Here is a 50,583-nt window from a genome sequence, read left to right on the forward strand (position 1 = left end):
GGTTCGCTCGACTTGCATGTATTAGGCACGCCGCCAGCGTTCATCCTGAGCCAGGATCAAACTCTCCAATAAAGTTTGTCTAGCATCATAAATAAAAATTGACGTTTCACGTTGTTTGTTTCGTTCAGTTTTCAAAGAACTCGTCTGCCGCTCAAAGCGACTTTAACAATATAACATTTCGTTATTTCTCTGTCAACAACTTTTTTCATTTCCAAGTTGTTAACTTCGCTGCCGTTCGTGACAACGAATATAAATATACCAGTTCATAAATTAAAATGCAATAGTTTTTTTATATTTTTTTCACCTTATAAAACAATATAAAAAAAAGCTTTGGAGAAAACTCCAAAGCTTAGTTTTGTTTATGTCTCATTGCAGGGAATAGTAATACGTCACGAATAGACGGTGCATTTGTTAATAACATAACTAGACGGTCAATACCGATTCCTAATCCACCTGTAGGGGGCATACCATACTCAAGTGCTTCAATATAATCATCATCCATCATGTGCGCTTCATCATTACCTTGTTCACGCTCTTTTAACTGCGCTTCGAAACGTTCTTTTTGATCAATTGGGTCATTTAATTCTGTAAATGCATTCGCATGTTCACGAGCGACAATAAATAACTCAAAACGATCTGTAAAGCGTGGATCTTCTTCATTCTTTTTCGCAAGAGGAGAAATTTCCACTGGGTGACCATAAATGAATGTAGGTTGAATTAAATGTTCTTCTACTTTTTGCTCGAAGAACTCATTAATAATATGACCAACTTCCATTGTATCCTTAATTTCTACGCTGTGCTCTTTCGCTAATGCACGAGCTTCTTCTACACTCATTGGGCTCCAGAAGTCTGCTCCAGAATATTGTTTGATTGCATCTACCATGTGCAGTCTTGTCCACTCTGGCTCTAAATTAATTTCATATTCACCATATGGAATCGTCGTTGTGCCTAAAACTTCTTTTGCGATATGAGCAACCATGTTTTCTGTTAGTTTCATAATATCTTTATAGTCTGCATACGCTTCATATAATTCAATCATCGTAAATTCAGGATTATGACGAGTTGATACACCTTCATTACGGAATACACGACCAATTTCGTATACTTTCTCTAATCCACCCACAATTAGGCGTTTTAAATGTAGTTCAATCGCAATACGCATATAGAATTCCATATCTAACGCATTATGATGCGTAATAAACGGACGTGCAGATGCCCCGCCCGCAATTGCATGCAACATCGGTGTTTCTACTTCTAAATAGCCATTATTATCTAAGTATCTTCTCATCTCACGAATGATTTTACTACGAGTTACAAACGTTTCACGACTTTCCATGCTCGTAATTAAATCTAGGTAACGTTGACGGTAACGTTGTTCAACGTCTTTTAATCCATGATATTTATCAGGAAGTGGGCGAAGAGACTTTGTTAGTAAAGTAAAACCAGTTGCTTTAACCGAAAGTTCTCCAACTTTTGTTTTAAATACTTTCCCTTCTATTCCTACTAAGTCACCTAAATCAGCTGTATTAAATAGTTCATACTGCTCATCACCAACTGTATCTTTACGAACATAAATTTGAACTTGTCCATGTAGATCTTGAATATGCGCAAAGCCCGCTTTCCCTTTACCGCGTTTTGTCATAATACGACCAGCGATTGAAACAGAGATTTCTTTCTCTTCTAACTCTTCTTTAGAAAGCTCTCCATACACGCTTAGCAATTCTTTCGTTGAATGTGTACGTTCAAAACGTTTACCAAATGGATCGATTCCTTGTTCACGTAAGTTATGTAGCTTCTCGCGACGAACGAGCAATTGGTCATTTAATTCTTCGTGGTTCATGTTATCCATGGTATTGATATCACTCCAGCTCTATTAAAATTTACAATATATATAGTATATCATTTTCTATCCAACTAGAAAAACTGCCAGCAACACGCTGGCAGTTCTTATTTCTTAGACGTAATTATAGGTAGTAAAAACCGGAATGTCAAACGCCCATTTTATCACTTACCATTATCCAACTTGAATAGATTCTTGTTTCGCTTCTACTTCTTCTACAAATACCGTCAATAAAGATGCAAGATCGGCGCGTGTATTACAACTATTAATTTCATTACGCACTCTAGCGTTACCACGAACACTTTTTAAGTACCACGCTGCATGTTTGCGCATTTCTCGAACTGCGATGTCTTCATTTTTCAAATCAATGAGACGATCTAGATGCAACATACATACGTCAATTTTTTCGCGCACAGATGGCTCCGGCATTAATTCGCCAGTCTCTAAATACTTCACTGTACGGTAAATCATCCACGGATTACCAAGTGCTGCACGCCCAATCATTACACCATCCACGCCAATTTCATCAAGCATACGTTTAGCATCTTGCGGCGTTTCTACATCACCATTTCCGATAACAGGAATATTAACAGCTTGTTTTACTTGCTTAATAATATTCCAATCTGCTTTTCCTTCATACATTTGAACACGAGTACGACCGTGAACAGCAACTGCTTGACCGCCCGCACGTTCAACTGCTTGAGCATTTTCAATCGCAAAAATGTGATCTTCATCCCAACCGATACGCATCTTTACCGTAACTGGCTTCTCAACCGCATCTACAACTGCAGCTACCATTTCGTACACTTTATTCGGGTCAAGCAACCATTTTGCACCCGCATCACATTTTGTGATTTTTGGCACCGGACATCCCATATTAATATCGATAATATCCGCTGTTGTATTTTTATCTACATATTTTGCTGCTTCTACAAGCGTTTCTTTTTCCCCACCGAAAATTTGTAGACTTAATGGTTTTTCTCTTTCATCAATATATAGCATATCTAACGTTTTTTGATTGTTAAATAAAATTGCTTTATCACTTACCATTTCCGCACATACTAATCCTGCACCAAATTCTTTTACCGTTAAACGGAATGCGGAGTTACACACTCCTGCCATCGGCGCTAGTACAACCGGATTTTTCATTTCAATGTTTGCAATCTTTAACACCCGATTGCCTCCCTTCATTATGCCTACTTCGGCATTAACTCCTCTATTGAAACTTTTAACGTTTTTGCAACCTCTACAACAAAATCTTGAGACGGAACTCGATTCCCTCTCTCAACTTCACCTAAAACCGATACAGATACCCCTAATTCTTTCGCAAATCCTTCTTGTGTATAGCCTTTTAATTTACGAAAAGCGCGAATGCGCCTTCCCCATTTCTCTGCTTCCATACCGTTACTCCCTCTCGCCTTTTCATTTCTTCTACTTGTGAACGTGAAATGTCTTGGTTAATTTCTTGATTAATCTCCATCAACGGAACGATAACAAAAGCTCTTTCAAACATCCTTGGATGCGGAACAACAAGATTCTCTGCTTCAATATTTTCGTGATTATAGAGCAAAATGTCAAGGTCAATGGTACGCGGCCCCCACTTGAATTTCCTTTTTCTTCCTAGCTCATCTTCCACTTTTTGCGTCACTATCAATAACTCTTGAGGTAATAAATTGGTAGAAATTTTTATAACTAAGTTTAAAAACTGTTCTTGTTCTGTATATCCAACTGGATCTGTTTCATAAACAGACGATACATCCTCAACCTCAATAGCCGGATGCGCCTGCAACAACTCTATCGCTTGTGATAAATACGTATAGCGATCACCCATATTCGAACCTAAAGCAATATAAACTACACTATTCATGAACGCCCTCTCTCAATCTCCACTGCCACCGCACGGTAATGTCCTGGAATTGGTGGATCGGGTTTAATAACTTTTACAATACAATTCATAATACAATCGTAACGTTCTAATATGTCCGCCGCAATATTTTCCGCAATACTTTCCACAAGTTTATACGTTTTCTCCTCTACCACACATCTACACAACTCGTATAACTCTCCATAATTTACGGAATGCTCTAAGTTATCACTCATTCCAGCTCGCTTTAAATCTAACTCTACAGTTAAATCTACTTTAAAACGTTGCCCTAATTTATTTTCTTCAGGAAACACACCATGGTAACCATAAAACTCCATATCATGAACAAAAATTTTATCCAAACCTTTTACCCCCTTAACATAGCGTCCATCATCTTCGCCATGCGGGACATCTCTTTCACATCATGAACGCGTACAATTTCACAGCCCTTTTGAATACCAAGACAAACAGTTGCACCAGTTCCTTCTAAACGCTCTTCTACAGGTAAATCTAACGCATGACCAATAAATGATTTTCGAGAAGTTCCAAGAAGAAGCGGATACCCTAGCACTTTCAATTGTTCTAGATTTCGCATTACTTCTAAATTTTGCTCAAATGTTTTTGCAAATCCTATACCTGGATCTAAAATAATATTCTCATCACGTACACCTGCACGTTTTGCAATTGTAATACTCTCATACAAATCAGCAATCAGATCCGCCATCAAATTTCGGTAATTTGTATTCTCGCGGTTATGCATAAGAATAATCGGTACATTGTAATCCGCCGCTACTTTTGCAATTTCTGGCTCTGCTTTTGCTCCCCAAACATCGTTAATAATATGGGCACCAGCTTCAATAGCTTGTTTAGCAACCTCCGCTTTGTACGTATCAATCGATATAGGAACATTCACTGCTTGCGATACAGCTTGAATAATTGGTACAACACGTTGCAACTCTTCTTCCTCTGAGACTTTAGCAAAACCAGGGCGAGTAGACTCTCCGCCAATATCAATAATATGAGCACCGTTCATTACCATCCCTTTCGCATGACGAACCGCTGCTTCCACCTCATTATAATTGCCACCATCGGAGAAAGAATCCGGTGTAGCATTCAAAATCCCCATAATGAATGTCTTTTCATTTAAGTTCAATGTATATTCACCGCACTGCATATTAGACATCTCCTTTTAACAATTCATTTCTGCTCCAAAGCTTTTCACGATACGTTTCATATACACATAAAAGCTTATTCGTGACCAATCCTTCCTTACCTGGAAAATGCACTTCTCCAATGCACCAAATCGGAACAATTTCCTGAATGGAATTCGTAACAAATACTTCATCAGCTGCAAGTAACTCTTCTTGTAAAAATAATCCTTTTCTTACCTTGAGCCCTAATAGTTCAGCAGCTGCTAATATAAAAGCACGCGTAATCCCATTTAAAATTCCAGTCTGTAGTGACGGTGTATACAATATGTCATTTTTCACAAAAAAGAGGTTCGAAACAATCCCTTCCGCAACATACCCTTCTTTTGTAAGAAAAATCCCTTCTTTCGAAGTTGTATTCCCAATCTCACGTTTCCCCAATATATTATTTAAATAATGATGTGACTTTAAACGAAACTCTCCTTCTGGCGTATTGCGCGTTTGTCTTAAAACGACTCCTTCTTTTTCTACTACATCACTAGGAGCCGATAAAGGTTTTACAAAAACAATAACAGAAGGCTCTTCATACATATCTGTTTGCAAACCAATCTCCCCGCTACCTGCAGACACGTTAAAGCGAACATACGCATTTTGCAAATGATTTCTTACCATCAACTCTTTTAAAATGCTCTTTACATCTTCTTTTGTCATTTCCCATGCAATATGTAATGACGAAAGAGCAGTCATAAGCCGCTCATAATGATCATCTAGCAAGAAAGGGTGCCCATTATAAATACGGAACGTTTCAAATACACCAAGACCATATAAATATCCATGGTCATAAGGGGAAATTTTCGCTTTACTCGCCTCTACAAATGAACCGTTCACATAAATTAACATACAGAAGTACTCCGGCTGTAATGACGGATGAAGTTTTGCAGTAATTCCTTACCATGAGAAGTCATAATAGATTCTGGATGGAATTGCACACCTTCAATTGGTAATGTTTTATGACGAATCGCCATAATTTCCCCTTCCTCTGTCCAAGATGTTACTTCTAAACACTCTGGTAATGTTTCTTTTTTTACAATTAAGGAATGGTAACGCGTTGCTGTAAATGGATTTGGAATATCAGCAAAGATTGTTTTCTCATCATGATGCATGAAAGATGTTTTCCCATGCATTAAACGCTCCGCACGAACAACATCCCCTCCAAATACTTGAGCGATTGATTGTTGCCCTAAACAAACGCCAAAAATCGGAATTTCCCCTGCAAAATGGCGAATCGCATCCATACTAATCCCCGCTTCATTCGGACTACACGGCCCAGGAGAAATCATTAAGAAATCAGGCTGCATTTGTTCAATATCTTCAATTGTAATTTCATCGTTACGTTTGACGATAAGTTCTTGTCCTAGCTCTCCGAGAAACTGCACTAAATTAAACGTAAAGGAATCATAATTATCAATCATTAATATCATTTCTCTCACCTAACCGTTTCTTCGCTACTTTCTTTCGCACGCCATAATGCTATTGCTTTCTTTAACGACTCTTTATACTCATTTTTCGGATTAGAATCAATAACAATTCCCGCTCCTGCCTGTACATATGCTTGTCCATCTTTCGCAAGTAACGTACGAATGACAATATTTAATTCCATATCCCCTGAATAGCTAATCCAACCGATTGAACCTGTATAAATACCACGACGAACCGGTTCTAGCTCTTCAATAATTTCCATCGTCCGAATTTTCGGCGCCCCGGTAATCGTCCCACCAGGAAATACAGCCTCCACACCATCAAAGGCATCTTTCCCTTGCTGTAATTCCCCACGTACATTTGAAACAATGTGCATAACGTGGGAATATTTTTCAATTACCATAAATTCATCCACTTCTACTGTTCCATACTCACAAACACGCCCTAAATCATTTCTCTCTAAATCAACAAGCATAACGTGTTCTGCACGCTCTTTCTCATTTTCGATTAACTCTTTTGCAAGCATTTGATCTTCTTGTTCATCTTTTCCGCGAGAACGCGTACCTGCAATCGGACGTGTGCTTACTTCACTACCTTGCTTTTTAATTAATAACTCTGGTGAAGCACTTACAATTTGAAAATCTCCAAGTTCTAAATAACCCATGTACGGGGAAGGATTAATTTCACGAAGCTTCGTATAAATTTCTAGCGGATGCGTTTGCAATGTTTTTTCTTGTCTTGTAGACAAGTTCACTTGAAATACATCTCCGGCTCTAATATAATCCTGAATCCGCCGAGCCGCTTCAACAAACCCTGTTTCTGTAAAAGAAACTGCTTCTTTATTTGTTTCAGGTCGAATAAACTTCATTGTCACTTCTGGCACATCTTGTAACCAAAGATCTTTTAATTCATTTAAGCGCTTATTCGCTTGCTTCTCATCATTTGTATAATGCGTAATAATCCATAACATTTGTTCTTTTTGATCATAAACAAATACATCATCAAACAATAAGAAAAATATATCTGGTACATTTACATCATCTTCTGCAAGAGAAGGCATTTTCTCAATATAGCGGATACAGTCATAACTGAAATAACCAATTGCGCCACCTTGAAACGGCGGATACGCATCATTATGTTCTGTTTTCCATTGCTCCATATACTGCTGCATTAGGTGCAATGGATTCCCCTTTTCTATTGTCCCCTCTCCATTTTCCCATATATGTAGTGTTTCATTTTTCCCACGAACAATCGCTACAGGATCAAGTCCAACAATACTATAACGCCCCCCGCGACCACTTTCTAAAATGATATGATGAGGTTTGTTTTGCGAAAGGAACTTATATTGTTTAAAAAAGTCTAACTGATACGGAACTGAAATAGCTAAAGATTTTCTTCGCTGCATATAAACACCTCGTCTTATTTTATCCTGTTCTAATAATCGGTTAAAAATATTGAACCGTCCGCAAAAAACCAATTTAGTTCAACTAATACTTATTTTACATGAAGTTTTCTAGTCGTTCACTCTTTTCCTATTCTCAAACGAAAAAAGAAAAAGCATCCCTTTTTTGAGGAATGCTTTCCATATATGAACCTTATGATTCAAATTGATATAGTGGTGTACTTAAATAGCGCTCTCCATTACTTGGAATGATGACAAGTACTTTCTTACCTTTTCCAAGTTTTTTTGCAACTTCTATTGCTGCATAAATAGCTGCTCCAGATGATATACCAACTAAAATACCTTCTTCGCGTGCTACTCTTCTTGCATATTCAAATGCTTGCTCTGCTTTTACCTGAATAATCTCATCATATACATCTGTGTCTAACGTTCCAGGAACAAATCCAGCACCGATACCTTGAATTTTATGAGGACCCGGTTTTCCGCCTGATAATACCGGAGAATCAGAAGGCTCTACAGCATATATTTTGATATCCTTATACTTCTCTTTTAATACTTCACCAGCACCCGTAATTGTTCCGCCTGTACCAACACCTGAAATGAATGCATCTAATTGATCACCCATCTGCTCAACAATTTCCGGACCCGTAGTTAAACGATGAATTTCTGGATTTGCTTCATTTTGGAACTGCTGAGGCATAAAGTATCCATGTTCTTTCGATAACTCTGTTGCCTTACGAATTGCTCCGCCCATCCCTTCTGATCCTGGCGTTAACACTAATTCCGCTCCATAAGCACGCAATAAATTACGACGTTCAATACTCATTGTTTCCGGCATAACCAAAATCGCTTTATACCCTTTTGCCGCCGCAACCATCGCTAAACCAATTCCTGTGTTTCCACTTGTCGGCTCAATAATCGTATCGCCTTCTTTTAATAATCCTTGTTTCTCAGCAACTTCAATCATCGCTAAACCAATACGATCTTTCACACTGCTCCCAGGGTTCATAAACTCTAATTTCAAATAAATATCTGCACTATCCTCTTCTGCAATGCGGTTTAATTTAACAACTGGCGTTTTTCCGATTAATTCTGAAATTGATTGTGCCACTCGCATCTCCGTCACTCCTAACACCGAGTATTTTCATTGGATTTATATACATTCTGTCAAAAAGAAGGTTATTTGTCAATCTATTTAAATGATTCCAAATAGACAAATAACCTTTTTCTTGCTTACAAGCTGTTTATTAATTTTGTTATATCTTCTTTAGAAAATTTATATCGTTCATTACAAAAATGACAATGTACTTCAGTCTCTTCTTCTTCATCACGTACTTGCGTTAGTTCGTTTCTCCCTAAGCTTATTAATACGCCTTCAATACGTTCACGAGAACATGTACAATTAAATCGTACATCCATTGTCTCTAAAATTTTTATATTTTCCTTTCCTAACAACTCATGTAGTAGCTCTTCAGGAGTTAGACCTTGTTCAATAAGCTTAGAAACAGGCGGGATTTTTTGCAAACGCTCTTCAAGAATCGAAATTGTTTCTTCTTGCGCATCAGGCATGATTTGTAAAATAAATCCACCCGCTGCTGAAATACTATCATCACCATTAACAAGCACTCCAACACCAACAGAGGAAGGTGTTTGCTCAGAAATAGCAAAATAATACGTGAAATCTTCTCCTAACTCACCTGAAACAAGTGGAACTTGGCCAATAAATGGCTCACGCATACCAATATCTTTAATAATTGTTAAAAATCCTTCCGTCCCTACAGCTTGATATACGCGTAGCTTTCCCTGTTCCGTTGCTTCAAAATCAACATGCGGATTCGTTACATAACCACGTACATCCCCATTCGCATGTGCATCTACTAAAATCGGACCAATAGGGCCATTACCCTCTACCTTAATCGTAAGTTTCTGATCCCCTTTAAGCATTGCCCCCATCATTGTACCCGCCGTTAATGAACGACCTAGCGCCGCCGAAGCAGTCCTCCATGTATCATGACGTCTTTGCGCTTCGCTCACCGTATTTGTTGTACGTACACTATAAGCACGAACTTCTCCGTTAAACGCTAGCGCTTTTATTAAATAATCTTTCATTTTCATTTATTCACCTTTCTCATGTTGTAGATTGGCATTACGTTCATATAACATATATAAACCTTTAAGCGTCAAAAATGGATCGACAATATCGATAACATCCGATTCCTCGGCAATTAATTTCGCTAATCCCCCTGTTGCAATAACAGTTGGCTCTTGTTTAGCTTCTTCTTTCATTCGCTTTACAATACCTTCTACTTGTCCAACATAGCCATATAAAATACCGGCTTGCATTGCACTTACTGTATTCTTTCCAACGATACTACTTGGTCTTGTAATTTCAATACGCGGAAGTTTTGCTGCTCTACTATATAACGCTTCTGCAGAAATCATAATCCCAGGTGTAATTACCCCACCCATATAATGCTTATTCTCGTTAATATAACAATATGTAGTTGCCGTCCCAAAGTCGACAATAATAAGAGGACTTCCGTATAGCTGAATACCAGCTACTGCATTTACAATACGATCAGCTCCCACTTCACGTGGGTTCTCATATTTAATATTTAAACCTGTCTTAATTCCAGGTCCAACTACAAGAGGTTTAATTTTAAAGTACTTCTCACACATACGCTCTAAAGCAAACATAATAGGCGGTACAACTGACGAAATAATAATTCCTTTTATGTCATGAAAAGTAATTCCTTCATGCTCAAGTAATTGCTTTACGAGCATTCCATATTCATCTTCCGTTTTATGACGATCTGTTTCCATACGCCAATGCTGACGAAGTTTCCCATTTTCAAACACACCAAGTACTGCATTTGTATTCCCTACATCCAATACAAAAATCATATTCTCACCACTTATCTTATTTAATGTATATTTGTGCAATATGTACAGAATTTATCCCGCTGCTAGAAGTTTCACTTTATAACCTCATCATATCATATTTATACACATGTTCAGCTTGCCTATCCTCATCATTTTACAAAAATCCATTTCCTTTTTTCAATGTTTAAGCCCAGTTATATCGCAAAGAAAAAAAGGAGCGACAATTGTCACTCCTTTGGCTCTTCTTTATCTTTTGGCGCTTCATCTTCTTTTTTCATTGTGATGTTTACTTTCACATCACCTTCAGAAGATGTTTTACGCTCTGGTAATGTACCATGATCACATAAATGATTGATTTGCTCTGCATCTAACGTTTCCACTTCAAGTAACGTTTTTGCGATAAGATCAAGTTTATCACGGTTTTCAGTAAGAAGTTGTTTTGCACGAGCATAACATTCTTTCATAATGCTTTGCATTTCCATATCAATTTCATGTGCAATTGCATCACTATAGTTTTGCTCAGAATGGAAGTCTCTTCCTAAGAACACTTGACCGCCTTGTGAGCTACCGAATTGCATTGGTCCAAGCTTATCACTCATACCAAACTCAGTTACCATGCGTCTAGCTATTCCAGTCGCACGTTGGAAGTCATTATGAGCTCCTGTACTTACTTCTCCAAATACAATTTCTTCAGCCACTCGTCCACCAAGTAGACCTGTAATTTTATCAAGCAATTCTGGCTTTGTCATGAAGTAACGATCTTCTTTTGGAAGCATTACTGCATATCCACCAGCTTGACCACGCGGTACAATCGTTACTTTATGAACGATATCCGCTTCATCGAGCACTACCCCAATTACAGTATGTCCTGCCTCATGGAATGCAACGATATTACGTTCTTTTTCAGAGATAACACGACTTTTCTTAGCTGGACCTGCAATAACGCGATCCGTTGCTTCATCAATATCACTCATATCGATCTTCTTCTTATCTTGTCTCGCCGCTACAAGAGCTGCTTCATTTAATAAGTTTTCAAGATCAGCACCAGAGAACCCTGGTGTACGCGTTGCAATAGCGCGTAAATTAATATTTTCATCTAATGGTTTATTGCGTGCGTGCACTTTAAGTACTGCCTCACGACCATTTACATCCGGACGATCCACTGTAATTTGACGGTCAAAGCGTCCTGGACGTAATAACGCTGGGTCAAGAATATCAGGGCGGTTTGTTGCAGCAATGATAATAATACCTTCATTTGCTCCGAAACCATCCATTTCTACAAGTAATTGGTTTAATGTTTGCTCACGCTCATCGTGGCCACCACCAAGACCTGCCCCACGCTGACGACCTACCGCATCAATTTCATCGATGAAAATGATACAAGGTGCGTTTTTCTTTGCATTTTCAAATAAGTCACGTACACGAGAAGCACCGACACCGACGAACATCTCTACGAAGTCAGAACCACTAATAGAGAAGAATGGAACGCCAGCTTCACCTGCAACAGCACGTGCAAGTAACGTTTTACCTGTCCCTGGAGGTCCAACTAATAAAACACCCTTCGGAATACGAGCACCAACCTCCGCAAACTTACGAGGGTCTTTTAAGAACTCTACAACCTCAACAAGTTCTTGTTTTTCTTCATCCGCTCCAGCTACATCTCTAAAACGAACCTTTTTCTTATCATCATTGTATAACTTCGCTTTACTTTTACCGAAGTTCATCACACGGCTACCGCCGCCTTGTGCTTGGTTAAGCAAGAAGAAGAATAGAATGAAGATAATTACAAAAGGAATGATGGAAGTGAAGAATGTTACCCAAGCACTCGTTTCTTCTGCTGGTTGATATTTCACTTCTGTGCCTTGTGCCTTGTCATTAATTTTCTTTTGTAATTCTTCAGTGTTAGGCGCATAAGTTACAAACTGTTTTTCCTGACTATCAGTACTTAGTTGTCCTTTTACCTCAAATACACCATTTTTCGGTTGAAGTTGTACATTACGAACCTCACCCTTTTCAAGTTTAGCAATGAATTTATCGTAGCTAATTGGCGTTGTTTTTTGCGTTGAACCATTAAAATAGCTCACAATACCAATTACCACTAAAAATATAAGTAAATAAAAGATGGTATTACGGAAGATCCGATTCATCCCTAACCTCCTCTCACAGCATACAGACTATAATAGTAAATAGTAACATAGAAAAACTTTCCTATCCAATTGTAATGCTTAATATTATTAATTGGAATATACGCTTGGCTTTAGCACACCAACATAAGGAAGATTACGATATTGTTCCTTATAGTCTAATCCATATCCCACAACAAATTCGTGTGGAACAGTAAACCCAACATAATCCGCTTTAAGTTCAACTTTTCGACCAGTTGGCTTATCTAATAACGTTACAATCTTCACAGATTTTGCTTTACGATACTTAAATAAGTCTACTAAGTAGCTTAATGTAAGGCCGCTGTCGATAATATCTTCTACGATTAAAATATCGCGTCCTTCTACAGAAGTATCTAGATCTTTTAAAATTTTCACTTCACCAGTTGAAACAGTAGAATGACCGTAGCTAGATACAGCCATAAAGTCCATTTCAAGATATGCATCTGTGCGCTTTAATAAGTCACCCATAAATGGCATTGCACCTTTTAGTACACCGATCGCAAGAGGTACCGTATTTTTATAATCCTCTGCAAGAATTGCACCTAATTCTCTTACTTTTTCTTGGATTTGCTCTTCAGAAATTAATACTTTTTCAATATCTTGATTCATCATTTCATTATCCTCCTGGAAGACTCCTTGCTTTTGTAATGAATAATAATATATGTATCCTTATCTACTGTTTCTTGCGAAATAGCAAATGCAGATCGTTTCAACAATGGAACCCAAATAATATTTCCACTCGCATCACAAACAATTGGCCAGTCTGCTCTTTTCTCCTTCGGCACTTTTGCCTCAATAAAAATAGACTTTAACTTCTTCGTACCATTCATACCATGAATTGACATTCGATCGCCATCTTCCCGCGGACGAACAATCAGTGGAGATGTTATTTCATTATATTTTGCAACAAACATCATCTCATTCATCATATTAGGTACACAATCGCTAATTTCTACTACAAACTCATCACCATTTACTAATGTTACCTTTCCTGGCACTTGTAAAACATGAGAAGAAAAAATAACTTTTTCTTCCACAAACCGAAAAATACATTCTTCGTATGTACGAACAACTTCTAATCCACCCGGAAAGTGAAGCATACCAGAAGGATGAGTTCGTTTGAAAAACTCAATCACCTTGTCAATATGTACTGAAGAAAGCGAAGATGGAATTTTATATTCATAAAGATAGTTTAATATTAGTTGAATCCCTCTTCTTTGTAAAGGTATAGCCATAGATTCAAATGCAGGAATTGATACGACAACTCCTTTTGTATCCTTTTTCTTAATTACTTTATTCATTTTTTCAAAAGCTAATTCCTGCAAATACGCTTCATCCTCTTGCATAAACTTATTAAAAGCTTGAAAGCGCTCATGAACATTTGGATTCTCCTGTTTTAAATGAGGAAGAACGTATTTCCGTAGTCGATTCCTTGTATACGTTTCTTTTGTATTACTAGGGTCAATACGAGGGACAACATCCTTTCTCTTACAATAACCAAGAATCTCTTCTTTCGTTACTGCCAACAACGGTCGAATCAAAAAACCTTTATCGAAAGCTCGTTTCGCAGAAATTCCAGAATAGCCTTTCGAAGTGCTACCACGCACAAGACGCATTAAAACTGTCTCAATTTGATCATCACCATGATGACCAAGAGCTACATATTGTGCATTATGTTTTCTCATTATTCTTTCCAAAAATGCATATCGACATTCTCTTGCCGCAACTTGCGCACTCATTCGATTTTGTTTTTGATACTGCTTTACATCAATTTGTATCGCTTCACAGATCACATTAAGATTTTCACACAACTGTTTCACAAATCGTAAATCTTCCTGCGATTCCTCACCGCGAAACATATGGTCAACGTGAGCTACTACAATTTGCAAATTCTTCTCTTCACGCTTCTCTAACAAATAGAAGAAAAGCGCTAAAGAATCAGGTCCTCCTGATACACCAACAACAACCGTAGAATGTACCTCTAATAAATTATGCCTTTCTACAAAAGCATCTACCTTTTTAACAAATTCATCTTTCAATGCCGCAATCACCTTTCATTGAGCTAAAACGATAGCATACCTTGATATAATGGTACAACTTTTACAAGCTTTCTGCAAAACAAAGATGTATAAATTTCACAATTTATCTTACATATGCATTTTTATTTGAACACGGAAATAAACAAATTTAAATATTTTATGTATAACAAACAGGCCTCAGGTATATTCCCAGGCCCTGTCATCTACCTCTTTTAACTCAAAAAGCAGTAAGAGATACGGATATTCCCATTTCTCAAAATTACAACAAGCGAAAAGAAAACGAAACCCATAAGAACCTAATCGGTTCAACTAACCACCAGCAGGGGTTCCCACTGGTGGAAGTTTCACTTTATTGCGCTTGTTTACTAACGATAGGAATTGTAGCCCATTTCGGCATATTCTTTTTTACTTTTGCTACCACAATTGTCATGTCATCATTAATATACCCATTATCAGTACGGATAACATCTTCCATAATAATATCAGCAATCTCTTGTGGATCTTCCGTTTCTAATTCTTTAATCTTCCGCTTCATCCACACTTCATGATTCTCTACATGTTTCGCACCTTCAAAAATCCCATCGCTCATCATGACTAAAATATCACCGGATTTTAATTGTTCGCCTACAACGTCGACTTCAAAGTCCTCAATAATTCCCATCGGTAAATTACTCGCTTCTATTTGAAACACTTGATTACCACGTTTCACAAAACTTGGTGTAGAACCAATCTTTAAAAACTTAGCATTTGCATCACGTAAATCAATCATCGCTAAATCTAATGTTGTAAACATTTCTTCGGTTGTTCGTAGCGAGAGAATTGAATTAATCGATTTGATTGCAATCTCCTCATCAATACCTGATTGCAATATTTTTTGCAACAGTTTCACTGTCTCTTTACTTTCCATGTGAGCCCGTCTTCCATTTCCCATCCCATCGCTAATAGCAAGCGCGTATTTCCCCACGCTTAACTCCATCATGGCATAGGAATCACCAGATACAAATCCCCCTCCTTTAGCCGCTGTAGCAAGACCTGTATCAACAGAAAACGTTTTAGCCGAGCCAAAAGATACTGTACTATAACCATTCGGATATGCTGATCGCTCTTCATGTTTCACAACAACCGTCTCGCGTAAAATATCAGACAGCATTGGGGCAACAAGCTTTTCACATTCCCCATGTTTATTACACGAAGCAGGAATCATCATTTCAATATCAATATTCCCCCGATCTAGACAATAAATATCAACATGCTCAACCTCTACACCAAAATCACGAAATGCTTGTAAAATTTGTTCCTCTTGCACCTGATGATTCTCTCTTTCCTTTTGAATCTCTTTCGAGAAATCTGCCATTACTTTCGAAACACCCATAAGTTGCTCAGCAACAATTCTCCGATTATCGCGCATTTGCTTCCTTAGCTTTTGCCCTTCATAAAAATGCTCTAATTCATCATCTATTAAACCCGTTACCTTCGTTCCTCTCACACAATATTTTTCAAAATCACGGAGCAATTTACGATTATTTTGCAATGTACCTTCTTCCGTTTCGTTCATGAGTTGCTTCATATAATCGTACGTTTTATCAAAATTCACAACCCAACACTGATCCTTTTTAAAGCACGTCTGACATGTCTTGGCGGTAATTGTGCTTAAAAATAAATCCGTCTCCGTGTCCTTATCTTCATTTTCTATATACCCATATATAGAAAAACTATTAGATAATGCTTCAAACACATTTGCAAACTGATTAATTTTATTTGCTGTTACATCACGCATTCTTCTTAAATACTGTTGTTGATCATTCGTATGCTCTTGTGTCCCTGGCATATATTTAGAAAGACGTTCTATAATAAACTTAGGTGTTAATAAAAACAATACAATCGCTACACCTGATTCTAACAACGTCACTACTATACTTGTTTGTTTATCTACGTATAACGTAATTAAACTTGTTCCAATTAATAAACCTAAACTTACACCTATTCGCTTCCCCTCTTTCAGCAAGCCACCTAACAATCCAGAGAACGCCAGTAAACTTAATTGATACAGGCTCGCCACATTCGCTAAGCTTAAAATCAAACCTGTCACAACACCTACCGTAGAACCTGTTGCCGCCCCTGCCACAAATGCAAACACCAATACTAAATATCTCGTAAAAATATGCTGAATTGATAAATCATAAACAAACCAATCAGTTGTACCGGTTAATACAGATGCTAACAATATAATTAGGCAAACAATTTCTTCCGTTTCTAAAGATTGTTGTTTTCCTTTTCGTTCTATTAAAAGAGGCACACTTTGCAAGAAAATCATTGTTAACACGAAGCTTAATCCTGCTTCAATTGTACTAATAAGCAAATCATACATACCAATTGTTCCTTGCGCGAAATAAACAACGATAAGATGAGCGGTTAATGCGGAAATAAATACTTGAAATGGTACAAGGCCAATCGTCTTACTTGTAAAACGATTAAAGAAGATATTATAGATGAAGAATGTAAATATAGACGCAAAGGCAAAAAATAGATTTTCTAATGAAACCGAAAATGCACCTGCCATTACAGCGAGAAATGCAAGAGCCATTTTATCGCGTTTCATCACGTATACAGCAGCAAAGAACGGTAAAGTAAATGGTAAAATGTTCGTTAAAATATATGCTCGTCCCAAAAGAAAACCAACCAACATAACCACAAATCCCCAACGAAAGAAAATTTGTTCCAATTTCAGCCTTAATTTGCTTGTCCACTTTTCAGCTGTCATTTGCCCATGGCCTATAGCAAGCGCACTAGAATTTGGATTGACAGTATTCCTTCCTGCTCTTGGCATATTTTGAACACCACCTGCATATTTTATTACTTGTAATTATAAAATGTATGTTGCGGAGTTTTTGTCAAAATAACAGTTTGTATCACAATAATTGTTCGACTTTTTATACAAAATAACACCATATATATACAGAGTTACACGCGAATCCCTTTTTAAATCATTGAATTTTCAGAAAATGATAGTTGTTTTTGTAGAAGAAGCACATAACTTTACAATCTCTTAACATAAAGAAAACGTTTCATTATTTTTTATCACCGATTAGGAAAATACCAACAGCTATCCTCACCTCAAAATTGTGAGGATAGCTGTCCACAATAACGAGACAAAAAAAGATCATGCATAATTTGCATGATCTTTTCATTGATGACCCGTACGGGATTCGAACCCGTGTTACCGCCGTGAAAGGGCGGTGTCTTAACCACTTGACCAACGGGCCGTTAAAATATATAGCGGCGGAGGGGATCGAACCCCCGACCTCACGGGTATGAACCGTACGCTCTAGCCAGCTGAGCTACACCGCCATGTCGTATTTAACGGACAATTAGTATATTATCTTAAACGACATTTAAAGTCAACATGTTTTTAAAAATTTTTGTTATTTTTTCTACACACTGTTTTCATCATAAAAAAAGCACCCTAAGTGAACACTCTGGGTGCTTCTCTTTATTTTAAATAAACAGCAAGTTTTATCCGCGACGAGCGCCACGGCCGCCACGTTTTGACTCCGTATTACGCTTTAAAGAAGTTAAACGATCTTCACTGTCTTTTAAAAAGCGAGCCATCTTTTGCTCAAATGTTTCTTTTGGGTTACGGTTGTCGCCGCCACCGCGATTGTCTCTGTTAAAAGAACGATTACGTTGAGGACGTCCAGCACGTTGATTATCACGTTGTTCGCCTTCTGTTTTTTCACGCTCTTTCGCTTTTTTAATAGATAAACCAATTTTACCGTCTTTCTCAACGTTAATAACTTTTACTTCTACTTGATCGCCTACTTTTAAGTGATCATTAATATCTTTCACATAATTATCAGCTACTTCACTAATATGAACAAGACCAGTTAATCCCTCTGGCAGCTCTACAAAAGCCCCAAAATTCGTAATACCTGTTACTTTACCCTGTAACTTGCTGCCTACCTCAATTGACATAAAAAAAACGCTCCTCCTTAGTGGTTAAAAAGTCAAATTTTACTTCATTATATAAAATCTTAAAATATAGTGTCAATACAACAGCTACTTCTTAGAAATGGGAAAAATTATCTCCCCGGGCTTTGAAAAGTAATAATCTCTTCTAGCAATCTCTAAAACATAGTTCTCATCATGTAATTTTTTAATTTCTTCTTTCAGCTGTTCTTCTTTCGTCATTAACACATTTGTTTCTTTTTCCAATTCTTTTACTTTTGCTTCTTTAGTGTTAATCGCGCTATTTTGTTGATAAAAAATCACGCTAACACTTACAATAGCTACAAAAGCAACAGCCAAAAATAAAGCTAATCGACGATAAACACGCTTTCTACCTTCGTTCGATTGTATTATATGCCCTTTAACAGAATTAGGATTCTGTTCCAATACATATTTTTGCTTTAGTTCCCTCATTTTCGAGGTCCCCCTAACTTCTTTTTTATAAGTTCCCAAATTAGGAATATATGCTTCTTCATTTTCTTGAAATATTTTAAAAGTCCTGCTTGTCTCTTTATGAAAATTTTAACACGATTAGGGAGAAGTTTCCATATAACAAACCAAACAAATCGAACAGGGATGAAAATAATTTTCCACACTAACCGCAATATTGCTATAATAAATTTCCATAACCCAGTTCCAATTCCAACTACAAGACGAAATAAAAATAGCGCAAACGCTATAATTAAATGAATCAAAATCGTAATTGGCTTAACAATAAATAATTGAACAACGCGAACACAAAAATAAAATGTTTGAACAAAAATGTAAATCAAAAAATTTAATACTTTCATGTACAATGACTTTAGCAAACTTTGATATGCGGCAAAGCCACACAGCAATGCTAAAAATACATACATACGTAACTCTGCTTGATTTACAAGCAACAATACATAAAATACAACAAGGGCTTGGACAATCCAAAATAAAATATCATAAATAAATACGAGCCAACGCTTTCGCTCTCCACGTTTCAAAAAACGATGATATGTATCTAAAGCTGCTCCAAGTGAAACGCCCATCCCAATCATTGAAAGCATTGTATATAATTGAACCGTTAAGCTCATTTAAACAACTTGCTAAAGAACCCTTTAGCTTTCTCCCCTTGATGCTCATCAATGTAAGCCATCTCATATATTTTCCCTTTAATGGATACAAGTCCTTTTTCAACATCAAGGTTTTTCATTTGTAAATTTTGACCGCGTATCGTTAAAAAGCCCATGACTGTTTCTAATAGAAATTCTTCACTATCAAAACTCTCTACCTGCTTGACCCCCGTAATATCAAGAACGCGTCTTCCCCTCATTACAATGTCATGCTCTACAGTAACATTTTGTTGATTAGAAGACGACATTGAATATCCTTTGTTCACGTCCATCCCCCCATAACTTTATACTAGTATCAATGTATGAGGGGACAAAATTATTTAGAACAAGCTATCTTCCGCTTTGACTTCAACTCTTTCTTCACGAACAACGGTATATAAGTTTGCAGCATCTTCTTTTTTTGTCGTTTCTTTTAATTCATTAATTTTTACCGTAACAACTTTTTGACCGAAACGAATCGTTAATTCGTCTTCTGCTTTTACAGTTGAGCTCGCTTTCGCGACTTGACCATTAATCATAATTCGTCCTTGATCTGCAACTTCTTTTGCTAATGTTCTTCTTTTGATAAGACGAGACACTTTTAAAAATTTATCTAAACGCATAACGATTCCCCCTTATTCATTCTCTATTCGCTTTGCTTCTTCCCATAATGCATCAAGCTCTTTTAAAGAAAAATCTTTCATTTCCTTTTCCATACTAGCAACCTTTGCTTCCATATATAAAAAACGGCTTATAAATTTTTCATTTGTTTTATGAAGTGCTTCTTCCGGATTGATTTTATAATAGCGAGCAATATTCACAAATGCAAACATTAAATCTCCAAATTCCGATAACATCTTCTTTTCATCCATTACCGTTACTTCATGTTGAAATTCTTCCCATTCCTCATCTACTTTTTCCATCATTGGTTTAATATGATCCCAGTCAAAACCAACCTTTGCTGCTTCTTTTTGAATTTCATAAGCGCGCATTAACTGTGGTAAACTTTTCGGAACACCTGATAGGATAGACTCTTTTACATTTCCTTTTTCTTGTTTCTTAATTTCTTCCCAATTCGTAATAACATCATCAGCGGTCTCTACACTAACATCTCCGAATACATGAGGGTGACGACGGACCATTTTTTCAGACAACGTGCGAATGACATCATCAATCGAGAACCAACCTTCATCTTCACCAATTTGTGCATGAAGCATAACTTGCAATAGAACATCGCCAAGCTCTTCAACAAGATGATCGTCATCTTCCTCATCAATAGCTTCTAACACCTCATATGCTTCTTCAATTAAATATTTCTTTAAAGTTTGATGCGTTTGCTTTTTATCCCATGGGCATCCATTTGGCCCGCGTAGCTCCGCAATAATATCACGTAATACAGCAAATTCTTGATACAATGATTGTCGATTTAACACTGGCGGCACGTACACACTCGTTAAATTATTTAGCTCAGCCTCATGATCTAATAAATAGAGTGGTACTTTCTTCACTTGTTCAAATGAAGTTCCTGCCGCAGTCACAATGTATACTTCATAATCATCCGGAAGCATTTCCATTAATGTTAGTTTGACCTCAGATGCAATAAATGCATCATACACTTGGCAGAAAATTAAGTGCTGACGAAGCTCTAATTGTCCTCTTTCAAGTGACGTCGCATCAATTAACTGAAACCCTTCAATTGGATCGATTTTCAAACTTGTAAACATTGGGTCTAAAAAGCTTTGCCCACCCTCGATGCGCACATCAATATTCTCTTTTTCTCCTTTTTGCAGCAAAAGTTGTACAGTACGCTCTGCTACAAGCGGATGACCTGGAACTGCATATAAAATGTCAGCATCCTTAGCTTTTTCAATCAATGTGTTAGAAATTGTTTCATACACTTCTTCAAATGTATCGTACGCTTCATATACAGCATCAAAAGATGTGTATAATACACCTTCTTTCTCGAGCTCCTCTATAACTGGATGTTCTTTTGTTCGAACATACATGTGTGCTGCTGCTTTCACCTTTCGATATACGCCCATTGTAAGCTGGTCTAACTCACCAGCTCCTAATCCTAAAATCGTAATTGTTCTTTTCATATAGCCCACCTCTATCCACTCTTCTTCAAAGAAGTTTGTACTTTTTCTTGTTTCATAACCGTTCCAATTTCCTGCGCTGTAAATACTTGCAGCTTTAAAATTAAAAATACATACAGTAAACCGCCAACACCAACACATAATAACGCTTGAATCGCCGCTAACCCTCTATGCTCCTCGTTAGCTTGTAATCCAAACCACTCAAACATATACATACAGCAAGCAAGCACCAGCACCATACTTAATGCTCCAATTGTCACACCTACAATAGGAGTTTTCTGTATAAGCGGCTCATTAACCTCTCGAATCAGTAATACACTATTCAATATGGCAATACACAACAACGCAATTACAGTTGCAATCGCTGCACCAATCACACCAAAATGCGGCATGAATATATAATTGAGTAATAATTTCACACATGCACCAATCACAACATATACAGCTGGTTTTACTATTTGCCCTAATCCTTGCAAAATAGATGCAGTTGTAATTGCTAATGAACTAAACAAAATAGAAATAGATAAAAGCCCTAACACAACGGAACCATCATCATTTGCAAATAACATAATATTTGTCGGACGAATAATACTCGCGAGTCCTAATGATGCAGCAATCCCAATTACAAATGTAATTTTAATTGCTAGCTGTACTTTTTTGCGAATGAATGCTTGATCTCCTCTCTCTTTTGCAGCCGAAATCATCGGGGTTAAAGAAAGTGAAAACGATGTTGTCACGACCGTTCCAAGCTGCATAAGAGGAATGCTGCGATCATATATCCCCTTTAGAGTTTTTGCTATTTCTACTGGCTCCCCGTTCTGAACAAGTAAGCTATAAAGTGAAATAGAATCTGCCATTTGTATAAAAATTAACACTAAGTTACTAACACAAATTGCAATCCCTTGCCAAAACAACGTACGAATAATGGCCTTTTTATTGAACATCCCTTTAAAACTTTGCAGAAAAATAGAACTAAAGTCTTTTCGCAAATAAAACAGCATTACAATCACACCAATAAAACCACCTGCTATAGAGCCAAACATAGCACCTGCTCCCACCGTATATAAATCAAATCCTTTTTTTATGAGGAATAATGATAAAAACACGATAATGGATACGCGAATCGTTTGTTCTATTACCTGTGATATAGCCGTTGGCATCATATTTCCAACCCCTTGGAAATAACCTCTTGCTACCGCGAGAAATGGCATTAATAAAAAAGAAAATGCAATAACGCAAATTAACTTTTCTAAATTCGCATCTCCCATTAAAGATGCAATTGTATGTGCGCCGAAGAATAATGCACTACACCCTATGATCCCAATAGCTAATAAAAACCAAAAAGAAATACATATAATAGATTCTGCTTCTTTCCGTTCTCCTCGCTCTAAACGTTCTGCAATCATTTTTGAAATAATGATTGGAAAACCATATGTCGTTAAAATTAAACAAAACCCGTAAAACGGGTAAATTTGCTGATAAATATAAAAACCAATATCACCAGCTATATTTTGATATGGAATACGGTAAAAGGCGCTCAATACTTTTGTAACAAAGCTCGCAATTGTTAATATAATCGCTCCGCGCCAAAAAGCGTGGTACTTCTTCGTCTCCATAACCATACAATCTCCCTTTTTCTATACTCATCCTACGTATTATATCATAAAGAAAAAAACAGCTTTTCACTTTCAATGTGATCATATAAAAAAAGGTAGCAAAACGCTACCTTTACATAAATATATAATTCCACAGTACATTACGGTGTATCACAAAACTGTACCACCCATAGGATTAGCTTAGCTCTAACAGGCAGTTTATTCGAGTACATCATGAAGATTAACTGCCTGTTAGAGCCCGATTGGTGAGAGCTTTATTGTTCCATTTGTTTTGCTAGGAAGCTTGCCGCTGTATCCACAGCCTTATGTTCTACATCACTAATGATTGCTTCTTTTGAAAAAATAATAACAGCTCCAATTGGATCACCATTTGCGATAATCGGACCGATTGTATAAGATTGTACCTTTTCGGCCACTCCATCAGTAATCGAAATTTCACTTTCGTCTGTCATAACAACCGATTTGCGTTCTTCCATCGCTTTCTCAACTAAATCTCCAACGCTTTTATTTAAGTATTCTTTTTTGGACACGCCAGAAACAGCAATAATTGAATCGCGGTCACAAACAAGTACATTATGCCCTAAACTATCATATAAAGCATCTGCATATTCTTTAGCAAAATCACCTAATTCGCTAATTGGAGAATATTTCTTTAAAATAACTTCTCCATCGCGATCAACAAAAATTTCTAACGGGTCACCTTCCCGAATACGGAGAGTCCTGCGAATTTCTTTCGGAATAACAACCCTTCCTAAATCATCAATTCGACGTACAATTCCAGTTGCTTTCATTCTAATGCTGCCTCACTTTCTACTGATGATAAAAGTGGTGTTTTACCTGTTCATGTAAAAATCACCAACTATTAAACATAGTATTTTACACATTAGTTCTTCTATGCACGTCGAATGTTATTTTTTATTCTCATTTAAGCATTTATCTCTTCTTTTTTCACATCTTTTAAACCTTTTAATAAATTTTCAGCGATTGTAAGCCACTTTGCTACTTCTAGTTCACGCACATTCATCACAATTTTCAGGCGTGAACCCTCCATACCAAGACCAATCATGCGCCCAAAGCTGCTTCCAAGCATAAATAATTTTCCACCATCAATATTTTGACTAGCTTTTTCTGAAAACAACAGTGTCACTTCTTGTTTCGTTTGCTTAATCAATTCGATTCCTTCTTGCGTTGCTAACACTTTAATATTTGCAATTTGTAGTAAATATCCAACTTCCTGTGGATAGTCACCAAAGCGATCAATCATTTCTTCTTGTAACTCTTCAATATCCTCAATAGTAGAAACGCCCCTAAACTGCTTATACATCATGATTTTTTGTTTGCTATCGGAAATATATGCATCTGGTAAATATGCATCTACTTCTAGATCAATCTCGACATCAAGCGTTTGCTCTTCTGCCCCCGTACCTCTTCGCTGTTCAATTGCATCTTTTAACATTTGTGAATATAAATCAAAACCAACGGAATCAATAAATCCATGTTGCTCTGCACCTAATAAATTACCTGCTCCGCGGATAGACAAATCACGCATCGCAATTTTAAATCCAGAACCTAGCTCTGTAAATTCTTTAATGGCTTGCAGACGCTTTTCTGCAACCTCAGATAACACTTTATCCCGCTTATATGTGAAATACGCATAGGCAACACGATTAGAACGTCCTACCCGACCACGCAACTGATACAACTGCGATAATCCCATACGATCTGCATCGAACACAATTAATGTATTTACATTCGGAATATCAACACCTGTTTCAATAATTGTTGTACTTACGAGTACATCGTGCTGCCCCTCTAAGAAGGAGAGCATAACCGATTCTAATTCACCTTCATTCATCTTTCCATGCGCAAAAGTTACACGCGCATCAGGAACGAGCATTGAAATTTCGTCTACTTTTCGCTCAATATCTTCAACACGATTATATAAGAAATATATTTGCCCTCCTCGTGCCAGTTCACGTTCAATCGCTTCTCTTATTAACGCTGGATTATATTCCACAACGTACGTTTGCACCGGGAACCGATTTTCTGGCGGTGTTTCAATAACAGATAAATCGCGAACACCCAACATAGACATATGAAGCGTACGCGGAATTGGCGTTGCTGTTAATGTTAGTACATCGATATTAGCTTTTAATTGCTTAATTTTTTCTTTATGCGTTACACCAAACCGCTGCTCCTCATCAATAATAAGTAATCCTAAATCTTTATATATGACATCCTTTGACAGAAGACGGTGTGTACCGATAACAACATCAACAGTACCATCTTTTAATCCTTTAATCGTTTCATTTTGCTGTTTTCTTGTACGGAAGCGACTTAATAACCCGATATTAACCGGATAATCTTGGAATCGCTCTCGAATTGTTTCATAATGCTGCTGTGCTAAAATCGTTGTCGGCACTAAAATTGCAACTTGCTTTTCATCCATAATCGCTTTAAAAGCAGCCCGGATCGCAACTTCAGTTTTTCCATATCCAACATCGCCGCAAAGCAGACGATCCATCGGACGACCGCGCTCCATATCCTTCTTGATTTCTTCAATTGAGCGTAACTGATCTTCTGTTTCTTGATAAGGAAATGATGATTCAAACTCCTGTTGCTCAGATGTATCCGGAGTAAAAGCATAACCTTTTGATGCTTCGCGCTCTGCATACAGCTTAATTAAATCATCTGCAATATCTTGAACGGATTTTTCTACCTTTGTCTTAACTTTCTTCCAATCATTTCCACCTAATTTATAAATCTTTGGGTCTTTCCCCTCGGATCCCACATACTTTTGTACTTGATCAATTTGTTCAATCGGAACGTATAGCTTGTCATTTCCTTGATACTTGATATGCAAATAATCTTTATGAACACCATTAATTTCTAATGTTTCAATTCCTAAAAATTTACCGATACCGTGATTTACGTGAACAACGTAATCACCAACTTTTAATTCAGAGTAGCTTTTAATTCTCTCCGCATTCGAAAGTTTTTGCTTACGCTGTGATTTTTTTACCTTTTTATTAAACAATTCTTTTTCGGTAATAATCGCCAGCTTTTGCATTGGCATTTCAAAACCTGCATGTAAATCACCCACCGCAATTTGAATACGACCTGGGAGCAATACATCCGTTCCTTCAATAATATCTGCTTCAATATCATAATCATTTAAAATATTCTGCAACTTCTTCGTTCTTTCTTCATTTGCACCTAATACAACTGTTGTAAACCTACTTTTCGTCCATCTATCAATTTCTGTTTTCAATAAATTCATTTGACCGTGAAAGTCTTGCATTGTTTTACATGTCAAATTCACAATATTTTGCGGATTTGTATATGGAATATGACGTAAGAATAAAGTTAAGTATAAGAAATTTCGTTTTTTATGGTTCAAAAATTGGGAAAAACTATGAGAAAAAGTTAAATCTTGAACAATCGCTCCTTCTCCAAGAAGCGATATATACCATTCTGCTTCTTCTGTTTCTAAATGATCTGCTGTTTCTTGAATTCGAGAGACCTCGTCTAGAATAACCACACCGTTTTCCGGTAAATATTCTATTAGACTAGCAGGTTCCTTATAAAATAAAGATAAATACTTGAACATCTGCTCAATGGTCTGTCCGTTTTTCAATAATTCTAATTCATATGTAACAGTTTCTAATATTGTTGTTTTTAGTTTCTCATCAGATACTTTTTTTAATGTATGAACTAAACTTGATTCTAGCTTCTGAATTCCAAATGCTACTTCTTCTTTAGAAAATACAAATTCAGTAGCTGGGCCAAATGATATGCTATCCATCTTCTCTTGCGAGCGTTGTTCTTCTACAGTAAAGGAACGGATGGAATCTACTTCAGTATCAAAAAATTCAATACGAACTGGCAATTCTTCTGTTAATGGATAGATATCTAATATCCCACCGCGAACACTAAATTCACCCGGTGCCTCTACCATAGATTTACGTTCATAACCCATAGTCGTTAACATGCGAAGCAGTTCATCAAGCTCAATTTCTTGTCCCATTTTCAATTCAATTTGCTGTGTCTTCCACATCTCTTTTGTCGGTAAAAAACGCCGCAAACCAGCAACAGGGGCTACAATAATTCCACTTTCTCCAGCCGCTAAGCGATTCAACACTTCAATGCGCTGTGACTTCAATTCTGGGCTCGCAACACCGATTTCTGATGCAATAGATTCATTTACAGGATATAACCAAACATTCTTCTCTCCAATTAACGAAACTAAATCCTCATACACCTTTTGCGCCTGATATAAATTATGCGTTATAACAAGCTGCGACTGCTTTGTTTTTTTATATAAACTAGCCATTAATAATGAACGAGAAGAAGTTGCCATACCTGAGATAAGCTGTTCTTTTAAACCTTCCTCTAATCCATCTATAATTGATCGTATTTCTTTATTTTCGTAAAATTGCTCTAGTAAACCTATCATTTTTCAAAACTCCTCTCAACATAAAGAGCAAGCTACTATATTTTATGCAAATATTTCGGAAAAAGAAAACAGAAAAATGCTTTGGACAAGCCAAAGCGAAGCAATACATCCTATCCCTTATCGCTGTAATTCTCTCATCTTCATATTTAGAAAAGATAAGGATGGAAGTTCCTCCCATTACAAGGAGCAGTGTGTTTAGCTAACTATTGATAAGAAAAACATGATCTAACAGAAGTTTCATTTTCATTGTAAGAACAGTTCATACTCATAATACTCTGGATAGGATGCGAGCGTTTTTTGACACGATTCACAAATTGTTTTTATATATATATTTCCGTTTTCATCAAAATGAATCATTTCTAATCGCTCTTGCTCTGTTAGTTGACCTAGCACAATGCCGTATACTTTTTCCGCTGTAATACTACCTATTCTACATCCACAATGTCTGCAGTAATAATGTCCGTCCATAACTTCCTCCTAGCTGCACAATTATTACTATTATGGATATAAGCATTAAAAAATATTCCATTTTGGAAACGTTAATTATTGAAGGTGTTCATAACTTGTAAAAATGGCGTTTTCAACCATTCTTCACACGCATCTGCACTTTTTTCAATCGCTCGTTTTACTTCAGGCATCTCATCTGCTGTAAAGCGTCCTAATACATAATCAACCACTTTCATGCCATTTTTAGGACGATCAATTCCCATACGAATGCGCTGAAATTCCTGTGTTCCTAAATGGGCAATTGTTGATTTTACACCGTTATGTCCACCCGCACTGCCTTTCATACGAAGACGTAATTTTCCAACTGGCATATCTAAATCATCATACATCACTATAAAATCTTCAATATCAATTTTATAGTAGTCCATAAGTGGGCGAATACTTTCTCCAGATAAATTCATATATGTAAGTGGCTTTAATAAAATAACTTTCTCTCCATTTACAAAACCCGCACCGAATAAACCCTTAAATTTTTGCTCATTTAACGGGATATTCCAGCGTCTAGATAATTCATCTATCGCCATAAACCCAATGTTATGCCTTGTTAATTCATATTCTCTGCCTGGGTTACCAAGTCCTACTATTAATTTCATTGTAACACCACTTTCTTTTTTCGATACGAAAAGACGTAACCAACACTGGTTACGTCTCATTCTATCCAATTAATTAAATAGTACACTTACAGATTCTTCTTCGTAAACACGAATAATTGCTTCGCCAATTAATGGAGCAACAGAAAGTTCTTGTACTTTATCAATTTTCTTTTCTTCTGGTAATACGATAGAGTTCGTTACAACTAACTCTTTAATATTTGAATTTTGAATACGTTCAATTGCTGGACCAGATAAAACTGGGTGTGTACAACAAGCATATACTTCAGAAGCACCGTTCTCTACAAGAGCATTTGCTGCTAATGTAATTGTACCAGCTGTATCAATGATGTCATCAATTAAAATTGCTGTTTTACCTTCGATATTACCTACGATATTCATTACTTCCGCTACATTTGGACGTGGACGGCGTTTATCGATGATAGCGATTGGCGCTTTTAAACGATCTGCCATTTTTCGTGCACGTGTTACACCACCATGGTCAGGAGATACGATTACAATATCTTTAAGACCTTTCTTTTGGAAGTAATCAGAAAGAATAGGTACACCCATTAAATGATCGATTGGAATATCGAAGAATCCTTGAATTTGTGGAGCATGTAAATCTAGAGTAATTACACGAGTAGCACCCGCTGTTTCAAGTAAGTTTGCAAACAGTTTCGCTGTAATCGGCTCACGAGAACGCGCTTTACGATCTTGGCGTGCATAACCATAGTAAGGGATAACAATGTTAACTGTTTTCGCAGATGCACGTTTTAATGCATCGATCATAATAAGCAATTCCATAATATGCTCGTTTACTGGGAAACTTGTAGATTGGATGATAAATACATCGCAACCACGAATACTTTCTTCAATGTTAATTTGAATTTCTCCATCACTAAAACGTGCAACAGAACATTTTCCTAATTCTACTCCAATGTGCTTTGCAATTTGCTCAGCAAGCGCCTTGTTAGAGTTTAAAGAAAATACTTTCAAATTAGAATTTAGATATTGAGTCGACATCTAGATTAACCCTCCACATTATGAATTTTTCTTATTCAGCAATTGATCAACATAATCTTCTTTGTTTGTTTGACGTGCACGTGCAATTGACAATGCTTTTGCTGGCACATCTTCTGTAATAGTAGAACCTGCTGCAACATAAGCACCATCTTCAACTGTTACAGGAGCAACAAGGTTTGAGTTACAACCAATAAACACACCATCGCCAATTACAGTTTTAAATTTATTCTTGCCATCGTAGTTTACCGTAATAGAACCACAACCAAGATTCACATCTTCTCCCACTTCTGCATCACCAATATAGCTTAAGTGAGAAGCTTTACTTCTATTTCCGAAAACAGTCTTTTTAATTTCAACAAAGTTTCCAACACGAACTTCATTACCAATAACAGATTGCGGACGGATATGAGCGAACGGTCCAATAGCAACATCAATACCAATCTTACTATCATGAACAGTAGACTGACGAATTGTTGTATTATCTCCCACTTCACTATCACGTATAACTGTATGCGGTCCAACTTCACAATTTGATCCAATAACAGTATAACCTTCAATAATTGTTCCCGGATAAATAACCGTATCATTACCAATTTTTGCATCGACGGAAATATACGTGTTATTCGGATCAATAATCGTAACACCATTTACCATATGTTGATGGTTAATACGTTTTTTCATAATGTCTTCCGCTTGCGATAGAGCGACCCTGTCATTAACTCCTAACGTTTCATCAAAATGCTCTGTTTGATAGGCAGATACAATATGACCTTCATTTTTCAAAATCTCAATCACATCTGGAAGGTAATATTCCCCTTGCACATTTTCATTAGAAACTTTGGAAAGGGAAGCAAATAGCGCTTTATTATCAAAACAATACGTACCTGTATTAATTTCTTTAATAGCTCGCTCTACTTCATTTGCATCTTTATGTTCAACAATTTTTTCAACGTGACCGTTTTCATTGCGAACAATTCGTCCATAACCAGTAGGCTCTTCTATGTAGGCCGTTAATACCGTTGCCATTGCCCCTGATTCTTCATGCTGCTTTAATAATGCTTCCATTGTTTCTGCTGTAATAAGAGGTGTATCACCACAAATTACTAATGTTGTTCCATTCTCGTTCCCCAGTGCGTCAGTTGCTTGCATAACAGCATGTGCTGTTCCTAACTGCTCCGTTTGCAATGCAAATTCACTCGCACTTCCTAATTGATCTTGTACCTTTTCAGCGCCGTGTCCAACAACCGTAACAAGTTTCTGCACTTCTAGCTGAGAGACTTGATCAACTACATGCTGTACCATCGGTTTCCCGCATACAGAATGCAACACTTTGTATAAACTTGACTTCATACGTGTGCCTTTTCCTGCTGCAAGAATCACTGCATATCTTTTCGACATATAGACCCTCCATCGCAACCTATTTATCCATTAAAAATATTATCCTAAATAACCATACATTTCAAGAAACACCTTATAACTATTAAATTTTACCATAACTTTTATGTAATGTTTTAGTATTTCATATCTTTTTATGAAATACGTTATACTATTCCTTTTTCATAAAAAATAGAGGTAGCTATTATAGGTATAAATTTTGAAAATGATGTAAAAATCCTCTTTCTTTTTAGACGGGCGAGAGCATCTGGCTATGCATAGCCGCTGCTTGTATGTTGAACAATCAAAATTGATGTATAAAATATATGAAAACAACAACAAACTCCTGTAAATATTTACAGGAGTTTGCCAAAATTATAGAGCTCTTCTTTTAGAGCTCTTCTTATTCGAATTTTACGAAGCTCCAGCTTCTTCAAACTCAACTTCTTCTAACTCGCCTAAACGGTGATACTCAGTTAAAACCGCATCTTGAATTTTAGAACGAGTATTAGAATTAATTGGATGAGCAATGTCACGGAACTCTCCATCCGGAGTACGTTTACTTGGCATTGCTACAAATAATCCATTATTGCCATCAATTACACGAATATCATGAACAACAAATTCGTGGTCTAGTGTAATAGAGGCAATCGCTCTCATGCGGCCTTCTGTGTTTACACGGCGTAATCTTACGTCAGTCACTTCCATCTTGTGTTCACCACCCTTTTTCTAAATAAGCGATATGTTTCTATAAATTCCACAAATGTTCTATTTTTCCTTCAATTTTTCAAAAATTTTTAAGATAAAAATTTTTATATCAATGAAATATATAAATAAATACACGTTAACGCTTACAATTTCTTATTTTACAAGGGCAATAACTTCAATTTCAACGGATACATCTTTTGGTAATCTCACTACTTGTACACAAGAGCGTGCCGGTTTATTCGTAGAAAAATATGTACTATATACTTCATTTACCGCATTAAAATCATTCATATCTTTTAGAAATACAGTTGTTTTTACCACCGTCTCAAACGATGCTCCTGCTTCTGTTAATACCGCCTTTAAATTTTGAAACACTTGCTCTGTTTGGTCCTTTATATCTCCAGCCACAACTTCACCATTTACTGTTAAAGGAATTTGTCCAGAACTGTAAAACATATTATTTACAATCATACCTTGTGAATATGGACCAATTGCCTGCGGCACCCCATTTGCTTGAACTACTTTCATCGTTCCCCACCCTTTTATATTTTTTATCCTACTTTCACAAATTGGCTCTAACAAGGAGCCTATTGTTTTAGCAGAAGGTAAGCCTCCAAATTTGGGAGCTTACCTCCTGCTAAAACTTACTGCTCGTAAATAATGTGACAAAGTAGTCAATTCGTAAAATCTTGTTATCCATTAGTATAAAAAAAGATAAAGCAGCCGCTTTATCTTTTCCTCACTCTGACGAACAAGATCTTCTTGAAAACAACCTATATAAGAAGATTGTTTATCTTATTCAACTTCTACAATCATATCAGTAAATGGACTTAAAGAATAATTTCCTTTTTCCACTTGAATCGTCTTTTCTCTCACATCTACTTCAGACAAGCGAATTAACGAAACAAAGTTATCTACAAGTCTTTCCTCAATATCACTTGATTCCACTAAAACGCCAATGCCAACAACATTTGCATTAAATTCCTCAAGCATACTCATCATGCCTTGCACTGTTCCGCCGGCCTTCATAAAATCATCAATGATTAATACGTTCGCACCTTCAGGAAGACTACGCTTTGCTAATGTCATCGTTTGAATACGCTTAGAAGAGCCTGATACATAATTAATACTTACTGTTGGGCCTTCTGTTACTTTATTATCTTTTCTAGCAATTACGACTGGAACATCTAAATAATTTGCTACTGCATATGCCAAAGGAATCCCTTTTGTTGCAACTGTCATAACAGCGTCAATTGACTGCCTTGCAAATACAGAAGCAAAAAGTCGCCCTGCACCATTAATATAGCGCGGATTACTTAAAAGATCCGTCATATATAAATAACCACCCGGAAGAATACGATCAGGATTCTCAAATAAATTACAAAGCTCATCAATAATTTGCTTTGCTTCCTCCTGACTTATATATGGGATATATTTCACTCCTCCTGCTGCACCTGGTACCGTTTGTAATGTGCCGACCCCTTGTTGTTCAAACGTTTGTTTAATAATGACTAAATCTTCACTAATAGAAGATTTAGCAGAATGATACCGTTCAGCAAAAAAAGTGAGAGAAACTAACTGACGAGGGTTTTGAAGCAAATAATAAGTCATATCGACTAACCTTGTACTTCGTCTAATCTTCATGCTCTCACCTCAAATTACGAATATTTTAAACAAATCATAACTTATTATACGCCTTTATTCAAGACCTTCTCGCTCTCCTAATAAACGAACTGCGTATACTTGGTCACAAAATCCTTTTAACCCGTTATAAATACGGTGCATGCGTGAATCATGACGAACTAAACCAAAAACAGTTGGGCCGCTACCGCTCATTAAAACCGCATCTGCACCGAAACGTTTCATCTGAGCTTTAATATGTGACACTTCAGGATGCATTGAAAATGTTACATCTTCTAACACATTGCCAACAGCATGACAAATTCCCTCATAATCACCATTTTGAATTACTTCAACCATACGATTTACATCTGGATGTGTTACACGATTTAATTGTAAATTCCCATATACATCAGCTGTAGAAACACCAATATGTGGTTTGGCCAAAATGACCCAGCAAGAAGGAGGTGTCTTTATATGTTCGATTTTCTCACCTCGACCCGTTGCAATGGCAGTTCCGCCGTATACACAAAACGATACATCCGATCCAATCTCGGCACCTAGTTTCGCAAGTTCATCAATTGTAAGTCCGAGATTCCATAATTGATTCAGACCTCTTAATGCTGCAGCTGCATCGCTGCTTCCACCTGCTAAGCCCGCTGCAACCGGAATCGTTTTTTCAATTGCAATAGACACTCCCTTTTTTACTTGAAAACGTTTCTTTAACAATCTTGCCGCCTGATAAGCTAAATTTCTTTGGTCGTCTGGGACATAACGGTTATGAGATACAATTTCAATCCGGTCTTCAGATAACTCTGTTAGTTCTAACCGATCTGCTAAATCAATTGTTGTCATAATCATTTTAACTTCATGATAGCCGTCCGGTCTTTTCCCTAGTACATCTAACGACAAATTAATTTTCGCTGGTGCTTTAACTAGTAGCTTCAATCTATTCACCTACTCTATGTACTCAATCTTTTATCGTTTATTTTACCATAAATTTATAGTAGAACGATGACACTTTCCTAATTATAACGAAAAGCATCAAGAATGAAACTACTTATATAATACGAATACAACTTTTTCGCGTGCAAAAAGCCGAGGAATATCCCCTCGGCTACCGTAGCATAGAAGTATCTCACTGTTACTGATTTTGTTTCATCAATTGCTGCTCTGCAATCTCAATTGCCCGTTTAACCATGTTACCAGCATCTTTCGCACGAATTCCGCCCCATCCTTCTTTTTGCACGACATCGTAAAATCCAAGCTCTTTTGCAAGCTCTTCTTTAAATTTATTTGACATGACTCCTCTTCGTCTACTCAATGCAAGTCCCCCTTTATCGCTACGGTACATTTAGTATGTGACACTACGAATTTCTTCAAATCCGGAAAATATATGTAATTAAACAAGCCCCATCCTTAAACAGATTGTTCACCTAACATGATTTCATTATCTTGTGCATCATAAAACGTAAGCTCAACAGTTTCTGTTAATACGTCTGCATAACTATAGGAAACACGCTGAAATGTATCCTCTTGTTGATCAAGTTGAACGACAAAAACCGAACGGTATGTTTCTGCCAACACACCAGATCTTTCTATCGTTTTTCTTCTTCCACTATTCGCTTTTAGCATAAGCCTCTGACCAAGATGATGGTCCAGTGCACTTTTAATTTCGTCTAAACGTTTTGACATATCGTGCTACACCTCGCTGTAATTGGGATGGAAAGTATAGAAATACAAGTTATACACATATAGTCTGTACGTTCTTATACTTTTTTATCCAAATCTCAAAAAGCGCGTACATAAAAAGCAAGGTAAATGCTTACCTTGCTCACTCTTCATAATATTGAAAGGGCAATCCTGTTCGTAAAATCCCCTTTGTTTCAATTCCGCCAAGTCCCTTCTCACCAGTTATTGTATTGCGCACCACATCCCAAACATTAACTCGTTCCATAAAAGATGTAAAACTCACTTTTGCTACAACATACACTGGATCTAACGCATGAATATTAATGCGTGACGGAGAACTTGCAAAATTTGCTCCGGCTCGAATAAGAGCCTCAAAATGCGATTGACACGCCCCAGCAAAAATAACTGGGTGATCTAATGAAGGATACTTTTTCCGTACTGTACGTACAGCCTGTACAAAATGCTTAGAATGACGATAAGCTGCTAAATTTCCCATTTCTCCCTTTGATTTTGTATAAGCATCATGCCCAGTAATTACTAAAATGTCAGGACGAGCATGCTCAATTAAATCTAAAACCTTCTCTTGCATCTCCGTTTCTTTACAATGAATTCCCTGTACAGGCACACCTATTTTCGTATATAAATCTAAGCACTTCCTTAAATATAAAGGATCTCCATCAAGATGAAGCACTTTACCTGGCATTTGAAAATAATTTACTTCACTTGCATAGCCGCCTGTTGACTGATATTCTTGCCGCTCTCTCATTAATACATAATCTTGTTGAAATAAGCGATATGTCTTTTCCATTGTTTCTCGTTCCTGTTTCACTCTTTTCGTATAATCCCGTTGATCGACAAGAACTAAATCTTCTATCGGTGCATCTGCTACGAGCCGAAATTCTTCCCCAAACAAAATTGCTATCGTGTCTTTTATTTCTGTTACTCGAAAAAGAAGGTCACGCTTATAAGACTTTCTCTCCACTAAATCTCCAACGTGTACAGCCATCCTTTTACCTCCAAACTCGTAGGGACATATAACTCACTACGTTCTGTTTTAGCCTATGAACTTATAGGAAAAAGGTGACAAAAAAGGCAGCTCGAAACGAGCTACCTTTTACATTTTATGCAAAAATAAAGCGTTGCTTAACTTTGCAAACTCTTCGATAGATAAAGTTTCGCCTCTTCGCTTCGGATCAATTTCAACCTCCGCTAGTATACGTTCAAGTAATACTTTATCCTTTGGAAAACCATTTAAATTATTAGATAGGTTATTCATTAATGTTTTACGTCGCTGCGCAAAGCTAGCACGCACTACTTCAAAGAAGAACGCTTCATCTTTTACTTCCACAAGCGGTTTTGGACGTCTTAGTAAACGAATAACCGCTGAATCAACATTTGGCTGTGGTACAAATACTGTACGCGGAACCGTCATCACCGTTTCTGGTTCTGTATAATATTGAATGGCAATTGACAACGAACCATAATCTTTTGTTCCTGGACGAGCCGCTAAGCGATCTGCTACTTCTTTTTGCATCATCACAACAAAGCCACGCACTGGTAATTGTTCTTCCAATAGCTTAAATAAAATTGGTGTTGTCACATAGTATGGTAAGTTTGCTACCACCATTACGTCTTGGCCTTCTTCAAACTGCTCCTGAAATACTGTATTTACATCAGCTTTTAAAATATCCTTATTAATTACCGTTACATTATCATAAGGCGCTAATGTCTCCTCTAAAATCGGTAAAAGACGTTGATCAATTTCAAACGCCACTACCTTCTTAGCACGTTTTGCCAGTTGTTCTGTTAATGCTCCAATACCAGGCCCAATCTCAATTGCCCCGCTCTCAGATCCAATCTCCGCGTGATCTACAATCCGATTTAATACATTTGTATCAATTAAAAAGTTTTGCCCTAAACTCTTTTTAAATGAAAATCCATACTTTTCAACAATATCTTTCGTACGATTTGGCGTTGCGATATCTTTCATTTCTTTTCCTCCTGTAATACTTGCTTATACGCTTTTGCAAAATCCTGCTTTGAAATTTGAAACATTTGCAAACGTTTATGTAACTGTTTTGCATTTGTATAACCGATTTTTAATAGCTTACCCATTCGTTCTCTGCGGCTCTTTGCTTTTTCTCCACCAACAAGCCCCGCTTCTACTAAGTCAATCCAATGAATTTCGCTCGTGTACTCTTCCATCTCCCCATGTAAACTTTCCAAAGCGCGTCTAATCGATTCGTTAGACGCATGCTCAATGCCAACGCCCTTCTTTCGCTTCGCTAATGCTTCTTCTTTCGGTAAAAAGGCATGTTTACATCCTGGCACTTTCTCAGAAATAATTTTACGAATGCGTTCCCCGGGGTAATCAGGATCTGTAAAAATAATAACACCTCGTGTTTGTTGCGCCAATTTCACCTGTTCAATTACATGATCTCCAATTGCCGAACCGTTCGTTTCAATTGTATCTGCATCTACTGCACGCTTAATGGCAACCGTGTCATCCTTACCTTCTACAACAATTATTTCTTTAATCTTCATAACTTCCTCCACACTCATTTCACATCTCTAATTAGTAAAACAAAAAAACGCCTACTTTTCCATTATTATTTTCCTAGTTCATACAATTTAAAAAGCAGAGGAGAAAAAATCCCTCTGCTTACCCTATTATTGTAACACTTTAATCTTCACTCGTTTTCTTCCCCAAACTTCAGCCTGTGATTCTGTTGGCATAAGAACATCAATACGATTCCCTTTAATCGCTCCGCCCGTATCACCAGCAACTGCATGTCCGTATCCCTCTACCCATACCTTTGTTCCAAGAGGAATAATCCGCGGATCTACTGCAATTAATTTCATATTTGGATTTTCCCTATAATTATAGCCCCCTGCACTTACACCTTGGCATCCCCCGCAGTACGGTGAGTAAGCTGTTGCTTCCACATAAAATTCGTTGGCAACTGCGCCCCCTACATCACCTAAAATAGACTCTTCTTCTTTTGTACCAACAGCTACAATGCGATTTTTTTCTTCTTGTACGATTTCTTCTTTCTGTAAGTTTCTTAAAACTTCATTCCCGTCCTCTTTTATGACTGCAAATACTTTCTTCTTTTTTCCTTCTATTCCTTCTTGAATTACTTTTTCTGTCCCCTTACGGAGTGAAGAATCTTCTTGTCTCAATTCAGTAAAGGGAATTGGTTCTTCCACTGCATCGCTTACTTTTTCTACTCGAACCACTTTGACCTTCATATTTTGCTGCATCACTTCCTGTAAGGCTGGTTCTACTCTATCCATTTCACTTAGTGACACTTGTCGTTCTTTCAAAAAGTTAGCGACAGTAGTCGAAGTTGACCACACTTGCTGTTCTTGACCGCCAACGTGTAATGTAACCGGGAATGCTTTTTGAATCATAATTTTTTGCGTACCTTCTAACGATGTATGCAAACTAGGATATACTTTATCATGTTCACTAACTTCAATATGTTCTTCTACTAACAAGTCTTTTACTGTTTTTGTTGTTGATTGTACTTGTTTCTCTTTCCCATCCACTATAACCATAAATGGCTTCGCTTTTTCTACAACTACTTTCATTTCATCCTTAATTTTTGTAGAAAGTGCTGGATATATGTGATCTTTTTCTGACACTTGAATTTTTTCTTCCTGCAAGAGCTCGCTTATAGTATTCGCATGTGTATAAATTTCTTGTTTCTGTCCATCTACTTCAATCGTTATTTTATCTGTTGTTCCCGCATACGCTACTGTCCCAACAGATCCTGAAATAATTAATGCACTCGTAAATCTTACTACTAATTTTTTGCTCACTTCTAACCTGGATAATAAACTTTTAGCATTTACAATCACAATAAAATACCCTCCCTGTCTAGATCAGAATTATTAATTCTCATTCTCCCACTATTTCTAGTAGTGTTACTCATCTGAAGATAAACATAGGTGAAGGGAGAAAAAGAGGAGGAATCCCCCCCTCTACTTCTCATTATTGAATGCCGAATAGTTTTTTTGCATTTTCTGTTGTTTTGATCGCTACTTCTTCATAGAATAGTCCTTTTAATTTTGCAATTTCCTCTGCAACGAGCTTTACATAGCTCGGTTCATTTCGTTTTCCACGAAACGGATGAGGAGTTAAATACGGACAATCTGTTTCGATTAAAAGTTGTTCCATTGGAATTTCCATCGCAACTTCTTTTGGCTTCTTCGCATTTTTAAAGGTTACTGGACCGCCTAATGAAATAAGAAAATTCATCTCCACACACTGTTTTGCAACTTCAACACCGCCGCTATAACAGTGCATGATTCCGCCTACCTCGGATGCATTTTCTTCTTTTAAAATATCTACGATGTCTTGCGTTGCTTCTCGATTATGTATAATGATTGGTAAATTTACCTTTCTTGCTAGCCTAATTTGCTTACGAAATACCTCTTTTTGCACTTCTTTCGGAGATTTGTCCCAATGATAATCTAAGCCCATTTCACCAAGTGCAACAACTTTTGGATGAGCCGCTAACTCTTCCAACCATTTTAGATGTTCTTCTGTCATATCAATTGCATCAACAGGATGCCAACCAACAGCTGCATAAATAAAATCATATGTCTCTGCCAATTCTATTGCCTTTTTGATAGTCACCTCATCAAAACCAACTACAACTGTATAAGAAACACCTACTTCTTTCATTCTTGCAATTACTTCCTGTAAATCCTCTTTAAATTGCTCTGCATTTAAATGTGAATGCGTATCGAATAACATAATAAGAACTCCTTTTATTTGAAATAAATTCTATCATAGGAAAAAATTACTTTCCTAACACCGCAATAACAACTACATTACAATTTTGATACAAAAAAAGAAATTTTAGAAAGATTTTCGACAAGAAAAAAGATGCTTCACGAATGTTACACGTGAAACATCTCTCGTTTTGTCGTTATTACTTAATTTTTGTACCATTTGGTAAGTTTTGGTCGACCGTCGCTAACGACAATTTTCCATTTTCTTCACCCGCTAAAATCATACCTTGTGATAACTCACCACGTAGTTTTACTGGTTTTAAATTTGTAACACAAATGACTTTTTTCCCTTTTAACTCTTCTGGGGAGTAAAATTTAGCGATTCCAGAGACAACTTGTCGTTTTTCTGTTCCTAAATCAAGTTGGATCTTTAACAGTTTGTCTGCTTTTTTCACAGGCTCTGCATCCAATACTTCTGCTACGCGCAAGTCTACTTTAAAGAAATCATCTATTGTAATTTCTTCTACCTCTGGCGCTGCTTCTTTCTTTTCTTCTACTTTTGGAGCAGATCCTTTCATTTGTTCTTTAATATATTCTACTTCTACTTCTACTTCTAAACGTGGGAATACAGGCTGGCCTTTTACAACTTTTGTACCAGCTGGAATGCAGCCAATTGTAGAAAGGCTACTCCATGTTTTATATTCTTCATCTGTAATTCCAATTTGTTCAAAGATCTTCCCTGGTGTTTCTGTTAAGAATGGCATTAACATAATTGCTGTTTGACGAAGCATTTCTGCAAGATGCGCCATAGCAGAAGCCAGTTTCTCGCGATTGTTTTCATCTTTTGCTAATACCCATGGCTGTGTTTCGTCAATATATTTATTTGTACGGCTAACAAGCTGCCAAATTGTGCTTAGCGCTACTGAAAACTCCATGTTTTCCATAGCATCTTCCACTTTTTGCAGTGTATCTTTTGCAAATGTTACTAAAGCCTCATCAAAATCCGTTACATTTGCTTTGTATGCTGGGATTTCTCCGTCAAAATATTTATCAATCATTGCTACTGTACGATTTAATAGATTTCCTAAATCATTCGCAAGATCAAAATTAATACGCTCAACAAATCCTTCTGGTGTAAATACGCCATCTGATCCAAACGGCACTTCACGAAGAAGATAATAACGAAGTGCATCTAGACCATAACGATCAATTAACGTCACTGGATCTACTACATTCCCTTTTGATTTACTCATTTTTCCGTCTTTCATTAAAATCCAACCATGCGCAAATACTTTTTTCGGAAGTGGTAAATCAAGAGCCATTAAAATAATTGGCCAATAAATTGTATGGAAACGAACAATTTCTTTTCCTACTAAATGAACATCTGCTGGCCAATATTTTTTATACTTTTCTTCATTCGCCGTTCCATAACCTAATGCTGTAATATAGTTAGATAATGCATCTACCCATACGTAAATAACATGCTTCGGATTACCGGGTACACGAACACCCCAATCAAAAGAAGTACGGGAAACAGCTAAATCTTCTAACCCTGGTTTAATGAAATTATTAATCATTTCATTTTTACGTGATTCTGGTTGAATGAAGCTTGGATTATCTTCATAAAACTTTAATAGTCGATCTACATATTTCCCCATTCTAAAGAAGTAGGATTCTTCACGAACAAGTTCTACTTGATGGCCACTATCCGGGCTCTTCCCACCAACTATTTTTCCATTCTCCATCACTGGATCAACAAGTTGATGCTCTGTATAAAACGTTTCATCTTGTACAGAATACCAACCTTCATATTCATCAAGATAAATATCACCTTGATCAACAAGTTGTTTAAAGATTTTTTCTACAACTTCTTTATGACGGTCCTCGGTTGTACGAATAAAATCGTCATAAGAAATATCCATTTTACCCCACAGTTCTTTAATTCCCGCTACGATGTTATCAACGTATGCTTGTGGTGTAACATTTAATTCTTCTGCTTTTTTTTGAATCTTTTGCCCGTGTTCATCAGTGCCTGTTAAGTAGTACACATCGTATCCTTGCATACGTTTATAGCGTGCTATTGCATCTCCCGCTACTGTCGTATAAGCATGTCCGATGTGAAGCTTTCCACTTGGATAATAAATCGGAGTTGTAATGTAAAAGGTCTTATTTTCCTCTGTCATTGTTTTAAACCTCCCAAATGACCTCATATGTATTTATAAACAGTATATCAAAAACTTACGTATAAAGACGAGTGTATGTACGATATCTTTATCATCTATTACTCATATTAATAAAAAATATACATTTCTAGATTTCGACACTATCATTAAAATTTTAAGAATAAAATAAATCTTTCTATACATCTATTATTTTTTAGTATATATAATAAATATATACACTTTTTCGACATATAAGTCGCTACGGTGCAAAATAAAAAATGACCTGAGCGCGCTTCTAAGCACGACCAGTTGCTCTCGTCTCCCCTAAAATAAAGGGGTCGTTATATCATTTTTAAAATTTATAAATAGATGCGAAAATCTACAAAACTTTTATAAATTTTATAATTAAAGAATTGACGGAAATGTAAATGATTGGTATCATATGTTCATAGGGTATTTTGTCGAAAAATGGCGAATTAAAATAGACTTGCAGAATATGAGGAGGAAAACAAATTATGAAATCTACTGGTATTGTTCGTAAAGTTGATGAATTAGGCCGCGTTGTAATTCCAATTGAATTACGTCGCACACTAGGTATTGCAGAAAAGGATGCTCTTGAAATCTACGTTGATGATGAAAAAATCATCTTAAAAAAATATAAACCAAACATGACTTGCCAAGTAACTGGTGAAGTTTCTGATAGCAACCTTTCATTAGCTGAAGGTAAAATCATTTTAAGCCCAGAAGGCGCAGAGCAAATCTTAACTGAATTGCAACAATTTATCGCAGCAGCAAAATAAAGCTTCTCTTTTAGAGAAGCTTTATTTTTTTTCAACATGATATGCTTGATATACGTCTCTTTTCGACATATTCCGATCTTTTGTAACAACTTTAATTGCTTCTTTAGAAGAAAGGCCTTTCTCCTCTATGTAGTATTCGACATGTTCCTCAACCGTTAATGATTCCCACCATGCCGCTTCGCTAACTGCTTCTTCTGTAGAACCCTCTACTAAAACACAAAATTCGCCACGCACTTCATTTTCCTTTGCCCAATGAATAACTTCTTCTAAAGAACCGCGAATAAATTCTTCAAATTTTTTCGTAAGCTCACGACATAATGCAACGTTTCTATTCCCTAATACCTCTTTCATAGATACTAAAGTTTCGCCTAGTCGATGCGGTGCCTCATAAAACATCATTGTATCTGGAATATAACGTAGTTTCTCTAATTCTGCCTTACGTTCTTTTTTATGACGCTGTAAAAAACCATAGAAATAAAAGTGTTTTGTTTCTAACCCTGATGCAATTAATGCTGTAAGTGCAGCATTTGGTCCAGGAAGAGGGACAACTGTGTACTGCTCTGCCACTGCTTGAACAACAATGTCATAGCCAGGATCTGATATACACGGCATACCCGCATCACTGACAAGCGCTACTGTTTTCCCTTGTTCTAACATATCTAAAATTTTCCGCCCGCTCACTTCTTTATTATGCTCATGATAACTCATTACTGGCGTTTCAATTTCAAAGTAATTACATAGCTTTTTCGTTTGCCTTGTATCTTCTGCTGCAATAAAGTCTGCTTCTTTTAACATACGAATTGCACGAAATGTCATATCTTCCAAATTACCAATTGGAGTAGGAACTAAGTATAATGTTCCTCTCTCATTCATCTGAAAACTTTTTTGCTGCCACATAATAATCTCCTTTTTGTATATACTCATCTTTTTGCTTCCGTTTTAGCTGCTTGAACCGATATTCTGCCTGCATCGCAGTTCTTTTTTCTTCGTAAGTTTCAAAGTATTTTAATATAACAGGACGTCTTGCTCTTGTATAACGTGCTCCTTTTCCACTATTATGAGCCTTGATTCGCTTATCTAAATGGTTTGTATATCCCGCATAGTAGCTTCCATCAGCGCATTCCACAACATAAAAATAATGTTTATTCTGCTCCATATAAAATTGCATTCATTTCCTTCGTATATTTATTATTCTCTTCATATACAAAAAGGGGTGACAAAATTTTTAAGTCTGCATTCCCGTCTTTAATACCCTCGATTAATAATGTATTAGCCTCTTTACCTGCTTTTGGATATACAAATTGAAGGCGCTTTGGCTCAATCTTATATTTTCTCATAAGCATTACAATATCAAGCAAACGACCAGGTCGATGTACAAAAGCAACTTTTCCTCCTTGCTTAACAAGTTGGCTGCTAACACGTACAACATCTTCTAGTGTGCACATAATTTCATGACGAGCGATTGCTAAATGTTCATTTAAATTTTGCTCAGATGGTTTTGGCGTTTGAAAGTATGGCGGATTGCATGTAACAACATCAAACTGATGTCGTCCCAATTGCTCTGGCATATGTTTTAAATCTCCATGAATAAGCTGGATTCTCTCTTCTAAATCATTATATTGAACACTTCTAACACCCATATTGTAAATACGCTCTTGTATTTCAACTCCCGTAATCTTTCCTTTCGTACGAGAACTTAATAAAAGAGGAATCACTGCATTGCCCGTACACAAATCTAATACATTTCCTTTCTGAATGGGCATCCATGCAAAGTTCGCCAATAATACTGCATCTAATGAGAAGTTAAATACTGATGGGCTTTGAATAATTTTCATATCTTTTGATAGTAAATAATCTAAACGTTCATCTCCATACAATTGCATATCGTTCTTTCCTTCCTTATCATTCAAACTTTATTTTAGCAAACGTTAAGACAATTTACCTATGTTTATAACAGTCTAACGTCCATTACTTCTATTTTGGTTATATGTACAAAAAATTACCTTTCCAATTTATTGGAAAGGTAATTTTATTTTTTATTTAAAAATGATAAACAGAATAAGCAATCCCCTTCTTTACGTACACTTCCATAATGCAAATTGCAAATATGAAAACCTTCCTGGTACAGGCGTGCTAAATTATCATATCCTTCACCGATATCTATTTTAGGCTTTATTTCTTTTTGCTTATTCGATTTCTGTTTCTGCTTATTCTGAACTTCTTCAAAACGATTCCGCAAATTTTCATTTTCCAATTTAATATGTTGGTTTTCTTCCAGTAGCTCTGCGAGATGCTGCTTTAACTCTCCCAACTGTTTATAGAGATGTCCAATTTGCTCTTCCATACTGGAAACTGCTGCAAAAATATCTTTTTTCTCCACAAGCATCCACCTCATTAATCTGTGGTTTGACTCGAAACGACCCCTTTATTCATTAATTCATCTAACGTATACTCTACTATCCGTTCCTTGTCTACCAATTCCACTTGAATTAATCTTTCTAAAATATTTAATCCGATTACACGACCAAGACCATGCGGTGTTTGGATCTTCTCATCTAAATCTGGAAGCTGCTCTTTCGCTGCCTCATATTCATCATTTTCATACTTTAAACAACACATCAATCGGCCACATAACCCTGAGATTTTTGCAGGATTTAACGATAAATTTTGATCTTTTGCCATTTTTATGGATACAGGTTCAAAATCCCCTAAAAAAGTAGAACAGCAAAGCATTCGGCCACATGGACCAATACCACCTAGCATTTTTGCTTCATCACGAACACCAATCTGTCTTAATTCGATTCTTGTCCGAAAAATAGCTGCCAAATCTTTTACAAGCTCGCGAAAATCAATACGACCGTCTGCTGTAAAATAAAAAATAACCTTATTACGATCAAATGTATATTCCACATCAACAAGTTTCATATCAAGCTCATGTTCGATTACTTTCTCCTGACAAACTTGATATGCTTCTTTTGCTGCGCGTCTATTTTCTTCAACAATTGTACGGTCATTTTCATTTGCAATCCGAATCACTTTCTTAAGTGGCAAGACAACATCATTTTCATCAACTTGTTTCTTCGTGATGACAACTTTTCCATATTCGATGCCTCGTACTGTTTCCACGATTGCAAACTCATTTTCTGAGATATCAAATTGATTCGGATCAAAGTAATACACTTTTCCGGCCTTCTTAAATCGAACACCTACTACATCATACAAACGGTCATCCCTCCTGCAACCGCAACACTAACTGCTCGAACACAAGCTGCGCATTTACATTAGCGTTGATTCTATTTTTTGCTTCTAATATATTGAAAAGAGCCGATACAATGCGCTTTTGAGAATAGGAAAAAGATTGGAATAATCCCTTTTGGTCTTGAAAAACGAGCCGCTCTTCTTCTTCCAATTGAACATATAATAAATCCTTATAAATAAGGAGCAACATATCTAATCCTAGCTGTAGTTGTTCTTTCTCTCCAAAATGCTTTATCCACTTCTCCTGAACAAAAAAAAGAGACGTGGTATCTTTCTCTAGGGCTTCACATAATTTTATCACTAAAGTTCGTGCTTGTGCAAACCATTCATCATTACAAAATGATAGAGCCTCATCAAAACTGTTTGTAAGTTCCGCTGCAAGATTTCCTAAAGAAAGACTTATTTTTTCATTTTCTAAACGGTTAACCAAAGCATTTTTCGGAAGCGGCCTGAATGTAACAATTTGACAGCGGGATAAAATAGTACTTAAAATTTGGTGGCTTTGCTCAGTTAACAAAATTGCCGCTGTGTCACTACTTGGTTCTTCTAAAAATTTAAGTAATGTATTTGCAGCATTTGTTGTCATCTTATCGGCATGCTCAATAATATATATTTTTTTCGTTGCTTCTAGACCCGTTTTCGAAAACTCTTCTTGTAATTCATGAATTTGCTGTTTCTTAATGGATAGGCCATCCGGTGCAACAATATATACGTTTGGATGATTGCCCGAATCAATGCGTCGACAATTCGTACATGTATGGCAAGGTTCTACTCCATTTCGTTGTAAACAAAGAAAGCTTTTCGTCATTTGCATAGCGGTTTCTAGTTTACCTGTTCCTTTTGGCCCTTCTAACAAATAAGCGTGGGATATACGCTCTTTTGCAATACTATTCATTAACATTTTTACAACAATGGGTTGTAGAAGAGACAGTTGTTCCCACGTCTTCGTCATATTCCATACCTCACTTTTTATACTTTCTTCTATTATACCAATTTTTGTTCAATAAGCTGAATAACTTCTTCTACAACAGCTTCCATTGGTTGATCTGCATTTACAACAACGATACGATCTGCAAATCGATCTACTAATTGTAAATACCCTTCGCGAACACGTTTATGAAATTCCATGCTTTCTAAATCTAAACGATTCACCTCTCTATTATCATCTTTTCTAATACGTGCTAAGCCAACCTCTGGTTCAATATCTAAATAGATTGTAATATCCGGCATACAATCTTCTGTCGCAAAACGATTAATTTCAAATACCTTATCAACGCCAAGTCCCCGTGCATATCCTTGATAAGCAAGAGAGCTATCTATAAAACGATCACATATGACAATATAATCATCTTCTAAAGCCGGCATAACCTTCTCTACTAAATGTTGTCTGCGTGCTGCAGCATATAATAATGCTTCTGTACGTGCTTCCATCATTGTATGCTCTTTTTTATGTAAAATGGTCCGAATTTCTTCTGAAATCGCAATTCCACCTGGTTCACGCGTCGCCACTACTTTTTGCTTCTTCTTCTCAAAGTACGGCAATAATTTTGTAATTAATGTAGATTTCCCTGACCCTTCTGGCCCTTCAATTGTTACAAACAATCCCTTCATCCATAAAACCTTCTTTCTCTATATATCGTATACAGTAATATTTTTTATATCTCCTTGAAAACGGGCGCCAGTCTCTTCTAAATCAGAAATTTGCTTTATATGCTCTAATGTAATTTCTTCTCCATACATGACCAGCGGAATCCCTGGTGGATACGGTATAATCATTTCAGCCGCAATCATGCCTAACGCTTCTCTTAGCGGCACAACTTTTTTCTTATATTTCTCCAATTGTTTATACGTAAATGACAAAGAAGATAAATGATTCTTATAAGGATAATTTATACGCGGTTTATTATCTTCTACATCGTATGAACATAGTGCCTCTTGCACTTTATCAATTACTTTTATATATGCTTCATTTACTTGGAGCGGTAAAATAAGTAAAACATTATATGGATCTGCCATTTCAACATACATACCTATCTCTTCAAATAGACGTTGTAATTCATATCCAGAGAGCTTACAGCGCGTCTGCACTGTTACTTTTAATGCATCTTGGATTGGATAGTCTAAAACAGCAAGTTGTGGAATGCGATTTAATGCTCTGCGAAATTGCTCAGTAAATGCCGTAATTTCCTTACCCCCTTCTTCTTTTATCTTCGCTAATACAAAACGAGCTATATCTAAAGAAGCCATGATGGGGTAAGATGGACTACTAGATTGCAACATACTTAAGTAAGAAGAAACTTTTTCTTCATCAACGAGCGAGCTATTTACATGTAAGTATGAACCCATTGTCATTGCTGGTAATGTTTTATGAGCCGAATGCACAACAATATCAGCCCCATACGCAAGCGCTGATGTTGGAAACGGTTCTCCGACACAAAAATGTGCTCCATGTGCCTCATCTACTAAAACAGGAATACCATTTTTATGCGCTAATGCAATACTCTTTTCTAAATCAGTGCCCATACCATAATAGTTTGGATACGTTAAAATAAGAGCTTTCGCTTGTGGATATTGCAAGATTGCTTCTTCAATCGTTTCATACGGTACGCCAACTGGCACACCATATTTCTCATCAATCAATGGCTCTAGAAAGACAGGACGCACTCCCGTTAATTTAAGACCATTCATAATTGATTTATGAGCGTTTCTTTGTACAAGAACTATATCATGTTCATTACAACACGCAAACAACATAGCTAAATTCCCAACCGTTGAACCATTAATTAAAAAATAACTTTTTTGTACTTCATATAGCTCTGCTAATAAGCGCTGTGCTTCTTCTATACATTCAAATGGACTATGCAGATCATCAAGTCCAGTAAGTTCTGTTACATCAATAGAAAGTATATCATGAAAATATTTTTGCGCTTCATGAGGAAAGTTTGTTCCATTTTTATGCCCCGGAACATGGAAGGATACAGGTTTCTTGCTCGCAAACGTCTTTAGTGCTTCATATAAGGGCATTTTTCTTTGATCCATATTCACTCTTCCTTACTATTCGTTCTCTCTATATTATACAGAGATTTTCACAAAAAAAAATAATAGGCAATATGCCTATTTTTCTATATAAATCCATTTTAATTCTTCAACATACAAGTTGCTACCATGCAGAAAAAAATGACTGCTACTTGCTTTCTCCCTTTGTTTTAATCCTTGTATATGGCCCATAAAAAAAGAAAAAGGGTTTTATCTCGTTTTTTCAATTTGTATTTTTCTAAGGTGATACTTGTATCTTTCGTAGTTGTTGTAAATAAAACATATACTTTGGATCATTCGTATTTGTTTCTATCATTTCTCGTTCACATGATTCACATATGAAACTCGTAAACAAATGAATTCCACTTTCCTTTTTATGCTCACACACAATACAAACTTCTTCTTTTGTTGTGACATACCCCATATTATTCGCCTATTTATCGTATTCTATCTAACCATTACTATATAAAATTAGATCAACGATAAATAAACTGTTCCTCCCCTCTATATGAAATGACAACATACATCTATAAGCGTTAACATTTTTTCGAAATATATACATTCTTTATACTCTTAGTGTATGAATCATTTCTAGGCGAAGTGTCTGTCTAATACTTAATTGAGCTTGCTATCCCAAAATAGCGCACTTACTGACGTGAAACACGGGATAAAAATAAAAAGACGAGTCCACTGACTCGTCTTTCGTTTGCCTGGCAACGTCCTACTCTCACAGGGACAAAGTCCCAACTACCATCGGCGCTAGAGAGCTTAACTTCCGTGTTCGGTATGGGAACGGGTGTGACCTCTCTGCCATCATTACCAGACTTATGAAGGTATATTCCTTCAAAACTAGATAACATTTGCTTCATATTGTTTGATTAAGTCCTCGATCTATTAGTATTCGTCAGCTCCACGTGTCACCACGCTTCCACCTCGAACCTATCAACCTGATCATCTTTCAGGGATCTTACTAGCTTAACGCTATGGGAAAT

The 50,583-nt window shown here is 36.6% G+C and carries 51 protein-coding genes, 2 tRNA genes and 3 rRNA genes; 1 reads left to right on the forward strand and 55 read right to left on the reverse strand.

The genetic code is table 11. From position 1 onward, the window contains the following. From BR72_RS13090 to metG, 44 genes are all read right to left on the reverse strand, one after another. Window positions 1-72: ribosomal RNA gene (locus BR72_RS13090) — 16S ribosomal RNA — on the reverse strand; the annotation flags it as partial. Between the two features lie 277 nt (window positions 73-349). After that, a complete protein-coding gene (lysS, locus tag BR72_RS13095; protein WP_035433558.1) occupies window positions 350-1,849 on the reverse strand; it encodes a lysine--tRNA ligase in 1,500 nt (499 codons plus the stop codon). Between the two features lie 165 nt (window positions 1,850-2,014). After that, a complete protein-coding gene (gene dusB / locus BR72_RS13100) occupies window positions 2,015-3,013 on the reverse strand; it encodes a tRNA dihydrouridine synthase DusB (protein ID WP_035433560.1) in 999 nt (332 codons plus the stop codon). Window positions 3,014-3,036: 23 nt separating this feature from the next. Then, on the reverse strand, window positions 3,037-3,240 hold the full coding sequence (locus BR72_RS13105; RefSeq protein WP_035433561.1) for a helix-turn-helix domain-containing protein: 204 nt from the start codon (window positions 3,238-3,240) through the stop codon (window positions 3,037-3,039). Then, window positions 3,192-3,707, reverse strand: a complete 516-nt coding sequence (folK, locus tag BR72_RS13110) for a 2-amino-4-hydroxy-6-hydroxymethyldihydropteridine diphosphokinase (RefSeq protein ID WP_035433563.1) — start codon at window positions 3,705-3,707, stop codon at window positions 3,192-3,194. The genes BR72_RS13105 and folK overlap by 49 nt, the downstream gene beginning before the upstream one ends. After that, window positions 3,704-4,066, reverse strand: coding sequence for a dihydroneopterin aldolase (gene folB / locus BR72_RS13115; protein WP_020062127.1), 363 nt, complete (start codon window positions 4,064-4,066; stop codon window positions 3,704-3,706). The genes folK and folB overlap by 4 nt, the downstream gene beginning before the upstream one ends. Before the next feature lie 5 nt (window positions 4,067-4,071). After that, window positions 4,072-4,887, reverse strand: a complete 816-nt coding sequence (gene folP, locus BR72_RS13120; protein ID WP_035433564.1) for a dihydropteroate synthase — start codon at window positions 4,885-4,887, stop codon at window positions 4,072-4,074. Beyond that, on the reverse strand, window positions 4,880-5,752 hold the full coding sequence (pabC, locus tag BR72_RS13125; RefSeq protein WP_035433565.1) for an aminodeoxychorismate lyase: 873 nt from the start codon (window positions 5,750-5,752) through the stop codon (window positions 4,880-4,882). The genes folP and pabC overlap by 8 nt, the downstream gene beginning before the upstream one ends. Beyond that, window positions 5,746-6,333 (reverse strand): aminodeoxychorismate/anthranilate synthase component II, encoded by a 588-nt coding sequence (gene pabA / locus BR72_RS13130; RefSeq protein ID WP_035433566.1) that lies wholly within the window; start codon window positions 6,331-6,333, stop codon window positions 5,746-5,748. Before pabA ends, pabC begins: the two co-directional genes overlap by 7 nt. 5 nt (window positions 6,334-6,338) lie before the next feature. Beyond that, window positions 6,339-7,736, reverse strand: coding sequence for an anthranilate synthase component I (gene trpE / locus BR72_RS13135; protein ID WP_035433567.1), 1,398 nt, complete (start codon window positions 7,734-7,736; stop codon window positions 6,339-6,341). Window positions 7,737-7,926: 190 nt separating this feature from the next. After that, window positions 7,927-8,850: a cysteine synthase A gene (gene cysK / locus BR72_RS13140; RefSeq protein WP_035433568.1), complete on the reverse strand. Its 924-nt coding sequence runs from the start codon at window positions 8,848-8,850 to the stop codon at window positions 7,927-7,929. 116 nt (window positions 8,851-8,966) lie between these two features. Beyond that, entirely contained in the window at window positions 8,967-9,842 is an 876-nt protein-coding gene (gene hslO / locus BR72_RS13145) for an Hsp33 family molecular chaperone HslO (protein WP_035433629.1), read from the reverse strand. 6 nt (window positions 9,843-9,848) lie between these two features. After that, window positions 9,849-10,637, reverse strand: a complete 789-nt coding sequence (locus tag BR72_RS13150; protein ID WP_035433570.1) for a type III pantothenate kinase — start codon at window positions 10,635-10,637, stop codon at window positions 9,849-9,851. Between the two features lie 206 nt (window positions 10,638-10,843). Next, on the reverse strand, window positions 10,844-12,763 hold the full coding sequence (ftsH, locus tag BR72_RS13155) for an ATP-dependent zinc metalloprotease FtsH (protein ID WP_035433571.1): 1,920 nt from the start codon (window positions 12,761-12,763) through the stop codon (window positions 10,844-10,846). A gap of 87 nt (window positions 12,764-12,850) precedes the next feature. Then, window positions 12,851-13,393 (reverse strand): hypoxanthine phosphoribosyltransferase, encoded by a 543-nt coding sequence (gene hpt, locus BR72_RS13160; RefSeq protein ID WP_035433573.1) that lies wholly within the window; start codon window positions 13,391-13,393, stop codon window positions 12,851-12,853. Beyond that, entirely contained in the window at window positions 13,390-14,820 is a 1,431-nt protein-coding gene (tilS, locus tag BR72_RS13165) for a tRNA lysidine(34) synthetase TilS (protein WP_035433574.1), read from the reverse strand. The genes hpt and tilS overlap by 4 nt, the downstream gene beginning before the upstream one ends. Window positions 14,821-15,169: 349 nt before the next feature. Further along, window positions 15,170-17,647 carry a stage II sporulation protein E gene (gene spoIIE, locus BR72_RS13170; protein ID WP_035433576.1) on the reverse strand — a complete coding sequence of 826 codons (2,478 nt, stop codon included), beginning with the start codon at window positions 17,645-17,647 and terminating at the stop codon, window positions 15,170-15,172. A 364-nt stretch (window positions 17,648-18,011) separates the two neighbouring features. Further along, a tRNA-Glu gene (locus BR72_RS13175) sits at window positions 18,012-18,083 on the reverse strand. 11 nt (window positions 18,084-18,094) lie between these two features. Further along, a tRNA-Met gene (locus BR72_RS13180) sits at window positions 18,095-18,168 on the reverse strand. A gap of 165 nt (window positions 18,169-18,333) precedes the next feature. Next, a complete protein-coding gene (locus BR72_RS13185; RefSeq protein ID WP_035433577.1) occupies window positions 18,334-18,792 on the reverse strand; it encodes a S1 domain-containing RNA-binding protein in 459 nt (152 codons plus the stop codon). 84 nt (window positions 18,793-18,876) lie between these two features. Next, complete coding sequence (locus tag BR72_RS13190) at window positions 18,877-19,239, reverse strand: FtsB family cell division protein (protein ID WP_035433579.1); 363 nt, start codon at window positions 19,237-19,239, stop codon at window positions 18,877-18,879. Beyond that, the gene (gene yabQ, locus BR72_RS13195) at window positions 19,236-19,889 is read right to left on the reverse strand and encodes a spore cortex biosynthesis protein YabQ (protein ID WP_035433581.1); all 654 of its coding nucleotides are present in this window, start codon (window positions 19,887-19,889) and stop codon (window positions 19,236-19,238) included. The genes BR72_RS13190 and yabQ overlap by 4 nt, the downstream gene beginning before the upstream one ends. After that, on the reverse strand, window positions 19,886-20,176 hold the full coding sequence (gene yabP / locus BR72_RS13200; RefSeq protein ID WP_371261891.1) for a sporulation protein YabP: 291 nt from the start codon (window positions 20,174-20,176) through the stop codon (window positions 19,886-19,888). Before yabP ends, yabQ begins: the two co-directional genes overlap by 4 nt. Window positions 20,177-20,248: 72 nt before the next feature. After that, complete coding sequence (locus BR72_RS13205) at window positions 20,249-20,530, reverse strand: RNA-binding S4 domain-containing protein (RefSeq protein WP_035433585.1); 282 nt, start codon at window positions 20,528-20,530, stop codon at window positions 20,249-20,251. A 12-nt stretch (window positions 20,531-20,542) separates the two neighbouring features. Then, a complete protein-coding gene (gene mazG / locus BR72_RS13210) occupies window positions 20,543-22,006 on the reverse strand; it encodes a bifunctional methyltransferase/pyrophosphohydrolase YabN (protein ID WP_035433587.1) in 1,464 nt (487 codons plus the stop codon). An 11-nt stretch (window positions 22,007-22,017) separates the two neighbouring features. Continuing rightward, entirely contained in the window at window positions 22,018-23,619 is a 1,602-nt protein-coding gene (locus tag BR72_RS13215) for a putative polysaccharide biosynthesis protein (protein WP_035433588.1), read from the reverse strand. Window positions 23,620-23,873: 254 nt separating this feature from the next. Next, window positions 23,874-24,410: a stage V sporulation protein T gene (gene spoVT, locus BR72_RS13220; protein ID WP_035433589.1), complete on the reverse strand. Its 537-nt coding sequence runs from the start codon at window positions 24,408-24,410 to the stop codon at window positions 23,874-23,876. Between the two features lie 134 nt (window positions 24,411-24,544). Beyond that, window positions 24,545-28,075, reverse strand: coding sequence for a transcription-repair coupling factor (gene mfd / locus BR72_RS13225; RefSeq protein WP_035433591.1), 3,531 nt, complete (start codon window positions 28,073-28,075; stop codon window positions 24,545-24,547). A 243-nt stretch (window positions 28,076-28,318) separates the two neighbouring features. Beyond that, window positions 28,319-28,543 (reverse strand): anti-sigma-F factor Fin family protein, encoded by a 225-nt coding sequence (locus BR72_RS13230; RefSeq protein WP_035433593.1) that lies wholly within the window; start codon window positions 28,541-28,543, stop codon window positions 28,319-28,321. 71 nt (window positions 28,544-28,614) lie between these two features. Beyond that, entirely contained in the window at window positions 28,615-29,175 is a 561-nt protein-coding gene (gene pth, locus BR72_RS13235) for an aminoacyl-tRNA hydrolase (RefSeq protein ID WP_090998987.1), read from the reverse strand. Window positions 29,176-29,244: 69 nt separating this feature from the next. Beyond that, window positions 29,245-30,198, reverse strand: a complete 954-nt coding sequence (locus tag BR72_RS13240) for a ribose-phosphate diphosphokinase (RefSeq protein WP_035433597.1) — start codon at window positions 30,196-30,198, stop codon at window positions 29,245-29,247. Between the two features lie 18 nt (window positions 30,199-30,216). Next, window positions 30,217-31,596, reverse strand: coding sequence for a bifunctional UDP-N-acetylglucosamine diphosphorylase/glucosamine-1-phosphate N-acetyltransferase GlmU (glmU, locus tag BR72_RS13245; protein ID WP_035433598.1), 1,380 nt, complete (start codon window positions 31,594-31,596; stop codon window positions 30,217-30,219). A gap of 390 nt (window positions 31,597-31,986) precedes the next feature. Continuing rightward, window positions 31,987-32,280 carry a septation regulator SpoVG gene (spoVG, locus tag BR72_RS13250; protein ID WP_000454042.1) on the reverse strand — a complete coding sequence of 98 codons (294 nt, stop codon included), beginning with the start codon at window positions 32,278-32,280 and terminating at the stop codon, window positions 31,987-31,989. 153 nt (window positions 32,281-32,433) lie between these two features. Further along, window positions 32,434-32,808 carry a RidA family protein gene (locus tag BR72_RS13255; protein WP_035433599.1) on the reverse strand — a complete coding sequence of 125 codons (375 nt, stop codon included), beginning with the start codon at window positions 32,806-32,808 and terminating at the stop codon, window positions 32,434-32,436. Between the two features lie 267 nt (window positions 32,809-33,075). Next, window positions 33,076-33,924, reverse strand: a complete 849-nt coding sequence (purR, locus tag BR72_RS13260; RefSeq protein WP_035433601.1) for a pur operon repressor — start codon at window positions 33,922-33,924, stop codon at window positions 33,076-33,078. A gap of 54 nt (window positions 33,925-33,978) precedes the next feature. Next, window positions 33,979-34,848: a 4-(cytidine 5'-diphospho)-2-C-methyl-D-erythritol kinase gene (gene ispE / locus BR72_RS13265; protein WP_156107943.1), complete on the reverse strand. Its 870-nt coding sequence runs from the start codon at window positions 34,846-34,848 to the stop codon at window positions 33,979-33,981. 196 nt (window positions 34,849-35,044) lie between these two features. Beyond that, on the reverse strand, window positions 35,045-35,224 hold the full coding sequence (sspF, locus tag BR72_RS13270) for an acid-soluble spore protein SspF (RefSeq protein WP_090918113.1): 180 nt from the start codon (window positions 35,222-35,224) through the stop codon (window positions 35,045-35,047). A gap of 95 nt (window positions 35,225-35,319) precedes the next feature. Beyond that, window positions 35,320-35,595, reverse strand: a complete 276-nt coding sequence (gene veg, locus BR72_RS13275) for a biofilm formation stimulator Veg (RefSeq protein ID WP_035433605.1) — start codon at window positions 35,593-35,595, stop codon at window positions 35,320-35,322. A gap of 139 nt (window positions 35,596-35,734) precedes the next feature. Continuing rightward, on the reverse strand, window positions 35,735-36,598 hold the full coding sequence (gene yabG, locus BR72_RS13280; RefSeq protein ID WP_035433607.1) for a sporulation peptidase YabG: 864 nt from the start codon (window positions 36,596-36,598) through the stop codon (window positions 35,735-35,737). Window positions 36,599-36,706: 108 nt separating this feature from the next. Continuing rightward, window positions 36,707-37,582: a 16S rRNA (adenine(1518)-N(6)/adenine(1519)-N(6))-dimethyltransferase RsmA gene (gene rsmA / locus BR72_RS13285; RefSeq protein WP_035433608.1), complete on the reverse strand. Its 876-nt coding sequence runs from the start codon at window positions 37,580-37,582 to the stop codon at window positions 36,707-36,709. After that, a complete protein-coding gene (rnmV, locus tag BR72_RS13290; protein ID WP_035433610.1) occupies window positions 37,579-38,136 on the reverse strand; it encodes a ribonuclease M5 in 558 nt (185 codons plus the stop codon). The genes rsmA and rnmV overlap by 4 nt, the downstream gene beginning before the upstream one ends. Window positions 38,137-38,262: 126 nt before the next feature. Next, complete coding sequence (locus BR72_RS13295) at window positions 38,263-39,456, reverse strand: G5 and 3D domain-containing protein (protein ID WP_035433611.1); 1,194 nt, start codon at window positions 39,454-39,456, stop codon at window positions 38,263-38,265. Between the two features lie 133 nt (window positions 39,457-39,589). After that, window positions 39,590-40,357, reverse strand: a complete 768-nt coding sequence (locus BR72_RS13300; protein WP_035433613.1) for a TatD family hydrolase — start codon at window positions 40,355-40,357, stop codon at window positions 39,590-39,592. A 178-nt stretch (window positions 40,358-40,535) separates the two neighbouring features. Continuing rightward, the gene (gene metG, locus BR72_RS13305; protein WP_035433614.1) at window positions 40,536-42,518 is read right to left on the reverse strand and encodes a methionine--tRNA ligase; all 1,983 of its coding nucleotides are present in this window, start codon (window positions 42,516-42,518) and stop codon (window positions 40,536-40,538) included. 494 nt (window positions 42,519-43,012) lie between these two features. On the opposite strand from metG, the gene BR72_RS13310 reads away from it, so the two are divergent. Then, window positions 43,013-43,297: an AbrB/MazE/SpoVT family DNA-binding domain-containing protein gene (locus BR72_RS13310; protein ID WP_035433616.1), complete on the forward strand. Its 285-nt coding sequence runs from the start codon at window positions 43,013-43,015 to the stop codon at window positions 43,295-43,297. A 21-nt stretch (window positions 43,298-43,318) separates the two neighbouring features. On the opposite strand, the gene rsmI is transcribed toward BR72_RS13310, so the two are convergent. The 11 genes from rsmI to BR72_RS13365 form a co-directional block, all read right to left on the reverse strand. After that, window positions 43,319-44,194 carry a 16S rRNA (cytidine(1402)-2'-O)-methyltransferase gene (rsmI, locus tag BR72_RS13315; RefSeq protein ID WP_035433617.1) on the reverse strand — a complete coding sequence of 292 codons (876 nt, stop codon included), beginning with the start codon at window positions 44,192-44,194 and terminating at the stop codon, window positions 43,319-43,321. Next, complete coding sequence (locus BR72_RS13320) at window positions 44,163-44,453, reverse strand: GIY-YIG nuclease family protein (protein WP_035433631.1); 291 nt, start codon at window positions 44,451-44,453, stop codon at window positions 44,163-44,165. The genes rsmI and BR72_RS13320 overlap by 32 nt, the downstream gene beginning before the upstream one ends. Further along, the gene (locus BR72_RS13325) at window positions 44,440-45,180 is read right to left on the reverse strand and encodes a tRNA1(Val) (adenine(37)-N6)-methyltransferase (RefSeq protein WP_035433619.1); all 741 of its coding nucleotides are present in this window, start codon (window positions 45,178-45,180) and stop codon (window positions 44,440-44,442) included. Before BR72_RS13325 ends, BR72_RS13320 begins: the two co-directional genes overlap by 14 nt. Window positions 45,181-45,326: 146 nt before the next feature. Further along, window positions 45,327-45,677 carry a DNA replication initiation control protein YabA gene (gene yabA, locus BR72_RS13330; RefSeq protein WP_035433620.1) on the reverse strand — a complete coding sequence of 117 codons (351 nt, stop codon included), beginning with the start codon at window positions 45,675-45,677 and terminating at the stop codon, window positions 45,327-45,329. A 14-nt stretch (window positions 45,678-45,691) separates the two neighbouring features. Continuing rightward, window positions 45,692-46,519, reverse strand: coding sequence for a PSP1 domain-containing protein (locus BR72_RS13335; protein ID WP_035433622.1), 828 nt, complete (start codon window positions 46,517-46,519; stop codon window positions 45,692-45,694). Between the two features lie 4 nt (window positions 46,520-46,523). Then, window positions 46,524-47,507, reverse strand: a complete 984-nt coding sequence (gene holB / locus BR72_RS13340) for a DNA polymerase III subunit delta' (RefSeq protein ID WP_035433624.1) — start codon at window positions 47,505-47,507, stop codon at window positions 46,524-46,526. A 32-nt stretch (window positions 47,508-47,539) separates the two neighbouring features. Further along, window positions 47,540-48,166, reverse strand: coding sequence for a dTMP kinase (gene tmk, locus BR72_RS13345; RefSeq protein WP_035433625.1), 627 nt, complete (start codon window positions 48,164-48,166; stop codon window positions 47,540-47,542). An 18-nt stretch (window positions 48,167-48,184) separates the two neighbouring features. Continuing rightward, a complete protein-coding gene (locus BR72_RS13350) occupies window positions 48,185-49,594 on the reverse strand; it encodes an aminotransferase class I/II-fold pyridoxal phosphate-dependent enzyme (RefSeq protein WP_035433626.1) in 1,410 nt (469 codons plus the stop codon). Window positions 49,595-49,829: 235 nt separating this feature from the next. Further along, window positions 49,830-50,015 carry a sigma factor G inhibitor Gin gene (locus BR72_RS13355; protein WP_035433627.1) on the reverse strand — a complete coding sequence of 62 codons (186 nt, stop codon included), beginning with the start codon at window positions 50,013-50,015 and terminating at the stop codon, window positions 49,830-49,832. Between the two features lie 284 nt (window positions 50,016-50,299). Further along, window positions 50,300-50,415 (reverse strand): 5S ribosomal RNA (gene rrf, locus BR72_RS13360). Between the two features lie 50 nt (window positions 50,416-50,465). Next, window positions 50,466-50,583 (reverse strand): 23S ribosomal RNA (locus BR72_RS13365); the annotation flags it as partial.

The organism is Bacillus sp. UNC322MFChir4.1, from assembly GCF_000746135.1.
GTDB lineage: Bacteria > Bacillota > Bacilli > Bacillales > Bacillaceae_G > Bacillus_A.

What these genes read in the sequence shown, in the direction of transcription:
- lysS (WP_035433558.1), bottom strand. Translation starts at nt 1,849, where the DNA reads ATGGATAACATGAACCACGAAGAATTAAATGACCAATTGCTCGTTCGT.
- BR72_RS13105 (WP_035433561.1), bottom strand. Translation starts at nt 3,240, where the DNA reads ATGGAAGCAGAGAAATGGGGAAGGCGCATTCGCGCTTTTCGTAAATTA.
- folK (WP_035433563.1), bottom strand. Translation starts at nt 3,707, where the DNA reads ATGAATAGTGTAGTTTATATTGCTTTAGGTTCGAATATGGGTGATCGC.
- folP (WP_035433564.1), bottom strand. Translation starts at nt 4,887, where the DNA reads ATGTCTAATATGCAGTGCGGTGAATATACATTGAACTTAAATGAAAAG.
- pabC (WP_035433565.1), bottom strand. Translation starts at nt 5,752, where the DNA reads ATGTTAATTTATGTGAACGGTTCATTTGTAGAGGCGAGTAAAGCGAAA.
- pabA (WP_035433566.1), bottom strand. Translation starts at nt 6,333, where the DNA reads ATGATATTAATGATTGATAATTATGATTCCTTTACGTTTAATTTAGTG.
- trpE (WP_035433567.1), bottom strand. Translation starts at nt 7,736, where the DNA reads ATGCAGCGAAGAAAATCTTTAGCTATTTCAGTTCCGTATCAGTTAGAC.
- cysK (WP_035433568.1), bottom strand. Translation starts at nt 8,850, where the DNA reads ATGCGAGTGGCACAATCAATTTCAGAATTAATCGGAAAAACGCCAGTT.
- hslO (WP_035433629.1), bottom strand. Translation starts at nt 9,842, where the DNA reads ATGAAAGATTATTTAATAAAAGCGCTAGCGTTTAACGGAGAAGTTCGT.
- BR72_RS13150 (WP_035433570.1), bottom strand. Translation starts at nt 10,637, where the DNA reads ATGATTTTTGTATTGGATGTAGGGAATACAAATGCAGTACTTGGTGTG.
- ftsH (WP_035433571.1), bottom strand. Translation starts at nt 12,763, where the DNA reads ATGAATCGGATCTTCCGTAATACCATCTTTTATTTACTTATATTTTTA.
- hpt (WP_035433573.1), bottom strand. Translation starts at nt 13,393, where the DNA reads ATGATGAATCAAGATATTGAAAAAGTATTAATTTCTGAAGAGCAAATC.
- spoIIE (WP_035433576.1), bottom strand. Translation starts at nt 17,647, where the DNA reads ATGCCAAGAGCAGGAAGGAATACTGTCAATCCAAATTCTAGTGCGCTT.
- BR72_RS13185 (WP_035433577.1), bottom strand. Translation starts at nt 18,792, where the DNA reads ATGTCAATTGAGGTAGGCAGCAAGTTACAGGGTAAAGTAACAGGTATT.
- BR72_RS13190 (WP_035433579.1), bottom strand. Translation starts at nt 19,239, where the DNA reads ATGAGGGAACTAAAGCAAAAATATGTATTGGAACAGAATCCTAATTCT.
- yabQ (WP_035433581.1), bottom strand. Translation starts at nt 19,889, where the DNA reads ATGAGCTTAACGGTTCAATTATATACAATGCTTTCAATGATTGGGATG.
- yabP (WP_371261891.1), bottom strand. Translation starts at nt 20,176, where the DNA reads ATGTCGTCTTCTAATCAACAAAATGTTACTGTAGAGCATGACATTGTA.
- BR72_RS13205 (WP_035433585.1), bottom strand. Translation starts at nt 20,530, where the DNA reads ATGCGTTTAGATAAATTTTTAAAAGTGTCTCGTCTTATCAAAAGAAGA.
- mazG (WP_035433587.1), bottom strand. Translation starts at nt 22,006, where the DNA reads ATGAAAAGAACAATTACGATTTTAGGATTAGGAGCTGGTGAGTTAGAC.
- BR72_RS13215 (WP_035433588.1), bottom strand. Translation starts at nt 23,619, where the DNA reads ATGGAGACGAAGAAGTACCACGCTTTTTGGCGCGGAGCGATTATATTA.
- spoVT (WP_035433589.1), bottom strand. Translation starts at nt 24,410, where the DNA reads ATGAAAGCAACTGGAATTGTACGTCGAATTGATGATTTAGGAAGGGTT.
- mfd (WP_035433591.1), bottom strand. Translation starts at nt 28,075, where the DNA reads ATGATAGGTTTACTAGAGCAATTTTACGAAAATAAAGAAATACGATCA.
- BR72_RS13230 (WP_035433593.1), bottom strand. Translation starts at nt 28,543, where the DNA reads ATGGACGGACATTATTACTGCAGACATTGTGGATGTAGAATAGGTAGT.
- pth (WP_090998987.1), bottom strand. Translation starts at nt 29,175, where the DNA reads ATGAAATTAATAGTAGGACTTGGTAACCCAGGCAGAGAATATGAATTA.
- BR72_RS13240 (WP_035433597.1), bottom strand. Translation starts at nt 30,198, where the DNA reads ATGTCGACTCAATATCTAAATTCTAATTTGAAAGTATTTTCTTTAAAC.
- glmU (WP_035433598.1), bottom strand. Translation starts at nt 31,596, where the DNA reads ATGTCGAAAAGATATGCAGTGATTCTTGCAGCAGGAAAAGGCACACGT.
- spoVG (WP_000454042.1), bottom strand. Translation starts at nt 32,280, where the DNA reads ATGGAAGTGACTGACGTAAGATTACGCCGTGTAAACACAGAAGGCCGC.
- BR72_RS13255 (WP_035433599.1), bottom strand. Translation starts at nt 32,808, where the DNA reads ATGAAAGTAGTTCAAGCAAATGGGGTGCCGCAGGCAATTGGTCCATAT.
- purR (WP_035433601.1), bottom strand. Translation starts at nt 33,924, where the DNA reads ATGAAGATTAGACGAAGTACAAGGTTAGTCGATATGACTTATTATTTG.
- veg (WP_035433605.1), bottom strand. Translation starts at nt 35,595, where the DNA reads ATGTCAAAACGTTTAGACGAAATTAAAAGTGCACTGGACCATCATCTT.
- yabG (WP_035433607.1), bottom strand. Translation starts at nt 36,598, where the DNA reads ATGGCTGTACACGTTGGAGATTTAGTGGAGAGAAAGTCTTATAAGCGT.
- rsmA (WP_035433608.1), bottom strand. Translation starts at nt 37,582, where the DNA reads ATGAAAGATATCGCAACGCCAAATCGTACGAAAGATATTGTTGAAAAG.
- rnmV (WP_035433610.1), bottom strand. Translation starts at nt 38,136, where the DNA reads ATGAAGATTAAAGAAATAATTGTTGTAGAAGGTAAGGATGACACGGTT.
- BR72_RS13300 (WP_035433613.1), bottom strand. Translation starts at nt 40,357, where the DNA reads ATGTTATTCGATACGCATTCACATTTAAATGCAGAGCAATTTAAAGAG.
- metG (WP_035433614.1), bottom strand. Translation starts at nt 42,518, where the DNA reads ATGACAGAGGAAAATAAGACCTTTTACATTACAACTCCGATTTATTAT.
- BR72_RS13310 (WP_035433616.1), top strand. Translation starts at nt 43,013, where the DNA reads ATGAAATCTACTGGTATTGTTCGTAAAGTTGATGAATTAGGCCGCGTT.
- rsmI (WP_035433617.1), bottom strand. Translation starts at nt 44,194, where the DNA reads ATGTGGCAGCAAAAAAGTTTTCAGATGAATGAGAGAGGAACATTATAC.
- BR72_RS13320 (WP_035433631.1), bottom strand. Translation starts at nt 44,453, where the DNA reads ATGGAGCAGAATAAACATTATTTTTATGTTGTGGAATGCGCTGATGGA.
- BR72_RS13325 (WP_035433619.1), bottom strand. Translation starts at nt 45,180, where the DNA reads ATGCAATTGTATGGAGATGAACGTTTAGATTATTTACTATCAAAAGAT.
- holB (WP_035433624.1), bottom strand. Translation starts at nt 47,507, where the DNA reads ATGACGAAGACGTGGGAACAACTGTCTCTTCTACAACCCATTGTTGTA.
- tmk (WP_035433625.1), bottom strand. Translation starts at nt 48,166, where the DNA reads ATGAAGGGATTGTTTGTAACAATTGAAGGGCCAGAAGGGTCAGGGAAA.
- BR72_RS13350 (WP_035433626.1), bottom strand. Translation starts at nt 49,594, where the DNA reads ATGGATCAAAGAAAAATGCCCTTATATGAAGCACTAAAGACGTTTGCG.
- BR72_RS13355 (WP_035433627.1), bottom strand. Translation starts at nt 50,015, where the DNA reads ATGGGGTATGTCACAACAAAAGAAGAAGTTTGTATTGTGTGTGAGCAT.